The organism is Noviherbaspirillum malthae, from assembly GCF_015352985.1.
GTDB classification, from domain to species: Bacteria; Pseudomonadota; Gammaproteobacteria; order Burkholderiales; family Burkholderiaceae_D; genus Noviherbaspirillum; species Noviherbaspirillum malthae.
The window spans coordinates 726,865-775,305 of the sequence record NZ_JACYXF010000001.1; the positions used below are offsets into that span (position 1 = coordinate 726,865).

The window sequence follows — 48,441 nt, forward strand, 5'->3', positions numbered from 1 at the left end:
GCGATGTACTGCCAGACATCGAGCTCGGTCCAGTTCGAGATCGGGAACACGCGCATGTTCTCGCCTGGATGGACGCGGGTGTTATACAGGTCCCACAGCTCGGGACGCTGGGCCTTCGGATTCCACTGGCCGAATTCGTCGCGGAAGGAGAAGATGCGCTCCTTGGCGCGCGCCTTCTCTTCATCGCGGCGGGCGCCGCCGATGCAGGCGTCGAACTTGTGTTCGGCGATGGTTTCCAGCAGCGTGACGGCTTGCGCCGCGTTGCGGGAATCGGTCTGCGGATTGCGCAGGCGCACGGTGCCGCGCTTGATGGAGTCTTCCACCGAACCGACGATCAGGCGCTCGCCCAGTTCGGCCACGCGCTTGTCGCGAAACTCGATCACTTCCGGGAAGTTGTGGCCGGTGTCGATGTGCACCAGCGGGAAGGGGAACTTGCCCGGACGGAAGGCCTTCTCGGCGATGCGCAGCAGCACGACCGAATCCTTGCCGCCGGAGAAGAGCAGGGCGGGATTGGTGCACTCGGCCGCGACCTCGCGCATGATGTGGATCGCTTCCGATTCCAGCCAGTCCAGGTGACGGTTGCTGGCGGCGTCCAGAAAGAGTTTTTCGACTGCTGTGTTCATAGTGTTGGTCTTGCCATCTGAGATAGGTCTGATACGTCTGTCACTTCTGATGCATCTTCTTGCTGCTGCAAAGCTGCGCTTAGGTCGCAGCCACCGCCTTGATGCGCACCAGCTTGCCGTCGACGACATGCAGGCCGCATTCCTTGGACTCGGGGTTCTCCCACCACCAGCGTCCGGCGCGCACGTCCTCGCCCGGCTGGATCGCGCGGGTACAGGGTTCGCAGCCGATCGACGGATAGCCCTTGTCGTGCAGCGGGTTGTAAGGCACGCTGTTGCTGCGGATGTAGTTCCAGACGTCTTCCTCCGACCAGTCGGCCAGCGGATTGAACTTAGTCATGCCGTGCGCCGGATCGTCTTCCTGCACCGCGAGTTCGGCGCGGGTGGTCGACTGCGAACGGCGCTGGCCGGTGATCCATGCCTTGTTGCCGGCGAGCGCGCGGTTGAGCGGCTCGACCTTGCGGATGCGGCAGCATTCCTTGCGCATCTCGACGCTGTCGTAGAAGGCGTTCAGGCCGTTCTGCTGCACATAGGCATCGACCGCGGCGGCTTCCGGCTTGTACAGCGCAACCTCGACACCGTAGGTTTCGCGAATGCGGTCGACCATGCCCAGGGTTTCCTTGTGCAGGCGGCCGGTTTCCAGGGTGAAGATGCCGATTGGCAGCTTCGCCTTCAGGATCAGGTCCGCCAGCACCATGTCTTCCGCCGCCAGGCTGGACGCAAACACCGCCGGCGAAAACTCGTCGGCAATACGCCTGAGCGTCGCTTGCGTGTTCTCGACCAGGGTATTCAGATCGCTCATGCCGGCGCTCCGCTGCGCTGCACCCGGCGGAACAGCGGCGACTTCTGGTCCCAGGAATTCTGGTAGACCTCGGAAAAATCGGTCAGTCCCTTGAGCGCATCATGGATGTTCTTGTCCTCGCGCACCGCGAAGGCATCGAAGCCGACGCGCTGCATGTAGAACAGCTGGTCGCGCAGCACGTCGCCGATGGCGCGCAGTTCGCCGGTGTAGCCGAGGCGGGCGCGCAGGTTGTAGGCGGTCGAGTAGCCGCGGCCGTCTGCGAACTTCGGGAAGTCGACGGCCACCACCTTGAAGTTGCCCAGGTCGCCCTTGAGCTCTTCCGGACGCTCGCTGCTGGCGATCCAGACGCCGAGCTCGCTGCGGCCCTCCAGCGCGGCGCGCTGCGCCTGCCAGACCTTCAGCGGCACGATGACCTTGCCTTCGGGGATGGCGACGGTTTCCGGCGTGTCTTCCTCGCCGAGGCGCAGCACGTTCCAGTCATCGGAGACGACGGCCTTGTTCTTGATGATGTTACGCATAGGCGTCTTCTCCAGCTTTGTGTTCGATCTTGATGGGGGTGGCGTAGACGAATTCTTTGAACGGAGCGACGCCGATGCGGCGGGCCGTGTCGATGAAGCGTTCGTCTTCGTTGCGCTCGCGCAGGTAGACCTGCAGGATGCGGTCGATCACTTCCGGCATCTGGTGCGCGGAGAACGACGGGCCGATGATCTTGCCGATGCTCGAATCGTTGCCCTGGGCGCCGCCGACGGACACCTGGTACCACTCGCTGCCGTCCTTGTCGACGCCGAGGATGCCAATGTGGCCGACATGATGGTGGCCGCAGGAATTGATGCAGCCCGAGATGTTGAGCTCGATCTCGCCGATGTCATGCTGGAAGTCGAGGTTGTCGAAACGCTCGGCGATGTCGGACGCGATCGGGATCGACTTGGCATTGGCCAGCGCGCAGAAGTCGCCGCCGGGGCAGCAGATCATGTCGGTCAGGAGGCCGATGTTGGGCGTGGCCATGCCGTGCGCCTTGGCTTCTTCCCACAGGCGGATCAGGTCGGACTGCTTCACATCGGACAGCACCAGGTTCTGCTCGTGGGTCACGCGCAGTTCGCCGAAGCTGTAGCGGTCGGCGAGGTCGGCGGCGAAGTCCATCTGTTCCGCGGTGGCGTCGCCCGGCGGCACGCCGGTCTTCTTCAGCGACAGCACGACGGCGGCGTAGCCCGGCACCCTGTGCGGCTTGACGTTGCGCTTGATCCAGTTGGAGAAAGCCTTGCTGTCGTTCTTGTACTGTTCGACGGCGGCGTCGGTCGCCGGCAGCTTTTCATAGGCGGGCGACGGGAAGAAGGAGGCCACGCGGGCCAGTTCCTCTTCGGTCAGCGTGCTCGGGCCATCCTTGAGGTCAACCCATTCCGCTTCGACCTGGCGCGCGAATTCCTCGACGCCGAGGGCCTTGACCAGGATCTTGATGCGCGCCTTGTACATGTTGTCGCGGCGGCCGTACTGATTGTAGACGCGCAGGATGGCTTCGATGTAGCTCATCACATGCTGCCACGGCAGGAAGGCGCGGATCTCGCTGCCCAGGATCGGGGTGCGGCCCATGCCGCCGCCGACCAGCACGCGGAAGCCGATCTCGCCCTGTTCGTTCTTCACGACCGACAGGCCGATGTCATGCACCTGGATCGCGGCGCGGTCTTCGAGCGCGCCGTTGATGGCAATCTTGAACTTGCGCGGCAGGAAGGCGAATTCGGGGTGGAAGGTGCTCCACTGGCGCAGGATTTCGGCATAGGGACGCGGATCGATGATCTCGTCGGGCGCGATGCCGGCGAATTCGTCGGAAGTGATGTTGCGCACGCAGTTGCCGGAAGTCTGGATCGCATGCAACTCCACCGATGCCAGCTTGGCCAGGATTTCCGGGGTTTCCTCGATCTTGATCCAGTTGAACTGGATGTTCTGGCGGGTGGTGAAGTGGCCGTAGCCGCGGTCATGCTCACGCGCGATATGGGCGAACATGCGCACCTGTTTGGACGACAGCAGACCGTAGGGAACGGCGCAGCGCAGCATGTAGGCGTGGCGCTGGTAATACAGGCCGTTCTGCAGGCGCAGCGGACGGAATTCGTCCTCGCTCAGTTCGTTGGACAGGCGGCGGCGTACCTGGTCCGCGTATTGGGCAACGCGTTCCTTGACGATCTGATGGTCATACTGGTCGTATCGATACATCTTCTTGTTCCAATCTCAAAAAACCATTTTGGCGGCGACGGCTGTCAGCGTGGTGGCGAGCAAGCCGCGCAGTATCTTTTCCGGAACTGCCTTGGCTGCCAGCGAACCGAGCGTGATGCCCGGCACGGAACCCAGCAGAAGGGTCAGCAGCAGTTCCCAATTGATCGAACCCAGATACCAGTGTCCCGCTGCCGCGATCGCGGTCAGGGGCACGGCATAGGCGATGTCGGTTCCGGCGATTTCCGCAGGAGACAGGCGAGGATACAGTAATACCAATATGGTCGCACCTACCGCCCCGGCGCCGATCGAGGAAATCGTGACCAGCGTGCCCAGCACGGCGCCGACGATGACGGTCGTGACGGCCAGGTTGCGTCCTTGCAACTGCTTTTCCGGATGGGCCAGCACCCAGGCCTGCATGCGGCTGCGGAACAGCAGCGCAACAACGGTCAGCAGCACCGAACCGGCGATGGAATAGCGGATGATCTGGCCGATATGCTTGTCCATGGCCCCGAAATACTTGAGGGCCAGCGTGGTCAGCAGGGCGGCGGGCAGGGCGCCGTAGCAGAGGTGGCGCACCACTTCCCAGCGCACGGTGCCGCGCACCCGGTGGGCAAGCGTGCCGGCGGTCTTGGTCGCGGAAGCGAAAGCCAGGTCGGTGCCGACGGCCACGGTGGGGGAAACGCCGAACATCAGGGTGAGCAGCGGCGTCATCAGCGAACCGCCGCCGACGCCTGTCAGCCCCACCAGCAGGCCCACTGCAAAACCGGAAACAACATAAGTCAGAGTCATGAAACCTCGCGCAAAGGAGTGTGAATCGTAATAAACTTATTCCTTATTCCAAACGACTTAGTATTTATTTGCTTATATGCCCATTTGGCATAAGCAAGCATAAAAAAACACAGTTGGCCATGGCCCATGCCCGGCCGCAGCCGGTCTTGCATTAAGGGAAACGATGAATCTCCATCAACTGCGCTTCGTGCGCGAAGCCGTCCGCCAGAACTTCAACCTCACGGAAGCCGCCAAGGCGCTGTATACCTCGCAGCCGGGCGTTTCCAAGGCCATCATCGAGCTTGAGGAAGAGTTGGGCGTGGACATCTTCACCCGGCACGGCAAGCGCATCCGCGGGCTGACCGAACCCGGCCGCGCGGTGCTGCGTTCGGTGGAGCTGATCATGCAGGAGATAGACGGCTTGAAGCGCATCGGCAAGGAGTTCGCGGCGCAGGATACCGGTAGTTTCACTATTGCCACAACCCATACGCAGGCCCGGTATGCGCTGCCGAAGGTCGTGCAGATGTTTACCCAGAAGTTTCCCAAGGTGCGCTTGTCATTGTTGCAGGGCAATCCGCGCCAGATTGCCGAAATGGTATTGAAGGACCAGGCCGACATGGCGATTGCCACCGAAGCCATCGCCAACATGGACGGCCTGATCACTATGCCCTGCTACCAGTGGGAACATGTAGTCGTGGTGCCGCATGGCCATGCCCTGCTCAATGCCAAGCCGATCACATTGGAAGAAATCGCCGGCTATCCGCTGATCACCTATGACAGCGCCTTCACCGGTCGCGCCAAGATCGATCATGCGTTTGCGATCCGGGAACTGAAGCCGGATGTGCTGCTGGAAGCCATCGATGCCGATGTCATCAAGACCTATGTCGAACTCGGCATGGGGGTTGGCATCATCGCCGGCATGGCCTTCGATCCGGAGCGCGACAAGGGGCTGGAAGCGATTTCCGTCGGGCATTTGTTCGGTTCCAACGTCTCGCGTGTTGCTCTCAAGCAGGGCGCTTATCTGCGCAGCTATGTATACAGTTTCATTGAGTTGCTGACACCCACGCTCAACCGCAAGCTGATCGAGCAGCTGATGAGCGGCGAAAAGGAAAATTACGAGCTATGAAGCCGCTGAGGGAGTGGCCGCTGGAACATCGCCGCGCGCTGCGCGGCATCCTGACCGACATCGATGACACCTTGACCACCGCCGGCGCCCTGACGCCGCAGGTGCTGCAGGCGCTGAACGATCTGCGCGATGCCGGCTTGCAAGTCATTGCCGTCACCGGCCGTCCGACCTACTGGGCCATGCCCCTGCTCAAGCTGTGCCGCTTCGATGCGGTGATCGCCGAAAACGGTGCCAGCGCCTTCTGGAACGACGGCTCGGGCCGCATGCAGTCATGGTTTTATGCCGACGAAACTGCCCGGAAACAGCACCGGCTTGCGCTGAAAGCCCTGGTTCCCGTACTGCGCGAACGTTACCCGCAAGTGCCGGTGGCCGACGATGCGCCGCTGCGCATCGGAGACCTCGCCTTCGATATCGGGGAAAATGTTCCGCCCCTCGCACCGGAGACCGTTGCGGGCATCCTTGCCCTCATACGGGAGCACGGTTTTCATGCGACCGCCAGCAGCATCCATGCACATGCGGCGCCGATGCCGTTCTGCAAGCAGGCGGCCAGCGAACGCCTGCTGCGGGAGGTATTCGGCATAAGCGACGAAGCGGCGCGCCGGGATTATGCGTTCGTCGGCGATTCCGGCAACGATGCGCGCATGTTCGCCCATTACCCGCATGCCATTGGCGTCGCCAATGTGCGCCGCCATCTGCCGCGGCTGGAAGCCATGCCTGCTTACGTGACCATCCTTGAATACGGGGCGGGTTTCGTGGAAGTTGCGCAGGCGATATTGACGGATAGGTGATCCGCTCGCCGAGAACCTGAGCAATTCCGCAGGATCTTCCTGTCAAAGCCCGGTGCTTTTGCATTTCGCTCCCTCTCCCGCAGGCGGGAGAGGGTTGGGGTGAGGGCGGTTGCAAAGCCCCCGACGGTCTTGACAGCCTCCCTCATCCTCAACCCTCGCTGCGAGCCCTACGACCCAGCTTGCACGCCAGGTCGGCTACGGCAGCGCAAACGATGGTTTGCGAAACCTTGCCTGCGCCCCGCCTGCGGGAGAAGGGAGCAAAGACCGATCGCATCATCTAACATCTGCTTTCCTGCTTCGCACACCGGACCTACCGCAAAAGGAGACCCGAATGAAACTCGCCACCCTCAAGGACGGCACCCGCGACGGTCAGCTGGCGGTCGTGTCGCGGGACCTGAAAACGGCGCATGTCGCCGACGGAATCGCGCTGACCCTGCAGCGGGCGCTGGACGACTGGTCCTTCATCGCGCCCCAGCTTGATCAGCTGTACGAACAGCTCAATGCCGGCAAGGCGCGCCGCAGCTTCGATTTCGATCCCAGGCGCTGCATGGCGCCGCTCCCGCGTGCTTACCAGTGGGCCGACGGCTCGTCCTATGTGAACCATGTGGAGCTGGTGCGCAAGGCGCGCAACGCCGAGATGCCGGAATCCTTCTGGCACGATCCCCTGATGTACCAGGGCGGCTCCGACGATTTCCTCGGACCGAACGACGATATCGCGCTGGCTTCGGAAGAGTGGGGCATCGACTTCGAGGGCGAGGTAGCCGTCATCACCGATGACGTACCGATGGGCACGACGCCGGAGAAGGCGCTTGTGCACGTCAAGCTGCTGATGCTGGTCAACGACGTTTCCCTGCGCAACCTGATTCCGGCGGAACTGGCCAAGGGCTTCGGCTTTTTCCAGTCCAAGCCGGCGTCGAGCTTTTCGCCCGTGGCGGTGACGCCGGATGAGCTTGGCGATGCCTGGCAGGACGGCAAGGTGGCGCTGCCGCTGCGCGCCTTCTGGAACGGCGCGCTGGTCGGGCAGCCCAATGCCGGCGTCGACATGGTGTTCAGCTTTCCGCAGCTGATCGCGCATCTGGCCAAGACGCGCAATGCGCGCGCCGGATCCATCATCGGATCGGGCACGGTGTCGAACAAGGATGCCGGCAAGGGCTATACCTGCATTGCCGAGAAGCGCTGCCTGGAAATGATTGCCGACGGCCAGGCAAAGACGCCGTTCATGAAGTTCGGCGATACGATCAAGATCGAGATGCTGGACGCCAACGGCAAGTCGATCTTCGGCGCGATCGATCAGCAGGTGGTGCAGGCTGCACGGTCACGCTGACCGCGCTGATTTCGCCGGGTTCGCCTGGAGCTATACTGCCTGCATACACGCTCAAAGGAGAATGCCATGCAGGACCTGCTTCCTTCCCTGCCGCTGCTGGCGGCTTTCCTGTTCGCCAGCCTTGCTCTGGCGGTGACGCCGGGACCCGCCGTCATTTATGTATTGACCCGTACGCTGGCACAGGGCCGCCGGGCCGGGCTGGCTTCGGTCGCGGGCGTTGCCCTCGGCAACTTCGGCAATGCGGTGGGCGCCGCCATCGGGCTTGCCGCCCTGTTTGCCATTTCCTCGCTGGCCTTCAGCGTCGTTAAATATGCCGGCGCAGCCTATCTCATCTATCTCGGCGTCAAGGCGCTGCGCGCGCCGAAACCGCAAGCCGGGGAAGGGGCGGCGCCGACATTCGGCACGGCGCAGGCGGGACGCATTTTCCGCGACGGCTTCGTGGTCGCCTTGCTCAACCCCAAGACCGCGATTTTCTTTGCGGCCTTCCTGCCGCAGTTCATGGACCCGGCCGCTTCCGCCATGGGACAAAGCCTGCTGCTCGGTGCCGTGTTCGTGATGATCGCCGCCACCACCGACCTGATGTATGTATTTACAGCCGGCGCGCTTGCGCCTGCGCTGAAAAAAATGAAGGGTGCCGGTGCGGCCGGGCGCTATGTGACTGCGAGCGCCTTCATCGGGCTCGGCATTTTTACGGCGGTGTCGGGAGGGCGCAGCGCGAAATAGGCGCGGCAAAGACACAATAAAAAACCGGACCGCAAGGTCCGGTTTTTTTATGCTCCTGCTAGGTCAGGCGGGTTTCAGGCGGCCAGCATTGCCATCGAAGTCTTGCAGCCGTCCAGCAGGAACGCCAGGCTGATGACCAGCACCAGTTCGCCTTCGGCAGAGCGAGCCGTGCCGTTGACGCCTGGCACCGCCAGCGCGGTCAGCGGCTTGATTACCAGGTCGGCGGTGCCGTCGACCGCATCCACTGCAAGAATGTAGGGCTGCGGCGCGGCGATGACGATGCCGACCTTTTCCCGGCCCTGTTCATAGCCGAGGATGGCGGCCAGCGAGCGGACCGCGAGCGGACGGCCCTGGTCGCGCAGCACCGGCGCGCCGCCGACTTCGTCGAAGGTCTCCGGCAGTTCGACCACGCGCTGCACCACAGCCATCGGCATGGCAAGCGCCGCGCCGGAAGTACGTACCAGCATGGTCGGAACGATGGACAGTTCGATCGGCAGGCGGATGGTGAAGCGGGTGCCCTCGCCCAGCACGGAATCGATGCGGATCGCGCCGCGGTGCTTTTCCACCGCAGTCTTCACCACATCCATGCCGACGCCGCGGCCGGATACGCTGGAAGCGACTTCCTTGGTCGAGAAACCAGGCAGGAAGATCAGCTGCAGCGCTTCTTCATTGGTCTGCGCCGCGTTGTCGCTGATAAGTCCCTTGGCCATCGCCTTGGCGCGCAGCTTGGCCGGATCCATGCCCTTGCCGTCGTCGGAGATCTCGATCATGACGCTGCTGCCTTCCTGCCAGGCCTTGAGCAGGATGGTGGCCTTGGCCGGCTTCGTGGTCGCGCCGCGCTCGTCGGCGGTTTCGATGCCGTGGTCGAGCGCATTGCGCAGCATGTGCACCAGCGGATCGTAGAGGCTGTCGACCACCACGCGGTCGACTTCGGTTTCGGCGCCCTCGATGACGAGATCCACATCCTTGCCGAGGTCTCTTGCCAGCTCGCGCACCAGGCGCGGGAATTTCTGGAACAGGCGCCCCACCGGCTGCATGCGGGTCGACAGCGTCGCGCGCTGCAGTTCGGTGGAATAGCGCGAGGCGCGGCTCAGGGTTTCCTGCAGCGTCGACATCAGCGCGGCGGCCTGGCCTTCGAACTTGAACTGCGACAGCTTCTCCAGCAGCACGCTGGCCTGGTTGGCGGCCTGCACCGACTCGCCGGCAACTTCCAGCAGCGCATCGAGCTTGACCGCGTCGATGCGGATGGTGTCTTCCTTGACCTGGGCGGTGATGGGGCGCTGGTTGTCGTCGGCGGCAGCCTTTGCCTGCGGCTTGTCATCGCCGGCGGGTTTGGCCAGCGGCGTCACATTGGGCGGCGCGCTGGCGGCCAGCATGGCGGCTGTTGGCGCGTCGGGCAGGGTGCCTGGAGGGACGACGGCGCGGTACAGCGCTTCCCAATCCAGGCCGTCGGAATCGATGGCGGAAACGGTGGAAACGCCGGCAGGCTGGGCTGCCGGTTCGCTTGCAGCGGCCGCTGTCTCAGCCGCATCGGGTACGGCAGCAGCCGGGGCGGTGGACTTGCCTTCGATCGCCGCATTCAGCAGTTCCTCCAGCGACGCGGGCATGGCAGGCAGCGCTTCGGGCGCCGCACCGTTGGCTAGCTGCTTGAGCTGGTCGCCGACGAAGCCGCTGGCCTGCAGGCCGGCCTCGATCGCCGTCGGCGTCACCGGCACCTGGCCGGTGCGCAGGCCGTCGAACAGGTTTTCCGTCAGGTGGCAGGCCGACACGATGGCCGGCAGATTCATGAAGCCTGCGCCGCCCTTGATGGTATGGAAGGAGCGGAACAGGGCGTTGAGCGTATCGGTATCGTCGGGCCGCCGCTCCAGCGAGAGCAGGTGCTCCTCGACGTTCGTCGCGAGGTCAAGCGCCTCGACGACGAATTCCTTGAGCATATCGTCCATTAGAACCCCAGATCGGCAAGCAAGCTGTCAACGTCGTCCTGCGCCATGGCAACGCCGGGCGCGGCAGGCCCCTGCATCAGTTCCACCGGCTTGGATTCGGCCATGGCCGCCTTGACCTCCGGCGGAGCATTGTCGCGCAGCAGCTGCGCCAGTTCCTTCTCGGCGGTGCTGGTGATGTGCACGATCTTCTTGATCAGCTGGCCGGTGATGTCCTGGAAGTCCTGGGCCATCATGATGTCGAGCAGGCGGGCCTTTTCGGATTCGGTGGCTTCCTGCACGACGGCGGCGAACTGCTTCGAGTCGCCGGCCAGTGCCTTGAATTCCTCGATGCCGAGCTTGCCTTCGAACAGCTGGGCCCACCGGCTTTCCATGTCCTTCGCCTGCTTCTGCAGGGTTTCCTGCTCGGGGATGCAGGTATCGACGGTATTGAGCACCTTGTTGGCGGCCTGCTCGGTCAGCGAAGCCACATGCTCGAGACGGCCCTGGGCGTCGGTGATCTGGCTGGCGACGTCGGAGAGCGAGCGGTCGTAGCCCAGCTGGCGCAGCGAGTCGTGCAGCATGCGCACGATGCCGCCGAGTCGCTCGTACATCGACTGGTCTTCAGGGTCCTCCGGATTTCCGGAAATTTCCTGTGCCTGCTGCATGTCCTGCTCGGCGCCGGCGGCGAGGGGTTCGTTATCCAGGCTGACTGTTTCCTGCGCGCTTGCAGGGCTTGCAGGGGCGGCGACCGTTTCCGTACGCTGCGCGGCTACTTCTTCAAACAGGGCTTCAAGATCATCTGCGGCGTCGGTCATGTCGGTGCATCCTTCATTCGTTGTCAGCTTGTCCATTGTTGGTCGACAGGCGGTCATGGCGCGGCCGTACCTGCCCATTCACTTGGATTATCAGCTACGAATTTCTTCTGCGCAACATGAACATGAAGACGCTGCGCCGGGCCGCTGCAAAGTGTTGTCTCGGCCTGCGCAAACTTGCCAATTCGTCTATAAGACGTCGATCAAAGCTCCTTGAGCAGCGAGATCGTCGCCTGGCAAAGCGCATGTTCCGGCGAGGCGAACGCATCGCAGATGGTCAGGTGGTTCAGGCCGGGCAGGGGTACGTCGCCGCGATGGCTGCCGCTCCATGAGCGCGCGATGAGTTCGGTCTGGCGCCGGAATTCGTCGGATTCGAGCGCGCCGTAGGCGGTAACGAAGGAAGCCGGATGGCCCTGCGGCATGAATGCCGGCGACAGGGGAGCGATATCGGCTTCGGTGAGCTTGAGGTCGACGTTGACGAAATCGGCGTGCCTGACCGGTTCGAGGTCGTAGAGGCCGGACATCAGGACGCCGCCCTTGACGAGGTCGGCCGGCAGGTCGGCGCCGAACACCGGCCAGTGTGCGGCCATCATCATCGCCGCCAGGTGCGCGCCGGCGGAGTGGCCGGCAACCACGATGCGCTTCGGATCGAAGTCGTACTTTTCCGCGCTCCGGTAGAGCCATGCCAGCGCATGCACCTGCTGCATCACGATCTCGGCGATGCTGGCATGCGGCGCCAGCGTGTAATTGGTCAGCGCCACATTGAATCCGGCGCGGGTATACGCGGGCACGACGAAGGAAAAATCCGACTTGTCCAGCGAACGCCACCAGCCGCCGTGGATGAAGACCAGCAGCGGCGCATCGCTGCGGTTGGTGGGGAAGAAGTCCAGGCGCTCGGCGGAGGCTTCGCCGTAGGCGAGATCGAACAGCGCGGCCTGCGAGCGCCGCACCTGCATCGAATCCTTCAGCCAGCGCGTGAAGATGTAGGGATGATCGGGAATGGAGGCGCGGGCATTGTATTGCTGGCTGTAGTATTCGGCTTGGTTGTCCATGGGCGTGTCTGCGGTGTTGAAATGGTTATCCGGGCGACAGTTTACCGGGCTTGCCGGCAAATGGCATGGAATGGCCCGGCGATCTGGCCGGTCCGGAGATTTGACGGGCCGGGGCCGCCGCCGTACACTGCCGGCGTTCTGGTGCCCGCGGATGCGTTCGCGTCCGCAGTTAAACGGGAAACACGAAGCCTCTCAGGCATAACGTGTGCTGCCCCCGCAACGGTAAGCAAGCGTCGCTGCAGCAGCCAAGCGCTGATCAGCGACAGACGGCCCTTCAAGCCACTGTGCATCTTCTGCATGGGAAGGCTGGCCGATCGATCTTGCCAGCCCGGATACCGGCCGGAATGCTGCATCGGCGCAGACGCGTCCGGTGAGTCACGCCATGCGGACGGGGTTTTTCGCATGCCTTCTCCCAGTTCCTAATGAATGCATTCATGCCGCAGCCCAGCCATCGTCAAGAAGATTCCACGCTCATTCCCCATGTCGAACCCACGGCGGATACCGCGCTGTTGACGCAGCTCGACGCCGCCGTCAACAACAAGACCAAGCCGCTCGGCAGTCTCGGCATGCTCGAAACGCTGGCCCGCCAGATCGGCCTGGTCCAGCGCACCGTTCATCCACGCATCACATCGCCGGCGATTCTTGTATTCGCCGGCGACCACGGCGTGGTCGCGGAAAAGGTGTCGCCCTATCCGCAGGACGTGACCTGGCAGATGGTGGAAAACTTTCTCGGCGGCGGAGCGGCGATCAATGTCTTTGCTCGCCAGAACGGATGCGCGCTGCAGGTGATCGACGCTGGCGTCAACCATGATTTCGGAGAGCGCGCCGGATTGGTGGGCCGAAAGGTGGCGCATGGCACCCGCAACTTCATGCGCGAAGCGGCGATGACGCCGGAGCAGTGCAGCCTTGCGATCCGGCACGGCATTGAGCTGGTCGCTGGTCTGGAAGGCAATGTGCTCGGCTTCGGCGAAATGGGCATCGGCAATACCAGTGCCGCCGCCGCCCTGATGCACAGGCTAACCGGCGCGCCGCTCAAGGAATGCGTCGGCGCCGGGGCAGGCCTGTCGGAGGAGGGCATCGCCCATAAACTGAAAGTGCTGCAGCGGGCCGTCGAATTGCATGCGCAGGCAAAAGAGCCGCTGGATATTCTCGCCGCACTGGGCGGCTTCGAAATCGCCATGATGACCGGCGCCATGCTGGCCGCCGCAAGGCGGCGCATGGTGCTGCTGATCGACGGCTTCATCGTCACCAGTGCCTTGCTGGCGGCGGCCAGGCTGCAGCCGGCGATACTCGACTATTGCGTCTTCTCCCACTGCTCGGACGAGCGCGGCCACACCAGCATGCTCGAGCATCTCGGCGCGCGCCCCTTGCTGCAGCTCGGCCTGCGGCTCGGCGAGGGCAGCGGCTGCGCACTGGCCCTGCCGCTGCTGCATGCGGCCGTCAACTTCCTCAACGACATGGCTACCTTCGAATCAGCCCAGGTCAGCGGCAAGGACGACTGAGCGATGCAGCCGACCGGCGTCCGCCCCGACTCGCTTGCTATGCGCTGCCTGCATCAGCTGCGCCTGTTCTTCATCGCGCTGCAGTTCTTCACACGCCTGCCGATTCCGCGCTGGGTCGGTTTCGAACCGGAATGGCTGCAGCATGCAAGCCGGTATTTCCCGGCGGTCGGCATCGTGGTCGGCTCTTTCGCCGCGGGCGCCTATGCGCTGGCGGCCCTGGTGCTGCCGCAGACCGTGGCGGTGCTGCTGTCGACCATCGCCGGCATTTACCTGACGGGTGCTTTCCATGAAGACGGTTTCGCCGATACCTGCGACGGCCTGGGCGGCGGCATGACGCGTGAGCGGGTGCTGCAGATCATGAGCGACTCCCGCATCGGCGCCTATGGCGCGATCGGCATCGGGCTGCTGCTGGCGCTGAAATGCGCGGCGCTGGCCTACCTGCCGTTCCATCTCCTGATCGCGGGGCTGCTGCTCGGCCATCCCGTGTCGCGTCTGATGGCAACGGCACTGATCTGGCGGCTCGAGTATGTGAAGGGGGAAGGCAAGGCCAAGCCGCTCGCGCAGCGCATGTCGCATGCGGAATTCATGATTGCGGCGGCGTTCGCGCTGTTGCCGGCGATCGTCCTGCTATGGCTCGGCTGGCTGGCATGGCCGGCCCTGCTGGCTGCGCTGCTGGCCATGGCGTGCAGCGCAGCGTGGCTGGCGCGCAAGTTCGTGCGCCGCATCGGCGGCTATACCGGCGACTGCCTTGGCGCGGTGCAGCAGGTGTGCGAGGTTTCCTGCTACCTGGCATTGCTGGCGACGGTCTGAACGGCATGCGTCTATTCCTCCTGCGCCACGGCAAGCCCGACGTCGCTTCCGGACTTTGCTACGGCAGCACCGACCTCGCCGTGTCAGGCGAGGAACAGGAGCGCGTCATCGATACGGTATTGCCCTTGCTCCCGCGCGACATGCCGATTTACGCCAGCCCGCTGAGGCGCTGCCGCGAACTGGCCGTTGCGCTTGCCGAACGCCTTGAAGCGCCTATGCCCGTGATCGATGCGCGGCTTGCGGAAATGCACTTCGGCGCATGGGAAATGCGGTCCTGGGACCAGATTCCGCGCAGGGAGGTCGATGCCTGGGCGACAGACTTGGCGGGCTACCGGCCGGGCGGCGGCGAGAGCGTGTTCGATGTGGCGACCCGGGTGAGCGGCTTCCATGCCGACCTGCTGTCCGGCGTGAGCGATGCCGTCATCGTCGCCCATGCCGGAACCATGCGGCTCCTGAAGGAATGCGTCAAGGGTGGTTCGCCTCGCGACCTGGCATTGCGGGCGGCACGGAGCCGGCATGAGATTGCCTACGGAGAACTCCTAATCTTGGAATAGGACGCAGGGCCGGCTGCTACACGCCTTTCATGTTGTCGCCGGTTACTGCAAGCCTTACAATAGCCGGGTTTTGGTGCCCGCGGATGCATTCGCGTCCGCAGTTAAACGGGAAACACGAAGCCCTTCAGGCATAACGTGTGCTGCCCCCGCAACGGTAAGCAAGCGTCGCTGCAACAGTGTCAAGCGCTGAACAGCGACAGACGGCCCTCTCAAGCCACTGTGCGTTTTTGCATGGGAAGGCTGGCCGATCGACCTTGCCAGCCCGGATACCGGCCAGAACAGGTGAAAGCCGCCGGACAGGGAGAGTCATTCGTTCGGCGCTTTCGTTCAATCCGGCTTGCGGGGAAGCAGGCCGGTTGTCAATCACTGGAAATTCACATGATCTCATCCGTATCCCTGGGCCGCCCGGCCGCAGGCAAGCCCCTCGCCATGGCGCTCGCCATCGGCACGCTCTTTTCCGTTCCCGCCGCCTTCGCACAAGACAGAAAACTCGAGTCGGTGGTGGTGACCGCGAACCGCACGCCGCAGATCGCAACCGAAGTGCTGAGCGACAATATCGTCATCAGCGCCGAAGACATTGCCAAGTCGGGGCGCACTTCGCTCATCGACGTCCTGCAGCGCCAGCGCGGCATCGAAGTCGTCCGCAACGGCGGACCCGGCACCAGTTCGTCGGTATTCCTGAGGGGAACGGACAACAAACAGAACATCGTCCTGGTCGACGGCGTGCGCGTCGGCTCGTCCACCAGCGGCGGCGCCAGCTGGGCAGGCATTCCGCTGTCGCAGATCGACCGCGTGGAAGTCGTCTATGGCCCGCTCAGCACCATGTACGGCGCCGATGCGGTCGGCGGCGTGATCCAGATCTTCACCAAGAAAGGCGACGGCCCGCCGGTGCCCACGGTATCGGCAGGCATCGGCAGCTACCGCACCTACAACCTCGAAGCCGGCGTCTCGGGTTCCAGCAGCGGCTTCCGCTATGCGCTGCGGGCCTCGCATGAAGAGTCCGACGGCTTCTCCTCCACCCGGCGCGGCGCGAGCGGTTTCAATCCCGACCGCGACGGTTACGACAACGACAGCGCAAGCGGCCAGTTCAGTCTCGAGCTGGCCAAGGGTCATGAGATCGGCGTCAACTTCCTGCACAGCGACCTGAAATCGCAGTTCGACAACAACGCTGCATTCGACGACCGCATCCAGTCCAAAGTCTCGACCATCGGCGCCTACAGCAGGAACCAGATCCTGCCCAACTGGACCAGCCAGGTGATGGTGTCGCAGTCGCAGGACAAGGGCCTGAACACCACGCGCACCGGCAGCACGCATTTCGACACCAAGCAGCAGCAGGTGAGCTGGCAAAACAACTTCAGCGTCTTCACCACCGATGTGGTGCAGCTGATCGCCGAGCACCGCCGCGAGGAAGTCGATTCCAGCACCACCGAACTGAACCGGTCGCGCACGACCAACTCCATCGCCGCCGGCTATCAGCTCAAGCGCGGCGCGCATCTCGCCGCGGCCAGCATCCGCAATGACGACAACTCCCAGTTCGGCTCGCACGTTACAGGCAGCCTGTCCTACGGCTACCGCCTGACCAGCGCCCTGCGCACCAATGCCAGCATCGGCACCAGCTTCCGCGCGCCGACCTTCAACGATCTGTACTTCCCGGGCTTCGGCTTCGCCGACAACCGTCCCGAGAAGGGGCGCAATGCCGAAGTTGGGCTTTATTACGAGGACGGAAAGTCGACCTACAGCGCGGTGTATTACCACAACCGCCTGACGGACCTGCTGGTCAGCACGCCGGTGTGCCCGGTCGAGCAGGCGACCCATCCGTTCGGCTGCGCCTACAACGTCAACGAGGCCCTGCTCACCGGCGTGACCCTCGGCGCCAAGACGGCCGTCGGCAGCTTCAACCTCGGCGCGTCGCTGGATTTCCAGAACCCGAAGGATGAAACCACCGGCCGCCAGCTGGCGCGCCGTTCGAAGCGGCACGGCACGCTGTCGCTCGACCATACGGCAGGCAAGCTGACCACCGGCGGCGACATCGTCTTCTCGGCGGAACGTTTCGACGATGCCAGCAACCGCACCCGCCTGGGTGGTTACGGCATTCTCAACCTCTTTGCAAACTATGAGGTCGCGCCCAACTGGTCGCTGTTTGCGCGCTGGAACAATGTGCTGGACAAGGACTATGAGCTGGCGAGGAACTACAATACCGCCGGGTCCAACGTCTTCGTCGGCATCCGTTACGGCATCCGCTAGTTCATCGAAAGCAGCTCAACGTGCATAGCAGCGTCCTCATCCTCCCATCCTTCCGCGAGCGCCGGCGCGCGGTGGCCATCCTGGCGATGCTGGGCGCTGCGGGCCTGGCTTGCATCCTGTTCGCCTGCGCGATCGGTTCGGTATCGCTGTCGGCCGGCGAACTGTTCGGCGCGCTCGGCGAACTGCTGCGCGGCAAGCCGGAGTCGCTGGCGGCGACGCTGCTGGAACTGCGCCTAGGCCGTGCGCTGTCGGCCTTCGTCACCGGCGCCACGCTGGCCCTGGCCGGGGTGATGATGCAGGCGCTGCTGCGCAATCCGCTTGCCGATCCCTATGTGCTCGGCGTCTCCGGCGGCGCCGCGGTCGGCGCGCTGGCCGCCATCCTGTTCATGGCAGCGGCCTGGGTAGTTGATGTAGCAGCTTTCGGCGGCGCCATCGCGGTGGCCATGCTCCTGCTGCTGCTGGCCAGGCGCGACCTGCGCGGCAGCGGCGGCGACGGCAATGCGCCGATGCTGCTGCTGACCGGCGTCATCGTCGCCTCCGGCTGCGGGGCGCTGGTCACGCTGATGCTTTCCATCGCGCCCGACAACCGGCTGCGCGGCATGGTGTTCTGGCTGATCGGCGACTTGTCGGCCACCCAGCTGCGCTGGCTGCCCTGGCTGATCTGGTCGGGCGCGCTGGTCTTTGCCATCCGTGTCGCCCGTGCGATCAACGTCATGGCACTGCATGCGGAAGCGGCAGCCACGCTTGGCATCTCGGTCGCGCGCCTGCGCCAGGGCTTGTTCCTGAGCTCGGCGCTGTTGACGGCGAGTGCGGTCAGCAGCGCCGGCAGCATCGGCTTCGTCGGCCTGATCGTGCCGCATGCCTGCCGCTTCGCCTGGGGGCCGGATCATCGCCTGCTGCTGCCGGCGGCGACGCTGGCGGGGGGGAGTTTCCTGGTGCTGGCGGATACGCTTGCGCGCACGGTGATCGCGCCGCAGCAGCTGCCGGTAGGCGTAATCACGGCGCTGATCGGGGTGCCGGTGTTTTTGGTGCAGTTGCATCAGCTGTATAGGAGGTGAGGGGTGCAAGCACCTAATTCTGGCCGCAGGGCTGCGCTCCGATACTCCCTCCCCTTCAAGGGGAGGGCTGGGGTGAGGATGGGGTTATGTCTCGATGAAAGAACATTTCTTTATGCTAAAACAACCCATCCCCACCCTAACCCTCCCCTTGAAGGGGAGGGAATAAGCTGGAATGGCTAGCGTATGCAAACACTCAACCTCTCCCTCAACATCGGCGCCCGCAAACTGGTCCATAACCTGAACTGGCAGGTAGACCCCGGCCAATGCTGGTGCGTCATCGGCCGCAACGGCGCCGGCAAGAGCACGCTGCTGCGCGCCCTGGTCGGACTGCGCCAGCCCGACGGCGGCGAAGTCCGCATGCAGGGAAAGCCGCTGTCCGACTGGCCGCTGACCGCGCTTGCACGCGAGCGCGCCTACCTGCCTCAGGGCCGCAACGATGCCTTTGGCTACCGCGCCATCGAAACCGTGCTGGCGGCGCGCCATCCCTACCAGGACGACCGTTACTGGGATGCCGAATCCGATTACCAGGTCGCCCATGCATCACTGCGTGCGCTCGACGTCGAATCGCTCGCCGAGCGCGACGTGCGCACGCTGTCGGGCGGCGAGCGCCAGCGCGTGGCGATTGCCGCGGCGCTGGCCCAGGAAGCGCCGCTGCTGCTGCTCGACGAGCCTGCCAGCGCGCTCGACCTCGCGCATCAGGTCGGCGTGATGGAACTGCTGGCGCGCCTGTGCCGCACGCAGCAGAAATCCGTGGTGCTGGTCAGCCATGATCTCAATCTCGCGCATAGCGTCGCGACCCATGCATTGCTGCTGATGGGCGACGGCGGCTGGCAGGCAGGGCCGGTGGAAGAGGTCATGACCGCAGCACTGCTGAGCGACTGCCTCGGCTATCCGATCGACATCGTGCAGCACGGCAGGCGCCGCATCTACATACCCGCAGAGGAAACGACACATGAATGAAGAAGGCAAGGATGCCGGCCAGGCCGGCGACGACGGCATCAATGAACGCCACCGCGTGCGCATGCAGCGCAAGAAGGAAGTAGTCGACCAGAAGATCGAAGCCGCCAAGCGCGATGCCGGCGTGCTGCTGGTCAATACCGGCAACGGCAAGGGCAAGAGTTCCAGCGCCTTCGGTATGGCGATCCGCGCGCTCGGCCATGGCATGAAGGTGGGCGTGGTGCAGTTCATCAAGGGCGCCAAGTCCACCGGCGAGGAATTGTTCCTGCAGCGCTTTCCCGATGAAGTCAGCTTCCATGCAATGGGCGAAGGCTATACCTGGGAAACCCAGAACCGCGAGCGTGACATCGCCGCCGCCGAACTCGCCTGGGAGAAGGCGAAGAGTTTCCTTGCCGATCCCGCCATCGGCTTCGTCGTGCTGGACGAACTCAATATCGCATTGAAATACAAGTACCTCGACGTCAACCGCGTCATCGCCGACCTGCAGGCGCGGCCGGCGATGCAGCACGTGGTGGTGACCGGCCGCGCCGCGCCGCCGGAGCTGATCGAGGTGGCCGATACCGTCACCGAGATGCAGCTGGTCAAGCATGCGTTCAAGGCGGGCATTGCCGCCCAGCCGGGCGTGGAGTGGTAAGGCGATGAGCGGCGCGCGGGTATTGCTCGTATCGGCGATTGCCTCGGGGCAGGGCAAGACCACGGTCACGGCGGCGCTGGCACGCAAGCTGACGCGCGAAGGCAAGCGGGTGCGCGTGTTCAAGACCGGACCGGACTTTCTCGACCCCATGCTGCTGCAGTGCGCCTGCGGTGCGCCGGTGCAGTCACTGGACCTGTGGATGGTCGGCCTGGAACGCAGCCGCCGGCTGCTGGCCGAGGCGGTGGCGGAAGCCGATGCCATCCTGATCGAAGGCGTGATGGGGCTCTACGACGGCACGCCGTCGTCGGCCGACCTGGCGCGTCAATTCGGCGTGCCGGTGCTCACCGTGCTGGACGCCTCCGCGATGGCGCAGACCGCCGGCGCGGTGGTGCGCGGCCTGCGCGACTACGGCCCGGTGCACCTGGCCGGCGTGATCGCCAACCGCATCGGCAGCGAACGCCACGCGCAAATGATTGCCGAGGCCATGCGCGACATTCCCCTGCTCGGCACCTTGCCGCGCCAGGAACGCTCGCTTCCCGAGCGGCATCTGGGGCTGGTGCAGCCCGACGAGGTGGAGGAACTCGACGGCATCCTCGATGCGCTGGCCAGCCAGCTGAACTTCAATGCCGACGCCTGGGAAGCCTTGCCGCCGGTCTCGCTCGGCGAGCCGTTGCAGGAAGCCGTTGCTCCGGCTCTGCTGCAGGGCAAAACCATCGCCATCGCCCGTGATGCGGCATTCGCCTTTCTCTATCCTGCCAACCTGGATTGCCTGCAGGCGCTAGGCGCGGCCATCGTGCATTTCTCGCCGCTGGCCGATGAAGCCATTCCTAAGCGTGCCGATGCCGTCTACCTGCCGGGCGGCTACCCGGAACTGCATGCGGCGGCACTGGCCGATGCGATGCGCTGGAAGCAATCGATGCGGGAAGCGCATGCGGCCGGCCTGCCCATCTATGCGGAATGCGGCGGCATGATGGCACTGGCCGACAGCCTGACCGGCATCGGCGGCGATAGGCATGCGATGGCCGGACTGCTGCCGGGCCGCGTCATCATGCAGAAGCGCCTGGCCGCACTCGGCGCGCATGCATGGCAGCGGCAGGATGGCGAACTTCGCGGCCACGCCTTCCACTACTCGCGGATGGAAACCGAACTGGAGCCGCTGGCCCGCACCGTCAAGCATCCCACCGGCCAGACTGGCGAAGCGATCTACCGAAGGGGTTCGCTGACCGCGTCCTACTTCCATGCCTATTTCCCGTCCTGCCCGCAGGCTGCGGCCAGCCTGTTCCTGAGGGAGAGTGCGGCATGACGATCAGCCTGATACTCGGCGGCGCCCGCTCCGGCAAGAGCGCTCACGCGGAAAAACTCGCTGCCGGCAGCGCAAAGGACGTGGTCTATATCGCCACCGCGCAAGCCCATGATGACGAGATGCAGCAGCGGATCGAACTCCACCGGCAGCGCCGCGAGGCGGGCTGGACCACCGTGGAGGAGCCGCTGGCCCTGGGCCAGGCCATCCGGCGCTTGAGTGCTCCCGGAAACGTCGTGCTGGTCGACTGCCTGACGGTCTGGCTATCGAACCTGCTGTTTTCCGAGCAGCGCGACTATCCGGAAGTCGGCCGTATCGTGCCGCCCGAGGCATTCGCACGCGAGCGGCAGTCGCTGCTCGATGCGCTCGGCGACGCGGCCGGCGACGTTATCCTCGTCTCCAACGAAGTCGGGATGGGCATCGTGCCCCAGGGCGCGATCTCGCGCTGGTTCGTGGATGAGGCCGGCCGCTTGAACCAGGCGGTTGCCGCCTGCAGCGACCGCGCGGTTTTCGTAGTGGCCGGCCTGCCGATGATGCTGAAGGGGCTGCCATGCTGAGCGGGCTTTCGCTGTCTACTGTAGCTCTGCTGATGCTGGCGGGCGTCGTGCTCGACTGGCTGCTCGGCGAGCCGCGCCGCTTCCATCCGCTAGTCGGCTTCGGCCGCATTGCCGGCATGATCGAGCGGCGCTGCAATGCTGGCGGCGACGGCACTAAGCGCTATCTGCTTGGCATCGCAGGCTGGACACTGGCCGTGCTGCCGCTGGTCATGCTGGCGGCGTTCCTGCTGCAGGCTGCCATGGGAGCGCATACGCTGTTCGGCATGGCGCTGCATGCGCTGCTGCTTTACTTCTGCATCGGCTTGCGCAGCCTGCGCGACCACATGCTGCCCATCGCCTCGGCGCTCGCCGCGGGCAAGCTCGATCTGGCGCGGGAACTGACGTCGCGCATCGTCAGCCGCGATACGGCGCGGGCCGGGGAGAGCGATCTCGCCAAGGCCGCAGTCGAATCGACGCTGGAGAACGGCAACGATGCCGTCTTCGGCACACTGTTCTGGTTTGCCGTCGCGGGCGGCTCGGGCGCCTTGTTGTTCCGCCTCGCCAATACGCTGGATGCGATGTGGGGCTACCGCAATGCGCGCTTCCTGCGCTACGGCTGGATGGCGGCGCGCACCGACGATGCGCTCAACTGGCTGCCGGCCCGCCTGACCGCCTTGTCCTACATGCTGCTTGGCGACGGCCGGCGCGCCCGAGAATGCTGGCGCACCCAGGCCTCAGCCTGGCCAAGCCCGAACGCGGGACCGGTGATGTCGACCGGCGCCGGCGCGCTCGGCCTCGCGCTCGGCGGCACCGCCGAGTACGACGGCGTGATGGAAACCCGTCCGCCGCTCGGCAGCGGCAAACCGGCCGAGGCGGCCGACATCGGGCGCGCATGGCGGCTGGTGGCCCGCACCACGGCGCTCTGGATTGTGGCCGCAGCCAGCCTTGCTTTTTTGATTGAAAGGATCTTGCATGCTTGAGCATGGAGGCAACCTGCGCGAAGCCGCATTGCGGCACGGCCGCCCGCTGCATGAGTGGCTGGACCTGTCGACCGGCATCAATCCCAACGGCTATCCCGCGCCGGCCTTGCAGGCGAACGCATGGCACCGCCTGCCCGAGCCGCATCCCAGTTTCGTCGAGGCCGCGCAAGCCTATTACGGCGCCCCGCGCATGATGCCGGTCGCCGGCACGCAGGCGGCAATCCAGGCCTTGCCGCGCCTGCGCCCGAAAGGACGCGTGGCGGTGTCGGCGCCGTCCTATGCCGAGCATGCGCACTGCTGGCGACAGGCCGGTCATGAGGTTGATGAAATCGCCTATGAAGCACTGGACCGACACGCGAATAACGCCGACGTCATGGTGGTATGCAATCCCAACAACCCCACCGGTGCGCTGGTTGCACCGGGACAGTTGCTCGACTGGGCCGGCCGCCTTGCCGCGCGCGGCGGCTGGCTGGTGGTGGACGAAGCCTTCGGCGACACCGTGCAACAGGCCAGCGTTGCCCACTGGAGCGACCGACCGGGCCTCATCGTGCTGCGTTCGGTAGGCAAGTTTTTTGGACTGGCAGGGCTGCGCCTCGGCTTCGTGGCGGCAGAACAGCGCTTGCTGGACAGGCTGGCGGAGTGGCTGGGACCATGGTCGGTCAGCGGTCCGGCGCAGGAAATCGGCATGGCGGCGCTATGCGACAAGGCCTGGCAGGAAGCAACGCGCAGGCGCCTGCTCGAGTCCGGCGGGCGCCTGCATGATCTGCTCGCGCAATTTGATATCGAAGCAAGCGGCACGGCGCTGTTCCAGTGGTGGCCGGAAAGGGAGCCGGAAGCCTTCGCCGGCCACATGGCCGAACAGGGCATCTGGGTCAGGCTGTTTCCGGTCAAGGCACGCGGCATCCGCCTCGGCCTGCCGGGCGACGAAGCCGGATGGCAGCGGCTGCAGCATGCGCTTCAGACATGGAGGAGCAGACAAAAATGATGAAGCGATTCGGAGCGATGATAAGCGCGGCGCTGCTGGGCTGCGGCTTGAACGCGCAGGCCGCGATTACGGTGCAGGACGATGCCGGCGACATGGTGACGCTGCAGCAGCCGGCGCGCCGCGTCGTATCGCTGTCGCCTCATGTGACGGAAATGCTGTTCGCGGCCGGCGGCGGCGACCGCATCGTCGGCACGGTGACCCATAGCGAATATCCGGCGGCGGCCAAGAACATTCCTCGCATCGGCGACAACCGCTCGGTCGATATCGAGCGCCTGCTTGCTCTCAAGCCCGACCTGCTGGTGGTGTGGCGCCACAACGCCTCGTCACGGCAGATGGAACAGCTGCGCAAGCTCGGCATTCCGCTGTTCTACAGCGAGCCGCACAAGCTGGAAGACATTCCCGAGGCGGTGCTGCGCATGGGCCGGCTGATGGGCACCGAGCCGCAGGCGAAACAGACGTCCGGCGACCTGCAGCGCCAGCTCGACCAGCTGACGTCGCGCTATCGCAACCGTCCGCTGGTGCGCGTGTTCTACCAGGTCTGGGACCGTCCGCTGTACACCCTCAACGAACGCCACATCATCAGCGACGCCATCCGCATCTGCGGCGGCGAAAACATCTTCGCAAAACTGCCGATGGCAGCGCCCAGCATCACCCAGGAAGCGGTGCTCAAGGAAGACCCGGAAGCCGTGGTCAGCGGCGACCGGCGCGACCAGAAGGTCAGCGGCATCGAGATCTGGAAGCAGTATCCGTCGATGACGGCGGTCAGGCGCGGCAACCTGTTCGCCATCGACGGCGACCTCATCAACCGCGCCGGCCCGCGCATCATCGCCGGCGCGACCGAACTCTGCGCGCGGCTGGAAGAAGCGCGCAGTCGTCGGGACGGCAGGGACGGCAAGGAAGTGCGGCAGTGAGCTGCTACCGGCGCATCGCCTGCCTCAGCACCGAAGCGGTCGAAACCCTGTACGCGCTCGGCGCGGAAGAGCTGATCGCCGGCATTTCGGGTTTCACCACCCGGCCCGCGCGGGCGCGCAGCGAGAAACCGAAGATCAGCGGTTTTTCCTCGTCGAAGATCGAGCGCATCCTCGCCGTGCAGCCGGACCTGGTAATCGGCTTTTCCAACATGCAGGCCGACATCTGTCGGGATCTGGCTGCGGCGGGGATCGAGGTGCATCTGTTCAACCAGCGCGACCTCGCCGGCATTCTGCGCATGGTGCGCACGCTGGCCGCCCTGGTCGATCGCCGGGAGGAGGGCGAGCGGTTGGTGGCTGAACTGCAGGCGCATGTCGATGCCGTCCGTGCGCGCAGTGCCAACTATGCGAAAAGACCGCGCATCTATTTCGAGGAATGGAACGAGCCGATGATCAGCGGCATCGGCTGGGTGTCGGACATGATCGGCATTGCCGGCGGCGAGGACGCCTTCGCCGACCTGGCGCAATTTCCGGGGGCGAAGGAGCGCATCATTGCCGATCCAAGGGAAGTGGTGCGCCGCGCGCCGGACATCATCATCGGCTCCTGGTGTGGCAAGAAATTCCGGCCGGAGGCCGTCTGCGCACGGCCCGGATGGGACACCATTCCGGCGGTGCGCAACGGCATGGTGCATGAAATCAAGTCCGCCGATATCCTCTCTCCCGGCCCGGCATCCATCACCGAAGGCCTAACCCGGCTCGCCGCGCTGATAGGCCAGTGGCAGCAACACCATGCATGAAACAACCATGAACTTTCCCTATCCGACACTGATGGTGCAGGGCACCACTTCCGACGCCGGCAAGAGCACCGTGGTCGCCGCGCTGTGCCGTCTGCTGGCGCGCGACGGCATCCGCATAGCACCGTTCAAGCCGCAGAACATGGCCCTGAACAGTGCGGTCACCGTCGACGGCGGCGAGATCGGCCGTGCCCAGGCGCTGCAGGCGCAGGCCGCCGGCGTGCAGCCGCATACCGACATGAACCCGGTGCTCCTCAAGCCGTCGAGCGACACCGGCGCGCAGGTCATCATCCAGGGCAGGGTGCGCGCCGACATGAATGCGCGCGATTACCACCAGTACAAGACGGTGGCGATGGAAGCCGTGCTCGACTCCTACCGCCGGCTGGCTTCGCAATACGAGGCGGTGATCGTGGAAGGCGCGGGCAGCCCGGCGGAAATCAACCTGCGCGAGCGCGACATCGCCAACATGGGTTTCGCCGAGGCGGTCGACTGCCCGGTGATCCTGGTGGCCGACATCGACCGCGGCGGCGTGTTTGCGCACATCGTCGGCACGCTGGCCTGCCTGTCCGAGAGTGAACGCAAGCGCATCGTCGGCTTCGTGATCAATCGCTTCCGCGGCGATATCTCGCTGCTGCAGCCGGGGCTGGACTGGCTGGAACGGCAGACCGGCAAACCGGTGCTGGCAGTGCTGCCCTACCTGCACGGGCTCTTTCTCGATGCGGAAGACGCGGTCAAGCCGGAACAGAACGGCGAAGGCAGTTTTCGCGTTGTCGTGCCGGTCATTCCTCGCATCAGCAACCACACCGATTTCGACGCACTGCGTGCCCAGCCTGAAGTCGACCTGCGCTTCATCGGTCCCGGCCAGCCGATTCCCGCGGCCGATCTCATCATCCTCCCCGGCAGCAAGAACACCCGCAACGACCTCGCTTGGCTGGAGCGCAACGGCTGGCACGAAGCGGTGCGTCGCCATGTGCGTTACGGCGGCAAGGTGATCGGCATCTGCGGCGGCTATCAGATGCTCGGACGCACCGTGGCCGATCCGCACGGCGTCGAAGGCAAGCCCGGCATATCGCAGGGGCTGGGCCTGCTCGACATCGACACCGAAATGACCCAGGCCAAGCGTCTCGAGCAGGTGGATGGACGCTGCGCCTTCGATGAGGCGGCGGTCAGCGGCTATGAAATCCACATGGGCACATCGCATGGACCGGCAATGAACCGGCCGGCCTTCCAAATCGACGGCCGAGGTGAAGGAGCAAGGTCGGAAGACGACTGCATTCTCGGCACTTACCTGCACGGCATCTTCGACACGCCCGACGCCATGGGCGCGCTGCTGCGCTGGGCGGGATTGCGCAATGCGGAGCCGGTCGACCTGCGGCGCCTGCGCGAGCAGAGCATCGACAGGATGGCGGATGCGACCGAGGGTTTGTACCGGGCATTGCAAGGCGGCATTGGCGCAAAGTAAGTTCTCATGTCACGCTCGACTCTCCGGCGCATTTGACGCATCATTTCGCAGACCTTGCCGGCCATGAAGGCCGGCACGAACATGGAGGAGAAAACAACATGAGCCAAACCAACCCGATTGCCGCCGACGCTGCGCATGAACTGGTGCTGACCCGGCTGATCCCGGCGCCGAAGGAAAAGCTGTTCCGTGCCTGGACCGAACCCGAACTGCTCAAGCAATGGTTCGTGCCTAAGCCCTGGTCGGTCGCCGCAGCGGAAACCGATGTGCGCCCCGGCGGCATCAGCCGCATCGTCATGCGCGATCCCGACGGCAATGAGTTTCCCAACCAGGGCGTCTATCTTGAGGTCGTGCCCAACGAGCGCCTGGTCTTCACCGATGCCTATACCGAGGCATGGAAACCGTCGGAAAAGCCGTTCATGACCTGCATCGTCACTTTCGAAGACGAAGCCGGCGGCACCCGCTACACCGCCCGCGCGCGGCACTGGACCGCAGCCGACCGCGAAGCCCACGAGAAAATGGGTTTTCATGAAGGCTGGGGCAAATGCGCCGACCAGCTGGCCGAACTGGCCGCGAAGATTTGAACAAGAAACCCCTGACAGCGGCTGCAAGCCCGCGCGCATGCGTCGCAATGGCAAACCCTGCATGGAGGAACGCATGACCGACCTGGTGCTGTACACGAATCCACAATCCCGCGGCCGCATGGCGCACTGGATGATGGAAGAACTCGGCGTCCCGTATGAAACGGTGTGGCTGGATTTCGGAACGAGCATGAAGAGCGCCGATTACCTGGCCGTCAATCCCATGGGCAAGGTGCCTGCGATCAGGCATGGCGAAGCGGTGGTCACGGAAACGCCCGCCATCTGCGCCTACTTGGCTGACGTCTTCCCGGAAAAGAAGCTCGCACCACCGCCCGGCAGCCTTGCGCGCGCAGCCTACTACCGCTGGATGTTCTTCGCCGCCGGCCCGCTGGAAATGGCGGCAACTTCCAGGATCTTCAACTGGCAGGTGCCGGAAGGGAAGAGCATCGCAGCAGGTTTCGGAAGCTATGCCGATACCATGGCCGCGCTGGAAAAGGCGGTGGAAGCCGGGCCTTACCTCTGCGGAGAGCAGTTCACTGCGGCGGACGTGTATTTCGGTTCGGCGGTCGGCTGGGGCATGATGTTCGGCAGCGTGGAAAAGCGACCGGTGCTGGAAGCGTATTTCGGCCGTTTGACTGCGCGTCCGGCGTTTCAGAGTGCGCAGAGGATTAATGATGAGCGCATCAAGGCCCAGAAGGCATGAGGCAGGACAGGGCTGCTTAAGTAAAGAATGGTCGCAATAAGCAAATGTGAGATGGCTACCGACCAAGCCAGCCCATGGAGGCTGTTCAAAATCCCCTTTTGCCAACGCCAAAAGAGTGCGGCGCCAAGCGGATGAAGAAGCGCGGACTGTCTGAGCGGAAGGCGAGTTTCCGCGCTTCCCGCTTGGCGCCGCGCTCTTTTGGGAACCCCGAAGGGGCGATGGCATCGGGGTCGTTTTCTTGCCTACTTCTTTGTCGAGACAAAGAAGTAGGTGGCCCGCCGGGGCCAGTCCCGGCTAGAGCAAGTCGCTGCGGAGAGATGGAACTAAATCGAAGCTTTCAGGCATTCCATTTCTTCGATGGAGTTTGACTTACAAGTTGCATTAATAGGGGCATCATGAAGAAAGCAGAGATGGCCACGGGTTTCTGCGGTTTTGCGGTCCCCCTCACCCCTGCCCCTCTCCCGCCTGCGGGAGAGGGGTTCCATATTTGGCTTGCAGACCTGCCTGCAGGCATTGAAATCCGCACAGTTCAGGCAACCTTAGCCGCCCTCCGCTGCAACACGAAAATCGGCTGCGCCCAATGCGACTCCTTCTTCTTCTTGCTGGTAATCAGCGTCAGCTCCGAAGGATCGTAGACATCCGTATTATGCGTCAGCGGCGTCGTCATCAGATACTGCGCATCCGTATTCTTCAGGAACTCCCCGACCAGCTGAATATTGCGAATATCCAGGTGAGCAAACGGCTCATCGATGAACACGAAACCGCCCGACCCGTCATCCGACTTCAGCAGCCCGATCAGCAGGATCAGCGACTTCATCACCTGCTGTCCGCCTGAAGCCTCGCCGTCGTTCAAGCCGATCGGCCCCTTGCCGTCGAACTTGAAGCGTACCTGCAGCCCGGCCTGCGCCAACTGCACGTCATCGTTTTCCAGCCGCACCGGATCGGTATGCACTTCGATGTTGGCCAGTTCGCCCAGCTCCTTGATGTTGCGGCTGTAGGTCTTGATCGTATAGCGCAGGCGGTCGATGTAGGCGCCGCGCGCATTGTTGGTCGCTTCGATCGCGCGGTTGTTCTGGTAGCGCCGCTCCTCGGTTTCCGCCTGCCGTCCCTGCAGCAACACGGTGAGGCGCACATGCTGGTCGACCACGGTGGAATCGGTTTCCCAGTCTTCGCGCGCGAGATCGCTGGCAAGATGGCCAATACGCAGATTCACCTGATGCGCATTCTGATGCTGCTCCGCCAGTTCGGCGCGACGCGCCGGATGCCGCCAGCCATGCGGCAGGTGGCGCCAGTTCCTGCGGAGGTCGGCCAGCGCCCTGGCCTGCGCGACGCGCTCCTCCTGGTGGCGCTTCTGCGCCAGCCGCAGATTAGCTTCGCTGTCGGCCAGCGACCGCTTGGCATGCTGCCAGGCGTTGTCGGCCAGCGTGCGGTCCTCGGTCGCCTTCTTCGTCAGCGGGAAAAGTTCTCCCAGCCTTGTGCCGACTTCGGTGCGCGCCGCCTTCAACGGCGCCGCGCCGTGGCCGGCTTCGTCGAACTCCGCCTGGCGCGCCACCAGTTCCTTGGCTGCGTCGACGCCGGCAATGCGCGCCTTGAGAGCGCTGACTTCGCCTGCCAGCTTGTTGATCGTGAGGGTGAGCTGGTCTTCCTGCGCCTCAAGCTTCGGCAGCGACTGCTGCAGGGCGGCGATGCGCTGCGTGCGGCCGGCCTGGCCGAAGCGGTAGCGCGAGGCTTCCACGAACACCGAACGCCCGCCGCGACGCTCGCGGTGGTAAGCCTCGGGCGTGATCCATTCCTCGCTCTGCGGCAGCTTCATGCCGGCCTCGGCGGAATCCACCCGGGTCACCCGGCCGAGCTGATCGATCAGCCAGGCCGGCGCTTTCGCGGTGAAGCGCACCACGGCCAGCAGGCTCTTGTCCTTCACTTCCGGCGCAGTGACCCGGTCCGGCACGATGAAGTGGCCGAAACGCTCCTTTTCGCCGATGCGGTAAGCGGCGGAGGCATCGCGGGCGTGTTTCAGCAGGATCACCGAGGTATAGCCGCGCAGCATGCCTTCGACCGCACCCTGCCAGCGCGGGTCAGTGACCTCGACGATATCGGGCAGCATGCTGTGCGCGATGCCGGCTTCGGTCAATGCACGGCGCATGGAGCGCACGTTTTCCGGATCGGGCAGGCCGGTCTTGCTCTCCAGCGCGGCGATCGCGGCACGGTCGGCGGCGATGCGCGAGGCAAGCGCGTCGCGCGCCTGGCGCTGGCGCATGTACTCGCTTTCCTTCTGCTCCAGCTCGGCGGCAACATCGGCGATGTCCGCGCCGGCATCGGCCGCCAGCTTCTGCAGGCGGGCCTTCTGCTCGAGCAGGCTTTCCAGCGGCTTGAGCTTGGCATTGATGTCGCCGAGACGCTTCTCCAGCACCGACTTTTCTTCTTCCAGCGCGGTTTCGTGCCTGTGGGCCTCGCTCAATGCCGATGCGCGGTCGGCCAGCTCGTTGCGCCGGTCGGCGAGCTGCGCATCCTGCGCTGCCAGCGAGCGGCGCGCTTCGCGCAGCGCGTCGCTCGCGGCCTTCGCCTTTTCCCGGGTCTCGTGATACTGCAGCGTCGGCAGCACTTCTTCCTGCAGGTCGCGCTGCTCCTTGTTCAGGCCTTCCCACTGGTGATAGTTGGCGGCCCGTAGGCGCAGCCGCTCCTGGTTGGTCTGCGCCGATTCGAGTTCGGCCTCGAAGCGCTGCAGCTCGGTTTCGGTATCGCGCTGGTGGCGCTTGGCTTCGTCGTAGGCGTCGAGCACTTCCTTGTCGCCGAACACCTGGAATACCAGGTCGAGCAATTGCCGCGGCGCGTACTCGCACAGCTTGTCGGTTTCGCCCTGTTCCAGCGCCAGCACCTTGGCCATCGCCGGCGACAGGCCGGCATTGGCCAGGCGCTTGCGGTAGCTTTCCAGGCCGAGCCAGTCATTCGCGTCCAGCACTTCCTCGATCTCGACCGCGCCGGGACGCATCAGGTACTGGCGCTTCCAGTCGCCGCCGTTCTTCTGGATCTGGCAGAACAGGGTGACTTCATCCTCGCTGAAGAAGCCGGAGGCGCGGAACGGCCGGTTCGACAGCTGGCGGCCGGTGGCGCGGTTGTCGACCACGGCGCGCAGCCAGGAAGTCTGCTGGCCGGCATGGCGTGCATAGTGCTTGTAGGAGCGCCCCATCGAGCAGTCGAGGCCGAAGAGCGTGCGCAGCGCATCGAGCAGGGTGGTCTTGCCCGAGCCGTTCTGGCCGGCGATGGTAATGATCTTCGCATCCAGCGGAATGTTCTTGACGCGTTGCCAGTAGTCCCAGTGGACCATCTCCAGCGATTTGATATGAAACATGCGAATCCTGTGGCTTGTTGCTTATTGTTCCGGGAGCGGCTCGCTCTGCGCGTTTGCCTGGGTGTCGGCCTGCGTGTCGGCATCGCCCTGCGCTTCAGTCTGCGGGAAGGGAATGATCGCGGCTTCCCTGGGCAGCGGGCGGTGGAAGATGTCGGCGAGCGCGCCATTGATGATGCGGTCGCGCAGCGTGTCGGTATCCATCATCAGGTCGAGCAGCGGCCCTTCCAGGATCATGTCGCCGCGCCGCTCGATGAAGCCGAGCTTGTTGAGCTGGCCGAGGTTGATGTCCATGCGGGTCTTCCTGCCGAGCTTGTCGCCGAAGTCGGCGAGCAGGGCCTTGTAGGAAATGCCCATCGACGCGTCTTCCGCGCGCGGCAGCGGCTTGTCCTTGCCGAACATGTCTTCCTGGTCTTCCAGCGCATGCTGGTGCGCTTCCTGGCGCTCGCGCTTGGGCAGGATGATCATGGCCCACAGCACCACCAGCAGGGCGACGCCGTCGCGGGCCAGGCCCATGTTGTTGTTCTGCCAGACTTCGCGCGAACCGAAGATTTTCGGTTCGATCTCGCGCGCCAGCGCCAGCGTGACATTGTCGGCATAGACGTTGTCGAGGAACTTCAGGCCGCAGGCGGCGAGCCGGTTGTCGATGTCGAGGCGGAAGGCTTCGTCGGTCAGCGCGCGCTTGACCAGCTTGTTCTCGCGCGACAGGGTTTGATGCGTCATCAGCTGCGCGATCAGGATTTGTGCATCGTCAGTCATGTTGTGTTTCCGGTTTGTTGTTTGCTGCCGGGGCGGGCGCGAGCGTCGCATTCGACATCGCCGCCACGTGCGGGTCTTTCAGTTGCACCATGCCGTCCTGCGGCGCGAACTCGATCGGCAGGCGGGCCATGGTGGCGGTGCCGCCCTGCAGCGATGCTTCGCTTTCATCGCCCAGGAGGGGCAGCAGGGAGGCGCGGTAGGAAGCGACGGCGAAAGTGGCCGGCAGCAGGGTGTCCTGCACTTTCGTGCTTGCGGAATCGGCAGCCGCTGCGGCAAAGGCGCTCAGGCGGTCGAGCCAGGCGTCGAGTTCCGCCGGCATGGCGGGCGTGTCGTTGCGCACGATGGAGGCTTCCTCGCCCCTGGGCAGTTCGGCGGGCAGGGCGGCGTTCTTGTCGGCGAACAGTTCGGCTTCCGCCACGTCGATCATTTCCGACGGCGTGATGAACATCGGCGTCACCGGCATGGCGACGGCCTCGCGAGCCAGCCCGGCAAGGTCTTCATGGTTCATCAGCCAGGTCTTGATGTCGGTGGTCGACAGGCCGGACTGGCCGAGATGCACGCGTTGGCGCTCGATCTGGTTCAGCGCCCGGGAGAACATGCCCTGCATGTTGAGCAGCGCGCTCTGCGCCCGGCCGATGGCCTGCGCCGCGCGGTGCGTGGCGGCGTCGGCGTCCGGATCGTTGGTGATCGCCTGCAGGACCTGCGAACCCTTTTCCACCCAGTCGCAGGCGGTATGCCATTTTTCCTGCGCCGCGCGCAGGCGGAATTCCGAGCCCGAGGCGATGGAGTCGCGGAATTCCTCGGTTAGGTCCACCATGCGGCCAAGCAGGTGCTGGAGCTGTTCCACCGTGATGCCGCCGACCGCCTGCGAACCGGCGACCTGGGACAGCAGGAAACCCATTTCCGCGTCATCGTCGTCCTGGGCCAGCGCCATCAGGCTGTCGATGGCCGACAGGATGTTGCGCGCCAGCGGGGTAACGCGGTAGACGCCTTGCCCCGCATCCCAGTTCAGCAGCTGGTGGGAACGCAGGCGGTAGAGCACCGTTTCCAGGCTTTCCGCCTCGAGATAGCCGAGCTTGGCATTAATGTCGGCGCGGGTCAGGGTGGAGGCGTTCGGATCGGAGGCCAGCTCATGCAGGACCAGCAACCGGACCAGGACGGCGTCCGATCCGCCGTAGAACAGCGCGGTGAAACCCTGCAGCAGCGGCTGCGCCCGCCGCAGGCGGTGGACCTGGTCGATGTCGTCCGGGGAGATGCCGGACCTGAAATACGCTTGAAGGGAAGGCTGCGCCCCTTCGTCCGGCAACGCGGCCGCAATCGGTAAAGAATTCTGCATGGGCGGTATTTTAAGGCAGCCGGGGTTCCCAGCAGAAACGGAAAGGCATGCCTGACTGTAACAGTGTGAAAAAGCCGCATGCTATCCTTGCAACAATGTTGTACGAAGGGAATGCCGAATTCCATGGAACGTCATTAGCCGGGGAGCCAGCCATGCCAGTCATCGCCATCGTCAATCCCAAGGGTGGGGTCGGCAAAAGCACGATCGCCACCAATCTTGCAGGTTATTTCGCCAAGCAGGGGCACAAGGTCATGCTCGGCGACATCGACGCGCAGCAGAGCTCGCGCGCATGGCTGTCATTGCGCCCCGGCGGCCTGCCGCCTATCCTGCCCTGGGAAGCCGACGGCCGTGCGGTCCGCCCGCCCAAGGGCACTACCCATGTCGTGCTCGATACGCCGGCGGGGCTGGCCGGCGCCCGGCTCGAAGAAGTCATGCGCCTCGCCGACCGCGTCGTGGTGCCCCTGCAGGCTTCGATGTTTGATATTCTGGCAACGCAGACCTTCCTGCAGTGGCTGGCCGCGCATCACGGCAAGGCACGGGTCGGGGTGGTCGGCATGCGCGTCAATGTCCGCACCCGCGCATTCGACCAGCTAATGCATTACGCCGGCCAGCTCGGCCTGCCGGTGCTGGGCTATCTGCGCGACACGCAGAATTATGTGCAGCTGGCCGCGCACGGCGCCTGCCTGTGGGATGTGGCCCCTGCGAAGGTGGAGCGCGACATCGAGCAATGGCAGGCCCTGGTGAAATGGTCGGAATGACATGAACGCAGGACGCAGGAGGAAAGCATGATCACGCCGGATTACGCCCGCACCATGGCGCGCTACAACCGCTGGATGAACGACAAGCTGTACGCCTGCGGCGACCGCCTGAGCGATGCGCAGCGCAAGTCGGACTGCGGCGCCTTTTTCAAATCGCTGCACGGCACGCTGAATCATCTGCTCTGGGGCGACACCATGTGGCTCGGCCGTTTCGTGCACGGCACCCCGCTGGAGAAACCCTATCCGAAAGCGCCGCTCGGCGCGATGCTGCATGAGGAGTGGCCGGAACTGAAGGCGGCCCGCGCGTCCCTGGACGAAGACATCGCCGCATGGGCTGAAACGCTGAGCATGGAATGGCTGGCCGCCGATTTCGGCTGGTATAGCGGCTTGACAAAAACCACCCGCAGCAAGCCGGCCTGGCTGCTGGTGACGCATTTCTTCAATCACCAGACGCATCACCGCGGGCAGGCGACCACCATCCTGTCGCAATTCGGTATCGATCCCGGCGAGACGGATCTGGCGTTCATGTCTTGATCCCCGGCTGCAGGGGAGCCGGCCTTGACCGGAACGGCCGGCCTAGTTCTTCCTGATCCGGTCCAGTTCTCGGCACAGCATCTCGACACCATCGAGAATGCGTGGCCCGGAGCGGTTGAGCAGTTCGCCGTCGATCAGCAGCAGATTGTTGTTTGCCACTGCCTTCATGCGGGGAAAACGCTTCCATCCGGCGAGCACGTCATCCTGTTCGCCGCCGCTGGCCGCGATCACATCGGGATTGGCCTTCAGCACCGCTTCGAGGGTGACGGTCGGCGCAAGCTGCTTCAGGTCGGCGAACACATTGTCGGCGCCGCAGGTGTTCAGGGCGGCCGTCACCATATGCGGGCCGCCGAGCGTCATGAGCGGCGTTCGCCAGATCTGGTAGAAGACGCTCAATCGCCGGCGCTGGCGGTAAGTCTCCTGCAATTGAGCCAGGCGCTCGCGGAATCGCGCGGCGGCATTGCGGCCCGTCGCTTCGGTGGCGGAAAGCTGCGCCAGCCGTTCGAGCGACGAGGCGATGGTCTTGAAGTCGTAAGGCTCGCTGCGGAATACCGGGATGCCGAGCGACTGCAGCTTGTCGAGCTGCATGCCGGCCTGACCGTTGTTCCAGCCCACGATCAGGTCCGGCTTCATCTGCAGGATGCGTTCGAGGTCGAGGGAGATGCCGCTGCCGACCGAGGATATGTTTTTTGCCTGCGGCGGATAGTCGCTGAATTGCGTGACGCCGACCACATGGGCACCTGCGCCGGCGGCGAACAGCATTTCCGTCGTGTGAGGCGCAAGGCTGACGATGCGGCGCGCCGGGGAAACCAGCGTGACGGCGCGTCCCGTATCGTCGTGCACTGTCACCGAAGCGCGGCCGGCTGCCGCGAACAGCAGGCAGGCCGCCAGCACGGCAAAGCGAAGGACGCCCGCACGCATGGCCGGCGCCGTGCCTCAGATTTCGAGGTTGTCGATCAGGCGGGTGATGCCTAGCTTGGCCGCGGCGAGCACGACCAGCTGTTCGCCGTTGGCGAGGTCGCCGGCGGAAGGCGGCTGCAGATCGTTGCGCTTGCGGATCGAAATGTAATCCGGCTTCCAGCCGCGGTCGGCGAGCTTTGCCATCGCATTGCGCTCGAGTTCGAAGACGTCGAGGTGGCCGGACCGTACTTCATCGGCCACTTCATTGAGCAGCTGATACAGCTGCGGCGCCTCGGCGCGCTCTTCCGCCGAAAGGTAGCCGTTGCGCGACGACAGCGCGAGCCCGTCCTCGGCGCGGTAGGTTTCGGCGGCAATGATTTCGGTCGGCAGCGCAAACTGCTTCGACATGTTGCGAACGATCATCAGCTGCTGGTAGTCCTTCTTGCCGAACACAGCCACGCGCGGCTGCACGCAGGAAAACAGCTTGAGCACGACCGTGGTCACGCCGGTGAAGAAGCCGGGACGGAATTCGCCTTCCAGGATGTTGCCCAGATCGTCGGGCGGACGGACGCGGTATTCCTGCGGCTCCGGATACAGATCCTTTTCGGTCGGCGCGAACAGCACGTAGACGCCTTCCTTTTCCAGCTTCTCGACGTCGGCCTGGAAGGTGCGCGGATACTTGTCGAAATCTTCGTTCGGCCCGAACTGCAGGCGGTTGACGAAGATGGAGGCAACCACCGGATCGCCGTGCTTGCGCGCCAGGCGCATCAGGGACAGATGGCCTTCATGCAGGTTGCCCATGGTCGGCACGAATGCGGTCCGCAATTGCCCACGCAGCTGATCGCGCAGTTCATCGATGGAGGAAATGATTTTCATGATGTTCCGGATGGACGAGAAATGGATGCGTCGGATTGCGCCGCCTGCTCAACATGCCTGCCTGTCAGCATACCAGCCCGCATGCGGCAGGCATGCCTGAGCCTGCATGCAACCGTGCCGGATCGGCGTGCTGGAAAAGCTCAGCTCGGCGAATAGGCCAGCCTCACGTAAATGGGTGCGAATGCCTCGGCTTGCGTAATTTCAATCAGGGTTTCCTTGGCCAGCTCCAGCAGCGCGATGAAGTTCACGACCACAACCGGCACGCCCCGTGATGGGTCGAACAAGTCGGCGAATTCGACGAACTTTGCCGACTGCAGGCGGCGCAGAATCGAGGTCATGTGTTCGCGCACGGACAGCTCCTCGCGGCTGATCGTGTGATGCGCGGTCAGCTTGGCCCGTTTCAGGATGTCGGCCCACACCGCCTGCAGCTCGGGCATGCTGACTTCCGGCCAGCGCGTCACGACGCTCTGCTCGATATGGATCTGCGCCCGCACGTAATCCCGGCCCAGCTGGGGCACGGCATCGAGCTGCTGCGCGGCCAGCTTGATCTGTTCGTACTCGAGCAGGCGCCTGACCAGTTCGGCGCGCGGATCCTCGGCTTCCTCGCCGGTGTCGGCCTTCTTGACCGGCAGCAGCATGCGCGACTTGATCTCGATGAGCATCGCCGCCATCAGCAGGTATTCCGCGGCAAGTTCGAGATTGCGGGCGCGGATCTGGTCGACGTATTCGAGATACTGGCGCGTGACTTGCGCCATCGGAATGTCGAGGATATTGAAGTTCTGCTTGCGGATGAGGTAGAGCAGCAGGTCGAGCGGACCCTGGAATGCTTCCAGGAAGACTTCCAGCGCATCGGGCGGAATGTACAGATCCGACGGCAGCTTGAACAGCGGTTCGCCGTACAGCTTGGCGTAGGCCATGCCGTCGATGACGTCGGGTGTGGAATCCGGCTGCCCGGCGAGCGCCTGTTCCGGCGCGTCGGTGGGCAGATGCGCCAGCAGCGCGTCCTGCTGCGTCGACATCAGGACTTGGTCTGATAGACGTAAGGCTGTTGCTTGACCCGGGATTCATCGGCGCGCTTGCGGGCGTCGAGGTCGATGGGGGCCTTGTCCCAGAAGATGGCGCGGCCGGCGCGCTGCTTCTGCTCCAGTTCAGGATCCTTCTGCTTCAGCTCTTTGAGGAATTTGGTGAAATCGGATTCGTATTGCGTGAATTTCATGATGGTCGTATCGCAAGATAAAAGCTGGCGCTATTCTAACCTGTCTTCCGTGCAAAACCTTTGTTTTGGCAAGGGTTTGCGCAGAATGGTACCGGGATGAAACAGCGGCCTGCATAACAGTCCGACAAGATTGGCGTATTCCGCAAACCGATGCAGCGGTGTAACTTAACGTCCCAGCAGGCAGCGCATGACGGTGGGCGACGGCTCCAGCGGATTGGCATGGCTGTATTCAAGTTCGGGCGCCATTTCGAAGCCAAAGGCTGCATACAGGTCCAGGAGGCGTTCCTGGTCGGCACGTACGCCCAGCCTGAGTTCGGTCACATCGGTGGCCTGCGCCTGATGGATGACCGCCTCGAGCAGATGCTGGGACAGATGCTCGCCGCGGAACCTGGGCAGGACGCCCATGCGGCGGATTTCCCAGACATCCGGTTCGCTGTCCAGCGGCACCCAGCGTACCGAGCCGATCGGCTGGTCTTCCCGAAGGAGGATGAATCCGCCGCCGTGCTGCAGATCCTGGCGTACGCGCACGGCGGTTTCCCGATGTCCGCTGGATGTCACGACGACCTTGCCTGACCACGCTGCGCGCGTCAGGTCGGCGATCAGTTGCGAATCATCCAGCGTTGCTTCACGAACAACAACGTTCATAGCAGTAGTGTTGAAAGGAGAGGGGGCTCCAACAGTTTAGTCTCTTAGCGTACCCGCATGCCCGGCTCGGCGCCCGGCCATGGATTGAGCACATAAATGCCCGGATTGGCCTTCTCGTCCGCGGACGAGGCGGCCAGCACCATGCCTTCCGAAATGCCGAACTTCATTTTCCTCGGCGCGAGATTGGCTACCATCACGGTCAGCTTTCCTACCAGATCTTCAGGCTGATAGGACGACTTGATGCCGGAAAACACGTTGCGCATGCGTCCTTCACCCACATCCAGGGTGAGGCGCAGGAGCTTGTCCGACCCCTCGACATGTTCGCAGTTGACGATTTTCGCGATACGCAAGTCTATCTTGGCAAAGTCGTCGATCTTGATTTCCGGCGCAAGCTCTTCGATCCCGCTGCCTTCACCGGCCGTCTTTGCGTCGTCAGGTGCCGGCGCGCCTGCTGCCGGCGCCGGCATGTCGAACAGGGCATCCAGCATCTTTGGATCGACGCGCTGCATCAAATGTTCAAACGTGCCGATCGCTGACGGGCTGTTCTGCAGGTCGGCCCAGGTCAGTTCGCGTTCGATGCCGAACAGCGTGGAGACCTTGCGGGCCAGCGACGGCAGAATCGGTGCGAGATAGACGGACAGGTTGAAGAAGGCGCGCAGCAGGTTGCTGCAGACTTCCTGCAGTTCCTGGTTGTTGGCCGGATCCTTCGCCAGCTCCCAGGGCTTCTTGGTATCCACATACTGGTTGACTTCATCGGCCAGCGCCATGACGAGGCGGATGGCCTTGCCGTACTCGCGCGCTTCGAAAGCTTCGCGGATCGCCGGTTCCTCGACCGCAAAGCGCGGACTCCAGGTGATCTGCGGGCTCAGTTCGCCGCCGAAACGCTTGGTGATGAAGCCGGCCGCGCGGCTGGCGATGTTGACGTACTTGCCGATCAGGTCGGAATTGACGCGGGCGACGAAGTCTTCCGGATTGAAATCCACGTCTTCCACCTTGGCATTGAGCTTGGCGGCAATGTAGTAGCGCAGCCATTCCGGATTCATGCCAATGTCGAGATAGCGCAGCGGAGAAATGCCGGTGCCGCGCGACTTGGACATCTTTTCGCCGCTGACGGTGATGAAGCCGTGCACGAAGACGTTGGTCGGCACCTTCAGGCCGGAAAACTTCAGCATCGCCGGCCAGAACAGGGTATGGAAGTAGATGATGTCCTTGCCGATGAAGTGATACTGCTCGGTCGTCGGGTCGTTCATAAAGGCCGCATAGTCGCGGCCGGTCTTGTCGAAGTAGTTTTTCAGCGAGGCAAGATAGCCGACCGGCGCATCCAGCCAGACATAGAAATACTTGCCCGGCGCATCCGGGATTTCGATGCCGAAATAGGGCGCATCGCGGCTGATGTCCCAGTCGCCCAGGCCTTCCTCGCCTTCCAGCCATTCCTTGGCCTTGTTGATGACTTCCGGCTGCAGGCGGTTCGGTTCCTGGGTCCATTCACGCAGGAAACTCACGCATTTCGGATCCGACAGCTGGAAGAAATAATGCTCGGACGATTTCAGGATCGGCGTGGCGCCGGACAGCGTCGAATAGGGGTTCTTCAGGTCGGTCGGCGCATAGACGGCGCTGCACACCTCGCAGGAATCGCCGTACTGGTCCTTGGCGCCGCACTTCGGACACTCGCCCTTGATATAGCGGTCCGGCAGGAACATGTTCTTGACCGGGTCGAAGAACTGCTCGATGGTCTTGGTGGTGATCAGCTTGGCGTCGTCGCGCAGGCGGCGGTAGATGTCCTGCGACAACTCGTGGTTTTCCCTGGCGTCGGTGGAGTGCCAGTTGTCGAAGCTGATGTGGAAGCCGTCGAGATACTGCTTGCGGCCAGCCGCGATATTGGCGACGAATTCCTGCGGCGTGATGCCGGCCTTTTCCGCCGCGATCATGATCGGCGCGCCGTGCGCATCGTCGGCGCCGACGAAATGCACCTCGTTGCCTTGCATGCGCTGAAACCTGACCCAGATGTCGGCCTGGATATATTCCATGATGTGGCCGATATGGAACGCGCCATTGGCGTACGGCAGGGCGGTGGTGACAAACAGCTTGCGGGGCGGTGTGGTGCTCATTTGGCAATGCTTATCGAAGTAAAACTGCCATTCTAGCAGTGCGGAGGCGCTTGCCGCAGCGGGATGGCCGACAGAATGCCCGCGGCCGGTCCGGGAGGCGAGCAGCGCAGGTGTGGACGCTCCTTGTCGACAAGGTAAAATAGCGCATCTTTCATCCATCACGGCTTTGGCGACCCAAGGCCGTTTTTATTTGCCATGACTGTCCGCACCCGATTTGCTCCCAGCCCGACCGGCTATCTTCACCTCGGCGGCGCACGCACCGCGCTGTTCTCCTGGGCATATGCCCGCCATTTCGGCGGCACCTTCATCCTGAGGATCGAGGATACCGACCTCGAACGCTCGACGCCGGAAGCGGTGCAGGCGATCCTGGACGGCATGAACTGGCTCGGCCTGCATCACGACGAAGGCCCGTTCTACCAGATGAAGCGCATGGACCGCTATCGCGAAGCCGTGGCGCAGATGCTGGAGGCCGGAACCGCCTACCATTGCTACTGCACGCCGGAAGAGGTCGAGGCGATGCGCGAACGCCAGCGGGCGATCGGCGAGAAGCCGCGCTACGACGGCACCTGGCGTCCCGAACCGGGCAAGACCCTGCCTGTGATCCCGGAAGGCCGCAAGCCGGTGGTGCGCTTCAAGAATCCGCTGGACGGCGATGTGACCTGGAATGACGTGGTCAAGGGACAGATCACCATTTCGAACCGCGAACTGGACGACCTGGTGATTGCACGTCCGGACGGAACACCCACCTACAATTTCTGCGTGGCGATCGACGACTGGGACATGAAGATCACCCACGTCATCCGCGGCGACGACCATGTGAACAATACGCCGCGCCAGATCAACATCCTGCGCGCACTCGGCGCCCCCTTGCCGGAGTACGGACATGTGCCGATGATCCTCGGTGCCGACGGCGAAAAGCTTTCCAAGCGTCATGGCGCGGTCAGCGTGATGGAATATCCGGCGCAGGGTTTCCTGCCCGAGGCGATGCTCAACTACCTGGCCCGCCTCGGCTGGAGCCATGGCGATGATGAAATCTTTTCGATGGAACAATTCCGCGAGTGGTTCGACCTCGACCATCTGTCGAAGTCGCCCGCGCAATTCAATCCGGAAAAGCTTGCATGGCTGAACAACCACTATATCAAGCAGGCGGACAATGCCCGTCTCGAGGCATTGGCGCGGCCGGTGCTGGAAAGGGAAGGAGCGAAGTTCGAAGGCAATCCTCCCGTGCAGGCCGTCATTGCCCTGATGAAGGAGCGGGCCAACACGGTCAATGAACTGGCCGATGCCGCCATGCTGTTCTATCGCGAGCCGCAACCGGATCCCTCCCTCGTGACCCAGCATGTCACCGAAGCGGTGAAGCCGGCGCTGGTACAGTTTGCGGAACAGTGCAAGGCCATTGAATGGAACAAGGCTGCCATTGCCGCAGCGATGAAGGAAGTGCTTGCAGCGCACAAGCTGAAGATGCCTCAGCTGGCGATGCCCCTGCGTCTTGCCATTACAGGGCAGCTGCAGACGCCGTCCATCGATGCGGTGCTCGAGCTGTTCGGCCGGGATGTCGTGCTGTCGCGCCTGCAGAAGTTTGTCGGCTGATTTCGCGAAATTCGCAGAATTCACAAAAGGACTTACGGCTGAGAAAAAACTTTGCTATACTCTTGTTTCTTCGCGACGGGGGTATAGCTCAGCTGGGAGAGCGCTTGCATGGCATGCAAGAGGTCAGCGGTTCGATCCCGCTTACCTCCACCACGCGACAAGGTAGTACGAAGTAAAATAGGCTGCAGTACGACAGGTTTCTGTCTCCATCGTCTAGAGGCCTAGGACATCACCCTTTCACGGTGAGTACCGGGGTTCGAATCCCCGTGGAGACGCCAAGTTAAAACGCCACGCAATCGCGTGGCGTTTTTCTTTTCTGCGGCGTTTTCGTTATCCGGTTATTCAATCAGTTTGTCCTGTGGCACGAGCGGCAGGTAACATGCACGAGTTGCTCGGTCATTCTCCCTGGCGCGTCATGCCGCTCAGCTCAAGACGTTCATGAGTTCGCACATGCGGCCGGCATGGAAACACTCCTATGCAAATGTCCTCTGATAAAAGCAGCGCTGCCTCTCTCGCCCTTTTCTGCAAGGTGGTCGACAACTTCGGCGACATCGGCATTTGCTGGCGCCTTGCGCGTCAGCTGCGGCAGGAGCACGGCATTGACGTCACCTTGTGGGTGGACGATCTCCGCAGCTTCCAGCGGATTTGTCCCGCTGTCGTACTCGATGCTCGCCTGCAGCCGATCGATGGTGTGGCGGTCCGTCACTGGGATACTCAGGACGGCACATATTCGACGGGCGACATCGCCGATATCGTCATTGAATTCTTCGCATGCGATATCCCTCCCGGCTATATCGATGCAATGGCCGCATGCGAACCGCGCCCGGTCTGGCTCAATCTGGAAGGCTTGAGCGCGGAGGAGTGGGTCGAGGGTTGCCATACCCTGCCGTCGCCGCATCCGCGCCTGCCATTGACGAAGTACTTCTTTTTCCCGGGCTTCACGAGCAAGACGGGCGGTCTGCTGCATGAATCCTCGCTGGAAGAGCAGCGTGAGCGCTTCCAGTCCGATCCGGCGGCGATGTCGGCGTTTCTCGAACGGCTTGGCCTCATGCCGAAGGAGATCGGCTCGTTGAAGGCGAGCCTGTTCTGCTATCCGCACGCCCCGGTGCCGGCGCTGTTCGATACATGGCGAAGCGGCGGTGCGCCTGTCACTTGCCTGGTGCCGGAGGGCGTAGCCATCGACGCCGTGGAGGACTTCCTCGGCGAGCAGCCCGTACCCGGCGTCTCGCGCACCCGCGATGCGCTTACGGTGCGTGTCCTGCCTTTCCTGCCTCAGGAGGACTACGACAAGCTGCTATGGGCATGCGATCTCAATTTCGTCAGGGGCGAAGATTCCTTTGTCCGGGCGCAGTGGGCCGGCAAGCCTTTCATCTGGCATATTTATCCGCAGGACAAGAACCTGCATCACAAGAAATTGCGCGCCTTCCTGCAGCGGTATCAAGCCGGTATCGGAAGCATCGACAGCATTTCCGAACTGTCCCTGCGCTGGAACGGCGCATGGATTGCAGATGAAGGCGGCCGGGAAAGCTGGGCCGGGCTCTGGCGGACATTTGAAAAAGACATGCCCGGCATTGCCCGCGGAGCCGGCGACTGGCGGCGCGACATGCTTGTGCATGGCGACCTTGCTATGAATCTGCTGAAGTTCGTTCACTCCATCAGGTCTGATGCGGCGCAAAAGAAGGTATAATGCGCGGTTGATTTGGAGCCTGTGCTAAACGTTGATTTTTCGAATACACGTCTGACACGTCTCCTGAAGGCGCCGTTGGTCCCATGAGGCCGCAGATGGTTTTTATGCAATTTATTTTTTACGTATATTCTCTATGAAACCTGCAAAAGAAGTTCGCGTTGGCAATATCATCATGGTGGACGGCAAGCCTTTCATCGTACTGCGTTCCGACGTCAATGGTTCGAGCCGCACAGGCTTCACCTACAAGTGGAAGATGAAGAATCTTCTGACGAATGCTCCCCTGGAAAACGTCTTCCGCGGCGACGACAAGTTCGACGTCGTCGTCCTCGACAAGAAGCCCGTCACTTATTCGTATTTCGCCGATCCGCTGTACGTCTTCATGGATGAAGAGTACAACCAGTACGAGATCGAGGAAGAGAACCTTGGCGAAGCACTGAACTACCTGAAGGACGGCATGGAGTGCGAAGCCGTTTTCTATGACGGCAAGGCGATCTCCGTTGAATTGCCGATCACGATTGCCCGTGAAATCGTCTACTCGGAACCGGCTGTCAAGGGCAATACTTCCGGCAACGTGCTGAAGGATGCCCAGATCGAGAACGCCATCGAAGCCAAGCGTTTCACCATCCAGGTACCGCTGTTCGTCAGCCAGGGCGACGTGATCGAAATCGACACCCGCACCAACGAATACAAGCGCGTGGTTCGCAACTAAATCCGCGAGTTTGCATCGCCTGATGCAAGGCCGAAAAGAAAAACGCCGCACGGTTTCGTGCGGCTTTTTTTTTGCGGGCAGTGCTTTACCCATGTGGTACTTCGCGGTATAAACATCCGTTCCAATTCATCGAGCCGCATCCATGAAGCATTCCATTTTCATCCTGTCATTGGTTGCCGCCGCTTTGGCCGGCTGTGCGTCTTTTTCCCCTGCGCCGTCAGGGGATGCGTCTCAGCCGGCGGCTTCGGCGCAGGGCAAGCGGAATCCGGATGCAAATGGCAGCCGGGTGCAGGTTCAGGATGAGGCCGGTGCCGTTGTCGTGCAAAAGGTCGAATTCAAGTCGGGCATTTCTTCCGCTACCGTCGAGCGGCTTGCGAAAGAGCACGGCTGCGTCGGCAGCGGAGGCGCAGGCTTGATGACCGAGAAGGGCCCGGTCGAGGTCTACCGCATGCAATGCGAGAACGGCAAGACCTTCCTGGCAAGATGCGAACTGCGCCAGTGCCGCCCGATGCGCTGAGCCCGCTGAGCCAACTGCGCCTCATGAAAAAAGCCCTTCCGTCTGCGGGAAGGGCTCGGCGGTCGAAAAGCTGAACAGCGGAACAGCTTCCAGTATCTTGATTACTCTTCGTCTGCGACCTGCAGAATAAGCTTTCCGAAGTTTTTGCCTTCGAACAGCATCAGCAGGGCTTCATGGAATTTGTCCAGTCCCGACACGATGTCTTCGCGCGTCTTGAACGTGCCTTCCTTCATCCATTTGCCCATGTCGGCGACGGCAACCTGGTAGCGGTCCGCATAATCGAAGACCACCATGCCTTCCATGCGGGCGCGGTTCACGAGCAGCGACATGTAGTTGGCGGGACCCTTGACCGGCGTCGTATTGTTGTATTGCGAAATCGCGCCGCAGATGACGATGCGGGCGCGCATCGCCAGCTTGGCGAGCACGTGGTCGAGGATTTCGCCGCCCACGTTGTCGAAATAGACGTCGACACCATTGGGGCAATGTTTTTTCAAGCCGTCGCGAACCGATTCATTCTTGTAATCGATGCAGGCGTCAAAGCCGAGTTCGTTGACCACGAAATCGCATTTTTCCTTTCCGCCAGCGATGCCGACCACGCGGCAGCCCTTGTGCTTTGCGACCTGGCCGACCGTCTGGCCGACTGCGCCGGCTGCGCCCGACACGACGACGGTTTGTCCCGGCTGGGGCTGTCCGACTTCGAGCAGGCCGAAGTAGGCCGTCATGCCCGGCATGCCGAGTGCATTCAGGTATTTCGGGAGCGGCGCCATCGCCGGATCGACCTTGTGGAAAGCGCCTGCCTTGTCATCCGCTGCGCCGATCCAGTACTGCTGGACGCCGACCGTGCCGGAAACATAATCGCCGACCGCGAATTTGGGCGACTTCGATGCGATGACCTTGCCGATGCCGCCGGCGCGCATCACTTCATCGATGGCGACAGGGCGGATATACGATTTGCCTTCATTCATCCAGCCGCGCATCGCCGGGTCGAGCGAGAGATAGATGTTCTTGACAAGAATCTCGCCGTCCGCAAGTTCGCGAACCGGTTCCGACACGGATTTCCAGTCGGTCGGTTTGGGCAGGCCGACAGGGCGCGCGGCAAGGCGAATCTGCTGGTTCGTGAGGGCAGTCGTGGTCATGATGTCTCCTTTGTTTGACAGGGTGGCAGTACTATAACTCGAAATGAACGGTCGTTCTTTTTTATAAAGTGTAACAGACGAAAATCGTTTTGAACTTTCCCGCTAGCATGCTGACCAAGTGAGGAGCCGCAACATTGCTGCGGTTCAAGAGGTGGGGAGGTGGAGTCAAGGGGCTCTTTTTCCTTTAGCGCCTACGCAAGATAAGTGTTGCCTCGTTCACGACGCGATGGGAATGCCATGGCGTTCCCATGACATCGCAACCTTCACGTTCTAACCATACAGATTTTTTAGGAGTTCACATGCTTCGTTCCGAAACGCTCTTTGGCAAACGCGATGCCAACACCGGCAACTCTCCCCTGAACACTGCCAGTGGCATCGTCCCGACCGGCACGTCGGGCCTCAGCAAGACCGTTTCCACCGTTAGCGGTACATCGGCTTCCACGACATCCAATGTCGAAAACGTCAACGTCAGCAGCACCAACGAAGGCGGCAGCAAACTGATCGTCGGCCCGAATATCAAGCTCAAGGGCGTCGAGATCACCGATTGCGACACGCTCGTCGTCGAAGGCCGCGTTGAAGCCACCATCGATTCCCGCGTGATCCAGATCGCCGAGCGCGGCGCGTTCAAGGGTTCGGCCGAGATCGACATCGCCGAAATCCACGGCGAATTCGACGGCGACCTGACCGTGCGTCAGAAGCTGGTGATCTATTCGACCGGCAAAGTAACCGGCAAGGTCCGTTACGGCAAGGTTGTCATCGAAGAAGGCGGCCAACTGTCGGGCGATATCCAGGTTGGCGCCGGCGCCGCCTCCAAGAACCTGAGCGTCGCCAAGGTAGGCTGATAGCCTGAAATCAGGCGACTAGACGGGGCGCGAGAGCGCTTCCGACTTGCAGATCAAGGGCAAGCCGTCACTGCTTGGAGTACCCGCGCTGACGAACCAGTTTGCCCAGTCGGTTTGAACGGCCAGCATGTGAACGCGTTCGGTTGCGGAATGAGGCCGGCAGACTTTGCATGAGACATAACCCGGATACGCGCTGCGTTCCGGGTTTTTGTTTTGGCATCATCAATCCGGCATTCAGGAGGATGTCATCCGCCCACGCCGCGTTGGAATTGCCAAAGCCGTGCGACAATAGCGGACTTCGGTTTGTCCGCAATATCAAAACTTCATCATGACGCACCCGGAATACATCCTTACCCTGTCCTGCCCGGACCATCGCGGCATCGTGCATCGCGTATCCGGCTTTCTGGCCGAGCACGGCTGCAACATCATCGACTCCGCACAGTTCGGCGATGCGCAGTCGCAGCTGTTCTTCATGCGCGTGCATTTCGCCGCCGAGGATGCATCGGTCAGCGATGCCAAGCTGCGCGCCGACTTCGCCGTCGTGGCCGAGGAATTGAACATGAACGCTCAGCTGCATGACGCCGGCAAGAAGCCGCGCATGATGCTGATGGTGTCGAAGATCGGGCACTGCCTGAATGATCTGCTGTTCCGCTACAAGAGCGGTTTGCTGCCGGTGGAAATTCCGGCGATCGTGTCGAATCACACCGACTTCTACCAGCTCTCCGCCAGCTACAACATTCCTTTCCATCACCTGCCGCTGGCCACCGGCTCCTCGCTTGAAGCCAAGCGTGCGCAGGAAGAGAAAATCCTGGAAATCGTCAGGGCCAACAATATCGACCTCGTGGTCCTGGCGCGCTACATGCAGATCCTCTCGCCGCAGCTGTGCGAAGCGCTGAAGGGCAAGGCAATCAATATCCATCACTCTTTCCTGCCGAGCTTCAAGGGCGCAAAGCCTTACTACCAGGCACACGAGCGCGGCGTGAAACTGATCGGCGCGACTGCGCATTTCGTCACCAGCGATCTGGATGAAGGCCCGATCATCGAACAGGATGTCGAGCGGGTCGACCATTCGATGGAGCCGGATACGCTGACCGCCATCGGCCGTGATGTGGAATGCGTCGTGCTGGCGCGCGCAGTGAAGTGGTTTGTCGAGCACCGCATCCTGCTCAACGGGCACAAGACCGTCGTCTTCAAGTAAGCCGTAGTTTCTAGAACTCATTTCATAAATAGGTAGTCAACGCTCTTTTCGACATGACGGGGTTTTCATCATGACGCGAAGAGAAGAACTTACCGATGAACAATGGGCAATTCTTGAGCCGCTTATTCCGGCCCCCG

46 protein-coding genes, 2 tRNA genes and 2 riboswitches (1 of these 50 only partly in view) are annotated in these 48,441 nt (G+C 63.1%); of the genes, 30 read left to right on the forward strand and 18 right to left on the reverse strand.

The annotated features are described in order from the left end of the window. The 5 genes from cysD to IGW03_RS03655 form a co-directional block, all read right to left on the reverse strand. Nucleotides 1-623, reverse strand: the 5' portion of a protein-coding gene (cysD, locus tag IGW03_RS03635; protein WP_194721118.1) for a sulfate adenylyltransferase subunit CysD. It extends 313 nt beyond the left edge of the window; only the first 623 of its 936 coding nucleotides appear in the window; it begins with the start codon at nt 621-623; its stop codon lies beyond the left edge, outside the window. A gap of 79 nt (nt 624-702) precedes the next feature. Continuing rightward, a complete protein-coding gene (locus IGW03_RS03640; RefSeq protein ID WP_194721119.1) occupies nt 703-1,422 on the reverse strand; it encodes a phosphoadenylyl-sulfate reductase in 720 nt (239 codons plus the stop codon). Continuing rightward, a complete protein-coding gene (locus IGW03_RS03645; RefSeq protein ID WP_194721120.1) occupies nt 1,419-1,940 on the reverse strand; it encodes a DUF934 domain-containing protein in 522 nt (173 codons plus the stop codon). The genes IGW03_RS03640 and IGW03_RS03645 overlap by 4 nt, the downstream gene beginning before the upstream one ends. Then, entirely contained in the window at nt 1,933-3,627 is a 1,695-nt protein-coding gene (locus tag IGW03_RS03650) for a nitrite/sulfite reductase (protein WP_194721121.1), read from the reverse strand. The genes IGW03_RS03645 and IGW03_RS03650 overlap by 8 nt, the downstream gene beginning before the upstream one ends. A gap of 15 nt (nt 3,628-3,642) precedes the next feature. After that, on the reverse strand, nt 3,643-4,416 hold the full coding sequence (locus IGW03_RS03655) for a sulfite exporter TauE/SafE family protein (protein WP_194721122.1): 774 nt from the start codon (nt 4,414-4,416) through the stop codon (nt 3,643-3,645). A gap of 163 nt (nt 4,417-4,579) precedes the next feature. Here IGW03_RS03655 and IGW03_RS03660 point away from each other — a divergent pair, with 163 nt between their 5' ends. The 4 genes from IGW03_RS03660 to IGW03_RS03675 all read left to right on the forward strand — a co-directional run bounded on the left by IGW03_RS03660 (nt 4,580) and on the right by IGW03_RS03675 (nt 8,356). Next, complete coding sequence (locus tag IGW03_RS03660; protein WP_194721123.1) at nt 4,580-5,521, forward strand: CysB family HTH-type transcriptional regulator; 942 nt, start codon at nt 4,580-4,582, stop codon at nt 5,519-5,521. Further along, nucleotides 5,518-6,309 carry an HAD family hydrolase gene (locus IGW03_RS03665; protein WP_194721124.1) on the forward strand — a complete coding sequence of 264 codons (792 nt, stop codon included), beginning with the start codon at nt 5,518-5,520 and terminating at the stop codon, nt 6,307-6,309. The genes IGW03_RS03660 and IGW03_RS03665 overlap by 4 nt, the downstream gene beginning before the upstream one ends. Nucleotides 6,310-6,640: 331 nt before the next feature. Then, nucleotides 6,641-7,633 carry a fumarylacetoacetate hydrolase family protein gene (locus tag IGW03_RS03670; RefSeq protein ID WP_194721125.1) on the forward strand — a complete coding sequence of 331 codons (993 nt, stop codon included), beginning with the start codon at nt 6,641-6,643 and terminating at the stop codon, nt 7,631-7,633. A 66-nt stretch (nt 7,634-7,699) separates the two neighbouring features. Next, nucleotides 7,700-8,356, forward strand: coding sequence for a LysE family translocator (locus tag IGW03_RS03675; protein ID WP_194721126.1), 657 nt, complete (start codon nt 7,700-7,702; stop codon nt 8,354-8,356). A gap of 74 nt (nt 8,357-8,430) precedes the next feature. Here the strand turns inward: IGW03_RS03675 and IGW03_RS03680 are convergent, their stop codons facing one another. The 3 genes from IGW03_RS03680 to IGW03_RS03690 all read right to left on the reverse strand — a co-directional run bounded on the left by IGW03_RS03680 (nt 8,431) and on the right by IGW03_RS03690 (nt 12,142). Further along, complete coding sequence (locus IGW03_RS03680) at nt 8,431-10,299, reverse strand: chemotaxis protein CheA (RefSeq protein ID WP_194721127.1); 1,869 nt, start codon at nt 10,297-10,299, stop codon at nt 8,431-8,433. Beyond that, entirely contained in the window at nt 10,299-11,093 is a 795-nt protein-coding gene (locus tag IGW03_RS03685) for a protein phosphatase CheZ (protein WP_194721128.1), read from the reverse strand. Before IGW03_RS03685 ends, IGW03_RS03680 begins: the two co-directional genes overlap by 1 nt. Before the next feature lie 200 nt (nt 11,094-11,293). Beyond that, nucleotides 11,294-12,142: an alpha/beta hydrolase gene (locus tag IGW03_RS03690; RefSeq protein WP_194721129.1), complete on the reverse strand. Its 849-nt coding sequence runs from the start codon at nt 12,140-12,142 to the stop codon at nt 11,294-11,296. Between the two features lie 122 nt (nt 12,143-12,264). Then, nucleotides 12,265-12,500: riboswitch (cobalamin riboswitch) on the forward strand. Between the two features lie 76 nt (nt 12,501-12,576). Between IGW03_RS03690 and cobT the strand changes: the two genes are divergently transcribed. From cobT to IGW03_RS03770, 16 genes are all read left to right on the forward strand, one after another. After that, nucleotides 12,577-13,644: a nicotinate-nucleotide--dimethylbenzimidazole phosphoribosyltransferase gene (gene cobT / locus IGW03_RS03695; RefSeq protein ID WP_194721130.1), complete on the forward strand. Its 1,068-nt coding sequence runs from the start codon at nt 12,577-12,579 to the stop codon at nt 13,642-13,644. Nucleotides 13,645-13,647: 3 nt separating this feature from the next. Continuing rightward, a complete protein-coding gene (locus tag IGW03_RS03700; protein WP_228534940.1) occupies nt 13,648-14,454 on the forward strand; it encodes an adenosylcobinamide-GDP ribazoletransferase in 807 nt (268 codons plus the stop codon). Between the two features lie 5 nt (nt 14,455-14,459). Next, nucleotides 14,460-15,008 (forward strand): histidine phosphatase family protein, encoded by a 549-nt coding sequence (locus IGW03_RS03705; protein WP_194721131.1) that lies wholly within the window; start codon nt 14,460-14,462, stop codon nt 15,006-15,008. Between the two features lie 54 nt (nt 15,009-15,062). Next, a riboswitch (cobalamin riboswitch) is annotated at nt 15,063-15,300 on the forward strand. A gap of 86 nt (nt 15,301-15,386) precedes the next feature. Beyond that, the gene (locus tag IGW03_RS03710) at nt 15,387-17,252 is read left to right on the forward strand and encodes a TonB-dependent receptor domain-containing protein (RefSeq protein ID WP_194721132.1); all 1,866 of its coding nucleotides are present in this window, start codon (nt 15,387-15,389) and stop codon (nt 17,250-17,252) included. 86 nt (nt 17,253-17,338) lie between these two features. Beyond that, nucleotides 17,339-18,310 (forward strand): FecCD family ABC transporter permease, encoded by a 972-nt coding sequence (locus IGW03_RS03715; RefSeq protein ID WP_194721217.1) that lies wholly within the window; start codon nt 17,339-17,341, stop codon nt 18,308-18,310. A 183-nt stretch (nt 18,311-18,493) separates the two neighbouring features. Then, nucleotides 18,494-19,270, forward strand: coding sequence for an ABC transporter ATP-binding protein (locus IGW03_RS03720; protein ID WP_194721133.1), 777 nt, complete (start codon nt 18,494-18,496; stop codon nt 19,268-19,270). Further along, nucleotides 19,263-19,901, forward strand: a complete 639-nt coding sequence (cobO, locus tag IGW03_RS03725) for a cob(I)yrinic acid a,c-diamide adenosyltransferase (RefSeq protein WP_194721134.1) — start codon at nt 19,263-19,265, stop codon at nt 19,899-19,901. Before IGW03_RS03720 ends, cobO begins: the two co-directional genes overlap by 8 nt. Before the next feature lie 4 nt (nt 19,902-19,905). After that, nucleotides 19,906-21,204 carry a cobyrinic acid a,c-diamide synthase CobB gene (locus tag IGW03_RS03730; RefSeq protein ID WP_194721135.1) on the forward strand — a complete coding sequence of 433 codons (1,299 nt, stop codon included), beginning with the start codon at nt 19,906-19,908 and terminating at the stop codon, nt 21,202-21,204. Then, a complete protein-coding gene (gene cobU / locus IGW03_RS03735) occupies nt 21,201-21,758 on the forward strand; it encodes a bifunctional adenosylcobinamide kinase/adenosylcobinamide-phosphate guanylyltransferase (protein ID WP_194721136.1) in 558 nt (185 codons plus the stop codon). Before IGW03_RS03730 ends, cobU begins: the two co-directional genes overlap by 4 nt. Then, complete coding sequence (cbiB, locus tag IGW03_RS03740) at nt 21,752-22,717, forward strand: adenosylcobinamide-phosphate synthase CbiB (protein WP_194721137.1); 966 nt, start codon at nt 21,752-21,754, stop codon at nt 22,715-22,717. Before cobU ends, cbiB begins: the two co-directional genes overlap by 7 nt. Beyond that, complete coding sequence (gene cobD / locus IGW03_RS03745; RefSeq protein WP_194721138.1) at nt 22,710-23,702, forward strand: threonine-phosphate decarboxylase CobD; 993 nt, start codon at nt 22,710-22,712, stop codon at nt 23,700-23,702. Before cbiB ends, cobD begins: the two co-directional genes overlap by 8 nt. Next, nucleotides 23,699-24,613, forward strand: coding sequence for a cobalamin-binding protein (locus IGW03_RS03750; RefSeq protein WP_323744920.1), 915 nt, complete (start codon nt 23,699-23,701; stop codon nt 24,611-24,613). Before cobD ends, IGW03_RS03750 begins: the two co-directional genes overlap by 4 nt. Further along, complete coding sequence (locus IGW03_RS03755; protein ID WP_194721139.1) at nt 24,610-25,407, forward strand: cobalamin-binding protein; 798 nt, start codon at nt 24,610-24,612, stop codon at nt 25,405-25,407. The genes IGW03_RS03750 and IGW03_RS03755 overlap by 4 nt, the downstream gene beginning before the upstream one ends. Nucleotides 25,408-25,414: 7 nt before the next feature. Next, a complete protein-coding gene (locus IGW03_RS03760; protein ID WP_194721140.1) occupies nt 25,415-26,866 on the forward strand; it encodes a cobyric acid synthase in 1,452 nt (483 codons plus the stop codon). Nucleotides 26,867-26,964: 98 nt separating this feature from the next. Then, nucleotides 26,965-27,447, forward strand: coding sequence for an SRPBCC family protein (locus IGW03_RS03765; RefSeq protein ID WP_194721141.1), 483 nt, complete (start codon nt 26,965-26,967; stop codon nt 27,445-27,447). A 73-nt stretch (nt 27,448-27,520) separates the two neighbouring features. After that, entirely contained in the window at nt 27,521-28,147 is a 627-nt protein-coding gene (locus IGW03_RS03770) for a glutathione S-transferase family protein (protein WP_194721142.1), read from the forward strand. A 529-nt stretch (nt 28,148-28,676) separates the two neighbouring features. Here IGW03_RS03770 and IGW03_RS03775 read toward each other — a convergent pair. Genes IGW03_RS03775 through IGW03_RS03785 form a run of 3 tightly spaced genes read right to left on the reverse strand, consistent with a single transcriptional unit; the run spans nt 28,677 to nt 33,588 of the window. Next, complete coding sequence (locus IGW03_RS03775; protein ID WP_194721143.1) at nt 28,677-31,496, reverse strand: ATP-binding protein; 2,820 nt, start codon at nt 31,494-31,496, stop codon at nt 28,677-28,679. 21 nt (nt 31,497-31,517) lie between these two features. Further along, nucleotides 31,518-32,252: a hypothetical protein gene (locus IGW03_RS03780; RefSeq protein ID WP_228534942.1), complete on the reverse strand. Its 735-nt coding sequence runs from the start codon at nt 32,250-32,252 to the stop codon at nt 31,518-31,520. Beyond that, entirely contained in the window at nt 32,245-33,588 is a 1,344-nt protein-coding gene (locus tag IGW03_RS03785; protein ID WP_194721144.1) for a hypothetical protein, read from the reverse strand. The genes IGW03_RS03780 and IGW03_RS03785 overlap by 8 nt, the downstream gene beginning before the upstream one ends. 152 nt (nt 33,589-33,740) lie before the next feature. On the opposite strand from IGW03_RS03785, the gene IGW03_RS03790 reads away from it, so the two are divergent. Together IGW03_RS03790 and IGW03_RS03795 are read left to right on the forward strand one after the other, a co-directional pair. After that, a complete protein-coding gene (locus IGW03_RS03790; protein ID WP_194721145.1) occupies nt 33,741-34,346 on the forward strand; it encodes a ParA family protein in 606 nt (201 codons plus the stop codon). A gap of 27 nt (nt 34,347-34,373) precedes the next feature. Then, nucleotides 34,374-34,880 carry a DinB family protein gene (locus tag IGW03_RS03795; RefSeq protein WP_194721146.1) on the forward strand — a complete coding sequence of 169 codons (507 nt, stop codon included), beginning with the start codon at nt 34,374-34,376 and terminating at the stop codon, nt 34,878-34,880. Between the two features lie 42 nt (nt 34,881-34,922). Here IGW03_RS03795 and IGW03_RS03800 read toward each other — a convergent pair whose 3' ends face one another. The 6 genes from IGW03_RS03800 to metG form a co-directional block, all read right to left on the reverse strand. Next, nucleotides 34,923-35,801, reverse strand: a complete 879-nt coding sequence (locus IGW03_RS03800) for a cobalamin-binding protein (protein WP_194721147.1) — start codon at nt 35,799-35,801, stop codon at nt 34,923-34,925. Nucleotides 35,802-35,816: 15 nt separating this feature from the next. Then, entirely contained in the window at nt 35,817-36,656 is an 840-nt protein-coding gene (gene panC, locus IGW03_RS03805; protein ID WP_194721148.1) for a pantoate--beta-alanine ligase, read from the reverse strand. 140 nt (nt 36,657-36,796) lie between these two features. Next, nucleotides 36,797-37,675 (reverse strand): segregation and condensation protein A, encoded by an 879-nt coding sequence (locus IGW03_RS03810; protein WP_194721149.1) that lies wholly within the window; start codon nt 37,673-37,675, stop codon nt 36,797-36,799. After that, nucleotides 37,675-37,872 carry a DUF3460 family protein gene (locus IGW03_RS03815; protein ID WP_194721150.1) on the reverse strand — a complete coding sequence of 66 codons (198 nt, stop codon included), beginning with the start codon at nt 37,870-37,872 and terminating at the stop codon, nt 37,675-37,677. The genes IGW03_RS03810 and IGW03_RS03815 overlap by 1 nt, the downstream gene beginning before the upstream one ends. A gap of 165 nt (nt 37,873-38,037) precedes the next feature. Further along, entirely contained in the window at nt 38,038-38,517 is a 480-nt protein-coding gene (locus IGW03_RS03820; protein ID WP_194721151.1) for a GNAT family N-acetyltransferase, read from the reverse strand. A gap of 44 nt (nt 38,518-38,561) precedes the next feature. Then, the gene (metG, locus tag IGW03_RS03825; RefSeq protein WP_438943616.1) at nt 38,562-40,625 is read right to left on the reverse strand and encodes a methionine--tRNA ligase; all 2,064 of its coding nucleotides are present in this window, start codon (nt 40,623-40,625) and stop codon (nt 38,562-38,564) included. 195 nt (nt 40,626-40,820) lie between these two features. Between metG and gltX the strand changes: the two genes are divergently transcribed. The 6 genes from gltX to IGW03_RS03855 all read left to right on the forward strand — a co-directional run bounded on the left by gltX (nt 40,821) and on the right by IGW03_RS03855 (nt 45,128). Beyond that, nucleotides 40,821-42,215: a glutamate--tRNA ligase gene (gltX, locus tag IGW03_RS03830; protein WP_194721153.1), complete on the forward strand. Its 1,395-nt coding sequence runs from the start codon at nt 40,821-40,823 to the stop codon at nt 42,213-42,215. 77 nt (nt 42,216-42,292) lie between these two features. Next, nucleotides 42,293-42,368, forward strand: a tRNA-Ala gene (locus tag IGW03_RS03835). 49 nt (nt 42,369-42,417) lie between these two features. Next, nucleotides 42,418-42,493 (forward strand) — tRNA-Glu (locus IGW03_RS03840). A 203-nt stretch (nt 42,494-42,696) separates the two neighbouring features. Beyond that, nucleotides 42,697-43,902 carry an elongation factor P maturation arginine rhamnosyltransferase EarP gene (gene earP / locus IGW03_RS03845; protein ID WP_194721219.1) on the forward strand — a complete coding sequence of 402 codons (1,206 nt, stop codon included), beginning with the start codon at nt 42,697-42,699 and terminating at the stop codon, nt 43,900-43,902. 133 nt (nt 43,903-44,035) lie between these two features. Continuing rightward, entirely contained in the window at nt 44,036-44,611 is a 576-nt protein-coding gene (locus IGW03_RS03850; RefSeq protein WP_194721154.1) for an elongation factor P, read from the forward strand. A gap of 142 nt (nt 44,612-44,753) precedes the next feature. Continuing rightward, nucleotides 44,754-45,128: a hypothetical protein gene (locus tag IGW03_RS03855; protein WP_194721155.1), complete on the forward strand. Its 375-nt coding sequence runs from the start codon at nt 44,754-44,756 to the stop codon at nt 45,126-45,128. A gap of 101 nt (nt 45,129-45,229) precedes the next feature. Here IGW03_RS03855 and IGW03_RS03860 read toward each other — a convergent pair whose 3' ends face one another. Beyond that, a complete protein-coding gene (locus tag IGW03_RS03860) occupies nt 45,230-46,264 on the reverse strand; it encodes an NADP-dependent oxidoreductase (protein ID WP_194721156.1) in 1,035 nt (344 codons plus the stop codon). A 299-nt stretch (nt 46,265-46,563) separates the two neighbouring features. Here IGW03_RS03860 and IGW03_RS03865 point away from each other — a divergent pair, with 299 nt between their 5' ends. Next, nucleotides 46,564-47,106, forward strand: coding sequence for a bactofilin family protein (locus tag IGW03_RS03865; protein ID WP_194721157.1), 543 nt, complete (start codon nt 46,564-46,566; stop codon nt 47,104-47,106). Nucleotides 47,107-47,434: 328 nt separating this feature from the next. Beyond that, a complete protein-coding gene (gene purU / locus IGW03_RS03870) occupies nt 47,435-48,304 on the forward strand; it encodes a formyltetrahydrofolate deformylase (RefSeq protein ID WP_194721158.1) in 870 nt (289 codons plus the stop codon). Nucleotides 48,305-48,441: the final 137 nt, after the last annotated feature.

What these genes read in the sequence shown, in the direction of transcription:
- IGW03_RS03690 (WP_194721129.1), bottom strand. Translation starts at nt 12,142, where the DNA reads ATGGACAACCAAGCCGAATACTACAGCCAGCAATACAATGCCCGCGCC.
- IGW03_RS03650 (WP_194721121.1), bottom strand. Translation starts at nt 3,627, where the DNA reads ATGTATCGATACGACCAGTATGACCATCAGATCGTCAAGGAACGCGTT.
- gltX (WP_194721153.1), top strand. Translation starts at nt 40,821, where the DNA reads ATGACTGTCCGCACCCGATTTGCTCCCAGCCCGACCGGCTATCTTCAC.
- IGW03_RS03710 (WP_194721132.1), top strand. Translation starts at nt 15,387, where the DNA reads ATGATCTCATCCGTATCCCTGGGCCGCCCGGCCGCAGGCAAGCCCCTC.
- cobU (WP_194721136.1), top strand. Translation starts at nt 21,201, where the DNA reads ATGACGATCAGCCTGATACTCGGCGGCGCCCGCTCCGGCAAGAGCGCT.
- IGW03_RS03760 (WP_194721140.1), top strand. Translation starts at nt 25,415, where the DNA reads ATGAACTTTCCCTATCCGACACTGATGGTGCAGGGCACCACTTCCGAC.
- panC (WP_194721148.1), bottom strand. Translation starts at nt 36,656, where the DNA reads ATGAAAATCATTTCCTCCATCGATGAACTGCGCGATCAGCTGCGTGGG.
- IGW03_RS03730 (WP_194721135.1), top strand. Translation starts at nt 19,906, where the DNA reads ATGAGCGGCGCGCGGGTATTGCTCGTATCGGCGATTGCCTCGGGGCAG.
- cobT (WP_194721130.1), top strand. Translation starts at nt 12,577, where the DNA reads ATGCCGCAGCCCAGCCATCGTCAAGAAGATTCCACGCTCATTCCCCAT.
- IGW03_RS03765 (WP_194721141.1), top strand. Translation starts at nt 26,965, where the DNA reads ATGAGCCAAACCAACCCGATTGCCGCCGACGCTGCGCATGAACTGGTG.
- IGW03_RS03790 (WP_194721145.1), top strand. Translation starts at nt 33,741, where the DNA reads ATGCCAGTCATCGCCATCGTCAATCCCAAGGGTGGGGTCGGCAAAAGC.
- metG (WP_438943616.1), bottom strand. Translation starts at nt 40,625, where the DNA reads ATGAGCACCACACCGCCCCGCAAGCTGTTTGTCACCACCGCCCTGCCG.
- IGW03_RS03855 (WP_194721155.1), top strand. Translation starts at nt 44,754, where the DNA reads ATGAAGCATTCCATTTTCATCCTGTCATTGGTTGCCGCCGCTTTGGCC.
- IGW03_RS03720 (WP_194721133.1), top strand. Translation starts at nt 18,494, where the DNA reads ATGCAAACACTCAACCTCTCCCTCAACATCGGCGCCCGCAAACTGGTC.
- IGW03_RS03865 (WP_194721157.1), top strand. Translation starts at nt 46,564, where the DNA reads ATGCTTCGTTCCGAAACGCTCTTTGGCAAACGCGATGCCAACACCGGC.
- IGW03_RS03670 (WP_194721125.1), top strand. Translation starts at nt 6,641, where the DNA reads ATGAAACTCGCCACCCTCAAGGACGGCACCCGCGACGGTCAGCTGGCG.
- cbiB (WP_194721137.1), top strand. Translation starts at nt 21,752, where the DNA reads ATGCTGAGCGGGCTTTCGCTGTCTACTGTAGCTCTGCTGATGCTGGCG.
- IGW03_RS03795 (WP_194721146.1), top strand. Translation starts at nt 34,374, where the DNA reads ATGATCACGCCGGATTACGCCCGCACCATGGCGCGCTACAACCGCTGG.
- IGW03_RS03640 (WP_194721119.1), bottom strand. Translation starts at nt 1,422, where the DNA reads ATGAGCGATCTGAATACCCTGGTCGAGAACACGCAAGCGACGCTCAGG.
- IGW03_RS03685 (WP_194721128.1), bottom strand. Translation starts at nt 11,093, where the DNA reads ATGACCGACGCCGCAGATGATCTTGAAGCCCTGTTTGAAGAAGTAGCC.
- IGW03_RS03655 (WP_194721122.1), bottom strand. Translation starts at nt 4,416, where the DNA reads ATGACTCTGACTTATGTTGTTTCCGGTTTTGCAGTGGGCCTGCTGGTG.
- IGW03_RS03785 (WP_194721144.1), bottom strand. Translation starts at nt 33,588, where the DNA reads ATGCAGAATTCTTTACCGATTGCGGCCGCGTTGCCGGACGAAGGGGCG.
- IGW03_RS03665 (WP_194721124.1), top strand. Translation starts at nt 5,518, where the DNA reads ATGAAGCCGCTGAGGGAGTGGCCGCTGGAACATCGCCGCGCGCTGCGC.
- IGW03_RS03715 (WP_194721217.1), top strand. Translation starts at nt 17,339, where the DNA reads ATGCTGGGCGCTGCGGGCCTGGCTTGCATCCTGTTCGCCTGCGCGATC.
- IGW03_RS03820 (WP_194721151.1), bottom strand. Translation starts at nt 38,517, where the DNA reads ATGAACGTTGTTGTTCGTGAAGCAACGCTGGATGATTCGCAACTGATC.
- IGW03_RS03815 (WP_194721150.1), bottom strand. Translation starts at nt 37,872, where the DNA reads ATGAAATTCACGCAATACGAATCCGATTTCACCAAATTCCTCAAAGAG.
- IGW03_RS03700 (WP_228534940.1), top strand. Translation starts at nt 13,648, where the DNA reads ATGCAGCCGACCGGCGTCCGCCCCGACTCGCTTGCTATGCGCTGCCTG.
- IGW03_RS03705 (WP_194721131.1), top strand. Translation starts at nt 14,460, where the DNA reads ATGCGTCTATTCCTCCTGCGCCACGGCAAGCCCGACGTCGCTTCCGGA.
- IGW03_RS03800 (WP_194721147.1), bottom strand. Translation starts at nt 35,801, where the DNA reads ATGCGTGCGGGCGTCCTTCGCTTTGCCGTGCTGGCGGCCTGCCTGCTG.
- IGW03_RS03860 (WP_194721156.1), bottom strand. Translation starts at nt 46,264, where the DNA reads ATGACCACGACTGCCCTCACGAACCAGCAGATTCGCCTTGCCGCGCGC.
- IGW03_RS03660 (WP_194721123.1), top strand. Translation starts at nt 4,580, where the DNA reads ATGAATCTCCATCAACTGCGCTTCGTGCGCGAAGCCGTCCGCCAGAAC.
- purU (WP_194721158.1), top strand. Translation starts at nt 47,435, where the DNA reads ATGACGCACCCGGAATACATCCTTACCCTGTCCTGCCCGGACCATCGC.
- cobD (WP_194721138.1), top strand. Translation starts at nt 22,710, where the DNA reads ATGCTTGAGCATGGAGGCAACCTGCGCGAAGCCGCATTGCGGCACGGC.
- IGW03_RS03770 (WP_194721142.1), top strand. Translation starts at nt 27,521, where the DNA reads ATGACCGACCTGGTGCTGTACACGAATCCACAATCCCGCGGCCGCATG.
- IGW03_RS03850 (WP_194721154.1), top strand. Translation starts at nt 44,036, where the DNA reads ATGAAACCTGCAAAAGAAGTTCGCGTTGGCAATATCATCATGGTGGAC.
- IGW03_RS03810 (WP_194721149.1), bottom strand. Translation starts at nt 37,675, where the DNA reads ATGTCGACGCAGCAGGACGCGCTGCTGGCGCATCTGCCCACCGACGCG.
- IGW03_RS03775 (WP_194721143.1), bottom strand. Translation starts at nt 31,496, where the DNA reads ATGTTTCATATCAAATCGCTGGAGATGGTCCACTGGGACTACTGGCAA.
- IGW03_RS03750 (WP_323744920.1), top strand. Translation starts at nt 23,699, where the DNA reads ATGATGAAGCGATTCGGAGCGATGATAAGCGCGGCGCTGCTGGGCTGC.
- IGW03_RS03645 (WP_194721120.1), bottom strand. Translation starts at nt 1,940, where the DNA reads ATGCGTAACATCATCAAGAACAAGGCCGTCGTCTCCGATGACTGGAAC.
- cobO (WP_194721134.1), top strand. Translation starts at nt 19,263, where the DNA reads ATGAATGAAGAAGGCAAGGATGCCGGCCAGGCCGGCGACGACGGCATC.
- IGW03_RS03675 (WP_194721126.1), top strand. Translation starts at nt 7,700, where the DNA reads ATGCAGGACCTGCTTCCTTCCCTGCCGCTGCTGGCGGCTTTCCTGTTC.
- IGW03_RS03780 (WP_228534942.1), bottom strand. Translation starts at nt 32,252, where the DNA reads ATGACTGACGATGCACAAATCCTGATCGCGCAGCTGATGACGCATCAA.
- IGW03_RS03680 (WP_194721127.1), bottom strand. Translation starts at nt 10,299, where the DNA reads ATGGACGATATGCTCAAGGAATTCGTCGTCGAGGCGCTTGACCTCGCG.
- earP (WP_194721219.1), top strand. Translation starts at nt 42,697, where the DNA reads ATGTCCTCTGATAAAAGCAGCGCTGCCTCTCTCGCCCTTTTCTGCAAG.